This is a genomic window from Streptomyces sp. NPDC091371, from assembly GCF_040684275.1.
Taxonomy (GTDB): Bacteria; Actinomycetota; Actinomycetes; order Streptomycetales; family Streptomycetaceae; genus Streptomyces.
On sequence record NZ_JBFBFP010000011.1, the window covers coordinates 112,404 to 167,748 of the forward strand.

The 55,345-nt window shown below is 73.6% G+C and carries 53 protein-coding genes, 1 tRNA gene, 2 pseudogenes and 1 riboswitch (2 of these 57 only partly in view); of the genes and pseudogenes, 27 read left to right on the plus strand and 29 right to left on the minus strand.

The window, feature by feature from the left end:
* Positions 1–410, minus strand: the 5' portion of a protein-coding gene (locus tag AB0O21_RS15385; protein WP_365171205.1) for a methyltransferase domain-containing protein. The gene continues 406 nt to the left of window position 1, outside the view; 410 of the gene's 816 nt are visible here — the first part of the coding sequence; its start codon is at positions 408–410; the stop codon falls past the left edge of the window.
* A gap of 190 nt (positions 411–600) precedes the next feature.
* Here AB0O21_RS15385 and AB0O21_RS15390 point away from each other — a divergent pair, with 190 nt between their 5' ends.
* The 3 genes from AB0O21_RS15390 (at position 601) to AB0O21_RS15400 (ending at position 3,763) form a co-directional block, all read left to right on the plus strand.
* Positions 601–1,173: a TIGR03086 family metal-binding protein gene (locus tag AB0O21_RS15390; RefSeq protein WP_365171207.1), complete on the plus strand. Its 573-nt coding sequence runs from the start codon at positions 601–603 to the stop codon at positions 1,171–1,173.
* Positions 1,174–1,294: 121 nt separating this feature from the next.
* Positions 1,295–2,512, plus strand: a complete 1,218-nt coding sequence (locus AB0O21_RS15395) for an aminotransferase class I/II-fold pyridoxal phosphate-dependent enzyme (RefSeq protein ID WP_365171357.1) — start codon at positions 1,295–1,297, stop codon at positions 2,510–2,512.
* 48 nt (positions 2,513–2,560) lie between these two features.
* The gene (locus AB0O21_RS15400) at positions 2,561–3,763 is read left to right on the plus strand and encodes an MBL fold metallo-hydrolase (RefSeq protein ID WP_365171209.1); all 1,203 of its coding nucleotides are present in this window, start codon (positions 2,561–2,563) and stop codon (positions 3,761–3,763) included.
* Between the two features lie 15 nt (positions 3,764–3,778).
* On the opposite strand, the gene AB0O21_RS15405 is transcribed toward AB0O21_RS15400, so the two are convergent.
* Together AB0O21_RS15405 and AB0O21_RS15410 are read right to left on the minus strand one after the other, a co-directional pair.
* Complete coding sequence (locus tag AB0O21_RS15405; protein WP_365171211.1) at positions 3,779–4,402, minus strand: VTT domain-containing protein; 624 nt, start codon at positions 4,400–4,402, stop codon at positions 3,779–3,781.
* Complete coding sequence (locus tag AB0O21_RS15410) at positions 4,399–5,175, minus strand: MBL fold metallo-hydrolase (protein ID WP_365171213.1); 777 nt, start codon at positions 5,173–5,175, stop codon at positions 4,399–4,401. The genes AB0O21_RS15405 and AB0O21_RS15410 overlap by 4 nt, the downstream gene beginning before the upstream one ends.
* 163 nt (positions 5,176–5,338) lie before the next feature.
* Between AB0O21_RS15410 and AB0O21_RS15415 the strand changes: the two genes are divergently transcribed.
* From AB0O21_RS15415 to AB0O21_RS15435, 5 genes are all read left to right on the plus strand, one after another.
* Positions 5,339–5,743, plus strand: a complete 405-nt coding sequence (locus tag AB0O21_RS15415; protein WP_365171215.1) for a hypothetical protein — start codon at positions 5,339–5,341, stop codon at positions 5,741–5,743.
* A 92-nt stretch (positions 5,744–5,835) separates the two neighbouring features.
* The gene (locus tag AB0O21_RS15420; RefSeq protein ID WP_365171217.1) at positions 5,836–7,929 is read left to right on the plus strand and encodes a phage holin family protein; all 2,094 of its coding nucleotides are present in this window, start codon (positions 5,836–5,838) and stop codon (positions 7,927–7,929) included.
* A gap of 32 nt (positions 7,930–7,961) precedes the next feature.
* Entirely contained in the window at positions 7,962–8,411 is a 450-nt protein-coding gene (locus tag AB0O21_RS15425; protein ID WP_365171219.1) for an SRPBCC family protein, read from the plus strand.
* A gap of 252 nt (positions 8,412–8,663) precedes the next feature.
* Positions 8,664–9,725: a MoxR family ATPase gene (locus AB0O21_RS15430; protein ID WP_365171221.1), complete on the plus strand. Its 1,062-nt coding sequence runs from the start codon at positions 8,664–8,666 to the stop codon at positions 9,723–9,725.
* On the plus strand, positions 9,722–11,542 hold the full coding sequence (locus tag AB0O21_RS15435) for a hypothetical protein (protein WP_365171223.1): 1,821 nt from the start codon (positions 9,722–9,724) through the stop codon (positions 11,540–11,542). The genes AB0O21_RS15430 and AB0O21_RS15435 overlap by 4 nt, the downstream gene beginning before the upstream one ends.
* A 74-nt stretch (positions 11,543–11,616) precedes the next feature.
* Here AB0O21_RS15435 and AB0O21_RS15440 read toward each other — a convergent pair whose 3' ends face one another.
* Positions 11,617–13,209: an RNA polymerase sigma factor gene (locus AB0O21_RS15440; RefSeq protein WP_365171225.1), complete on the minus strand. Its 1,593-nt coding sequence runs from the start codon at positions 13,207–13,209 to the stop codon at positions 11,617–11,619.
* 210 nt (positions 13,210–13,419) lie between these two features.
* Entirely contained in the window at positions 13,420–14,184 is a 765-nt protein-coding gene (locus tag AB0O21_RS15445; protein WP_365171227.1) for a methyltransferase domain-containing protein, read from the minus strand.
* Between the two features lie 56 nt (positions 14,185–14,240).
* Positions 14,241–14,334: riboswitch (ZMP/ZTP riboswitch) on the plus strand.
* A gap of 91 nt (positions 14,335–14,425) precedes the next feature.
* Here AB0O21_RS15445 and AB0O21_RS15450 point away from each other — a divergent pair.
* The gene (locus tag AB0O21_RS15450) at positions 14,426–15,271 is read left to right on the plus strand and encodes a bifunctional 5,10-methylenetetrahydrofolate dehydrogenase/5,10-methenyltetrahydrofolate cyclohydrolase (RefSeq protein WP_365171359.1); all 846 of its coding nucleotides are present in this window, start codon (positions 14,426–14,428) and stop codon (positions 15,269–15,271) included.
* Positions 15,272–15,925: 654 nt separating this feature from the next.
* Here AB0O21_RS15450 and AB0O21_RS15455 read toward each other — a convergent pair.
* A complete protein-coding gene (locus AB0O21_RS15455) occupies positions 15,926–16,186 on the minus strand; it encodes a hypothetical protein (RefSeq protein WP_365171229.1) in 261 nt (86 codons plus the stop codon).
* A 26-nt stretch (positions 16,187–16,212) separates the two neighbouring features.
* On the opposite strand from AB0O21_RS15455, the gene AB0O21_RS15460 reads away from it, so the two are divergent.
* Both AB0O21_RS15460 and AB0O21_RS15465 read left to right on the plus strand, forming a co-directional pair.
* Positions 16,213–16,476: a hypothetical protein gene (locus tag AB0O21_RS15460; protein ID WP_365171231.1), complete on the plus strand. Its 264-nt coding sequence runs from the start codon at positions 16,213–16,215 to the stop codon at positions 16,474–16,476.
* Entirely contained in the window at positions 16,473–16,670 is a 198-nt protein-coding gene (locus tag AB0O21_RS15465; RefSeq protein WP_365171233.1) for a hypothetical protein, read from the plus strand. Before AB0O21_RS15460 ends, AB0O21_RS15465 begins: the two co-directional genes overlap by 4 nt.
* On the opposite strand, the gene AB0O21_RS15470 is transcribed toward AB0O21_RS15465, so the two are convergent.
* The gene (locus tag AB0O21_RS15470) at positions 16,639–18,063 is read right to left on the minus strand and encodes an FAD-dependent oxidoreductase (RefSeq protein WP_365171235.1); all 1,425 of its coding nucleotides are present in this window, start codon (positions 18,061–18,063) and stop codon (positions 16,639–16,641) included. The two genes, AB0O21_RS15465 and AB0O21_RS15470, sit on opposite strands and share 32 nt — an antisense overlap.
* Before the next feature lie 412 nt (positions 18,064–18,475).
* On the opposite strand from AB0O21_RS15470, the gene AB0O21_RS15475 reads away from it, so the two are divergent.
* A complete protein-coding gene (locus tag AB0O21_RS15475) occupies positions 18,476–18,892 on the plus strand; it encodes a hypothetical protein (RefSeq protein WP_365171237.1) in 417 nt (138 codons plus the stop codon).
* Here the strand turns inward: AB0O21_RS15475 and AB0O21_RS15480 are convergent.
* Together AB0O21_RS15480 and AB0O21_RS15485 are read right to left on the minus strand one after the other, a co-directional pair.
* On the minus strand, positions 18,878–19,672 hold the full coding sequence (locus AB0O21_RS15480) for a helix-turn-helix transcriptional regulator (protein WP_365171239.1): 795 nt from the start codon (positions 19,670–19,672) through the stop codon (positions 18,878–18,880). The genes AB0O21_RS15475 and AB0O21_RS15480 overlap by 15 nt on opposite strands.
* A 43-nt stretch (positions 19,673–19,715) precedes the next feature.
* Positions 19,716–21,509, minus strand: coding sequence for an FAD-dependent oxidoreductase (locus AB0O21_RS15485; RefSeq protein ID WP_365171241.1), 1,794 nt, complete (start codon positions 21,507–21,509; stop codon positions 19,716–19,718).
* A gap of 196 nt (positions 21,510–21,705) precedes the next feature.
* Between AB0O21_RS15485 and AB0O21_RS15490 the strand changes: the two genes are divergently transcribed.
* Positions 21,706–22,011, plus strand: a complete 306-nt coding sequence (locus tag AB0O21_RS15490; RefSeq protein WP_365171243.1) for a 4a-hydroxytetrahydrobiopterin dehydratase — start codon at positions 21,706–21,708, stop codon at positions 22,009–22,011.
* Between the two features lie 29 nt (positions 22,012–22,040).
* A complete protein-coding gene (locus AB0O21_RS15495) occupies positions 22,041–22,775 on the plus strand; it encodes a class I SAM-dependent methyltransferase (protein ID WP_365171361.1) in 735 nt (244 codons plus the stop codon).
* A gap of 169 nt (positions 22,776–22,944) precedes the next feature.
* Here the strand turns inward: AB0O21_RS15495 and AB0O21_RS15500 are convergent, their stop codons facing one another.
* From AB0O21_RS15500 to AB0O21_RS15520, 5 genes are all read right to left on the minus strand, one after another.
* A complete protein-coding gene (locus tag AB0O21_RS15500; protein WP_365171245.1) occupies positions 22,945–23,373 on the minus strand; it encodes an RICIN domain-containing protein in 429 nt (142 codons plus the stop codon).
* Positions 23,374–23,383: 10 nt separating this feature from the next.
* The gene (locus tag AB0O21_RS15505; protein ID WP_365171247.1) at positions 23,384–24,232 is read right to left on the minus strand and encodes an aldo/keto reductase; all 849 of its coding nucleotides are present in this window, start codon (positions 24,230–24,232) and stop codon (positions 23,384–23,386) included.
* A gap of 92 nt (positions 24,233–24,324) precedes the next feature.
* Complete coding sequence (locus tag AB0O21_RS15510) at positions 24,325–25,098, minus strand: ABC transporter ATP-binding protein (RefSeq protein ID WP_365171363.1); 774 nt, start codon at positions 25,096–25,098, stop codon at positions 24,325–24,327.
* A gap of 2 nt (positions 25,099–25,100) precedes the next feature.
* Positions 25,101–27,965 (minus strand): ATP-binding cassette domain-containing protein, encoded by a 2,865-nt coding sequence (locus AB0O21_RS15515; protein WP_365171249.1) that lies wholly within the window; start codon positions 27,963–27,965, stop codon positions 25,101–25,103.
* 16 nt (positions 27,966–27,981) lie between these two features.
* The gene (locus AB0O21_RS15520) at positions 27,982–29,250 is read right to left on the minus strand and encodes an ABC transporter substrate-binding protein (protein ID WP_365171251.1); all 1,269 of its coding nucleotides are present in this window, start codon (positions 29,248–29,250) and stop codon (positions 27,982–27,984) included.
* A 303-nt stretch (positions 29,251–29,553) separates the two neighbouring features.
* On the opposite strand from AB0O21_RS15520, the gene AB0O21_RS15525 reads away from it, so the two are divergent.
* Positions 29,554–30,165 carry a DUF308 domain-containing protein gene (locus AB0O21_RS15525; RefSeq protein ID WP_365171253.1) on the plus strand — a complete coding sequence of 204 codons (612 nt, stop codon included), beginning with the start codon at positions 29,554–29,556 and terminating at the stop codon, positions 30,163–30,165.
* 31 nt (positions 30,166–30,196) lie between these two features.
* Here the strand turns inward: AB0O21_RS15525 and AB0O21_RS15530 are convergent, their stop codons facing one another.
* Together AB0O21_RS15530 and AB0O21_RS15535 are read right to left on the minus strand one after the other, a co-directional pair.
* Positions 30,197–32,020, minus strand: coding sequence for an AMP-dependent synthetase/ligase (locus tag AB0O21_RS15530; protein WP_365171255.1), 1,824 nt, complete (start codon positions 32,018–32,020; stop codon positions 30,197–30,199).
* 330 nt (positions 32,021–32,350) lie between these two features.
* Complete coding sequence (locus AB0O21_RS15535) at positions 32,351–33,202, minus strand: LysR substrate-binding domain-containing protein (RefSeq protein WP_365171257.1); 852 nt, start codon at positions 33,200–33,202, stop codon at positions 32,351–32,353.
* 145 nt (positions 33,203–33,347) lie between these two features.
* On the opposite strand from AB0O21_RS15535, the gene AB0O21_RS15540 reads away from it, so the two are divergent.
* A complete protein-coding gene (locus AB0O21_RS15540; protein ID WP_365171365.1) occupies positions 33,348–34,391 on the plus strand; it encodes a bile acid:sodium symporter family protein in 1,044 nt (347 codons plus the stop codon).
* Between the two features lie 9 nt (positions 34,392–34,400).
* A complete protein-coding gene (locus tag AB0O21_RS15545; protein WP_365171259.1) occupies positions 34,401–34,835 on the plus strand; it encodes a (2Fe-2S) ferredoxin domain-containing protein in 435 nt (144 codons plus the stop codon).
* A gap of 21 nt (positions 34,836–34,856) precedes the next feature.
* On the opposite strand, the gene fdhD is transcribed toward AB0O21_RS15545, so the two are convergent.
* Positions 34,857–35,684, minus strand: a complete 828-nt coding sequence (gene fdhD / locus AB0O21_RS15550) for a formate dehydrogenase accessory sulfurtransferase FdhD (RefSeq protein ID WP_365171367.1) — start codon at positions 35,682–35,684, stop codon at positions 34,857–34,859.
* 201 nt (positions 35,685–35,885) lie between these two features.
* On the opposite strand from fdhD, the gene AB0O21_RS15555 reads away from it, so the two are divergent.
* Complete coding sequence (locus tag AB0O21_RS15555) at positions 35,886–36,836, plus strand: beta-ketoacyl-ACP synthase III (RefSeq protein WP_365171261.1); 951 nt, start codon at positions 35,886–35,888, stop codon at positions 36,834–36,836.
* Positions 36,837–37,027: 191 nt separating this feature from the next.
* Positions 37,028–37,115, plus strand: a tRNA-Leu gene (locus tag AB0O21_RS15560).
* An 86-nt stretch (positions 37,116–37,201) separates the two neighbouring features.
* On the opposite strand, the gene AB0O21_RS15565 is transcribed toward AB0O21_RS15560, so the two are convergent.
* Together AB0O21_RS15565 and AB0O21_RS15570 are read right to left on the minus strand one after the other, a co-directional pair.
* The gene (locus tag AB0O21_RS15565; protein ID WP_365171369.1) at positions 37,202–37,516 is read right to left on the minus strand and encodes an AzlD domain-containing protein; all 315 of its coding nucleotides are present in this window, start codon (positions 37,514–37,516) and stop codon (positions 37,202–37,204) included.
* 14 nt (positions 37,517–37,530) lie between these two features.
* Positions 37,531–38,181, minus strand: a complete 651-nt coding sequence (locus tag AB0O21_RS15570) for an AzlC family ABC transporter permease (protein ID WP_365171263.1) — start codon at positions 38,179–38,181, stop codon at positions 37,531–37,533.
* A gap of 102 nt (positions 38,182–38,283) precedes the next feature.
* Here AB0O21_RS15570 and AB0O21_RS15575 point away from each other — a divergent pair, with 102 nt between their 5' ends.
* Positions 38,284–38,853, plus strand: coding sequence for an XRE family transcriptional regulator (locus AB0O21_RS15575; RefSeq protein ID WP_365171265.1), 570 nt, complete (start codon positions 38,284–38,286; stop codon positions 38,851–38,853).
* 315 nt (positions 38,854–39,168) lie between these two features.
* On the opposite strand, the pseudogene AB0O21_RS15580 reads toward AB0O21_RS15575, so the two are convergent.
* Positions 39,169–39,888, minus strand: a pseudogene (locus AB0O21_RS15580) (IclR family transcriptional regulator C-terminal domain-containing protein); the annotation flags it as partial.
* 830 nt (positions 39,889–40,718) lie between these two features.
* Positions 40,719–41,300: a sigma factor-like helix-turn-helix DNA-binding protein gene (locus AB0O21_RS15585; RefSeq protein ID WP_365171267.1), complete on the minus strand. Its 582-nt coding sequence runs from the start codon at positions 41,298–41,300 to the stop codon at positions 40,719–40,721.
* Positions 41,301–41,758: 458 nt separating this feature from the next.
* Here AB0O21_RS15585 and metG point away from each other — a divergent pair, with 458 nt between their 5' ends.
* From metG to AB0O21_RS15600, 3 genes are all read left to right on the plus strand, one after another.
* Positions 41,759–43,474, plus strand: a complete 1,716-nt coding sequence (gene metG, locus AB0O21_RS15590) for a methionine--tRNA ligase (protein ID WP_365171269.1) — start codon at positions 41,759–41,761, stop codon at positions 43,472–43,474.
* Between the two features lie 145 nt (positions 43,475–43,619).
* The gene (locus AB0O21_RS15595; RefSeq protein WP_365171271.1) at positions 43,620–44,804 is read left to right on the plus strand and encodes a glycosyltransferase 87 family protein; all 1,185 of its coding nucleotides are present in this window, start codon (positions 43,620–43,622) and stop codon (positions 44,802–44,804) included.
* Between the two features lie 9 nt (positions 44,805–44,813).
* On the plus strand, positions 44,814–45,197 hold the full coding sequence (locus AB0O21_RS15600; protein ID WP_365171273.1) for a hypothetical protein: 384 nt from the start codon (positions 44,814–44,816) through the stop codon (positions 45,195–45,197).
* On the opposite strand, the gene AB0O21_RS15605 is transcribed toward AB0O21_RS15600, so the two are convergent.
* On the minus strand, positions 45,194–45,862 hold the full coding sequence (locus tag AB0O21_RS15605; RefSeq protein WP_365171275.1) for a response regulator transcription factor: 669 nt from the start codon (positions 45,860–45,862) through the stop codon (positions 45,194–45,196). The two genes, AB0O21_RS15600 and AB0O21_RS15605, sit on opposite strands and share 4 nt — an antisense overlap.
* Positions 45,850–47,163, minus strand: a complete 1,314-nt coding sequence (locus AB0O21_RS15610) for a sensor domain-containing protein (RefSeq protein WP_365171277.1) — start codon at positions 47,161–47,163, stop codon at positions 45,850–45,852. The genes AB0O21_RS15605 and AB0O21_RS15610 overlap by 13 nt, the downstream gene beginning before the upstream one ends.
* Before the next feature lie 85 nt (positions 47,164–47,248).
* On the opposite strand from AB0O21_RS15610, the gene AB0O21_RS15615 reads away from it, so the two are divergent.
* Entirely contained in the window at positions 47,249–48,295 is a 1,047-nt protein-coding gene (locus AB0O21_RS15615; RefSeq protein WP_365171279.1) for a hypothetical protein, read from the plus strand.
* A gap of 17 nt (positions 48,296–48,312) precedes the next feature.
* Here AB0O21_RS15615 and AB0O21_RS15620 read toward each other — a convergent pair.
* Together AB0O21_RS15620 and AB0O21_RS15625 are read right to left on the minus strand one after the other, a co-directional pair.
* Positions 48,313–48,645: pseudogene (locus AB0O21_RS15620) on the minus strand (YfcC family protein); the annotation flags it as partial.
* Between the two features lie 14 nt (positions 48,646–48,659).
* Positions 48,660–50,018 (minus strand): M20/M25/M40 family metallo-hydrolase, encoded by a 1,359-nt coding sequence (locus AB0O21_RS15625; RefSeq protein ID WP_365171281.1) that lies wholly within the window; start codon positions 50,016–50,018, stop codon positions 48,660–48,662.
* A gap of 111 nt (positions 50,019–50,129) precedes the next feature.
* Between AB0O21_RS15625 and AB0O21_RS15630 the strand changes: the two genes are divergently transcribed.
* Positions 50,130–50,549 carry a DoxX family protein gene (locus AB0O21_RS15630; RefSeq protein WP_365171283.1) on the plus strand — a complete coding sequence of 140 codons (420 nt, stop codon included), beginning with the start codon at positions 50,130–50,132 and terminating at the stop codon, positions 50,547–50,549.
* On the opposite strand, the gene AB0O21_RS15635 is transcribed toward AB0O21_RS15630, so the two are convergent.
* Positions 50,501–51,415 (minus strand): alpha/beta fold hydrolase, encoded by a 915-nt coding sequence (locus AB0O21_RS15635; protein WP_365171371.1) that lies wholly within the window; start codon positions 51,413–51,415, stop codon positions 50,501–50,503. The two genes, AB0O21_RS15630 and AB0O21_RS15635, sit on opposite strands and share 49 nt — an antisense overlap.
* Before the next feature lie 302 nt (positions 51,416–51,717).
* Between AB0O21_RS15635 and AB0O21_RS15640 the strand changes: the two genes are divergently transcribed.
* Together AB0O21_RS15640 and AB0O21_RS15645 are read left to right on the plus strand one after the other, a co-directional pair.
* Entirely contained in the window at positions 51,718–52,308 is a 591-nt protein-coding gene (locus AB0O21_RS15640; RefSeq protein WP_365171285.1) for a hypothetical protein, read from the plus strand.
* Between the two features lie 42 nt (positions 52,309–52,350).
* Positions 52,351–53,127: a hypothetical protein gene (locus AB0O21_RS15645; RefSeq protein WP_365171287.1), complete on the plus strand. Its 777-nt coding sequence runs from the start codon at positions 52,351–52,353 to the stop codon at positions 53,125–53,127.
* 12 nt (positions 53,128–53,139) lie between these two features.
* Here the strand turns inward: AB0O21_RS15645 and AB0O21_RS15650 are convergent, their stop codons facing one another.
* From AB0O21_RS15650 to AB0O21_RS15660, 3 genes are all read right to left on the minus strand, one after another.
* On the minus strand, positions 53,140–54,327 hold the full coding sequence (locus AB0O21_RS15650) for an MAB_1171c family putative transporter (protein WP_365171289.1): 1,188 nt from the start codon (positions 54,325–54,327) through the stop codon (positions 53,140–53,142).
* Entirely contained in the window at positions 54,324–54,881 is a 558-nt protein-coding gene (locus AB0O21_RS15655) for a toxin-antitoxin system, toxin component (protein ID WP_365171291.1), read from the minus strand. Before AB0O21_RS15655 ends, AB0O21_RS15650 begins: the two co-directional genes overlap by 4 nt.
* Positions 54,882–54,945: 64 nt before the next feature.
* Positions 54,946–55,345 carry the 3' portion of a helix-turn-helix transcriptional regulator gene (locus AB0O21_RS15660; protein WP_365171293.1) on the minus strand. Its footprint extends 269 nt past the window's final position, so the window shows 400 of its 669 coding nt (coding positions 270–669); the start codon falls outside the window, past its right edge — the gene reads right to left on this strand; its stop codon occupies positions 54,946–54,948.

Consider the following 55,345-nt stretch of genomic DNA (forward strand, 5'->3'; position numbering starts at 1 on the left):
GGCCGGCACACCCGCCGCATCTCGCGCAGGGCCTGGACCGGGTCGCCCACGTGCTGCAGCACCTGGTGGGCGTGGACCACGTCGAAGGAGTCGTCCGGGAAGTCCAGCGCGTGGACGTCCGCCGTGCCGAACTCCACGCCCGTCACCCCGCGTTCCGCCGCGTACGCGCGGGCCTGCTCGACGACGTCCCCGGCCGCGTCGACCGCCGTGACGCGGCCGCCCGGGGCGACCAGCTCGGCCAGGTCGGCGGTGATCGTGCCGGGGCCGCAGCCCACGTCCAGGACGGACATGCCCGGCCGCAGCTCGCCGATCAGGTACGCCGCCGAGTTCTCCGCGGTGCGCCAGCGGTGCGAGCGCAGGACCGACTCGTGGTGGCCGTGCGTGTAGACGGCCGTCTCGTGGGCGTTCATCGCGTACTCCTCGTCGTCGAAGCGTTGGCTCCACCGTAATCGATCATGTCGCCATCTGAGATAGGCGTATTGAGATGTGGACAGCAGCCTTGTGGGACAAGGGGGTTCGCCCTGCCGGTGGCAGGGGAATGCGGGGGCGAGGAGAGTGGGCCGCAGACGGAGAACCCCATGGCGGAAGGCGGTGAGGGCCATGCCGGAGACGCTGCTCCAACTGCACGCCCAGGCGCTTCGGCTCTTCGGCGAGCGGCTGCGCGCCGTCCAGGACGGCCAGTGGGGCGCGCCCACCCCGTGCACCGAGTGGGACGTGCGGGCGCTGGTCAACCACGTCACCGGGGAGCAGCTCTGGATCCCGCCGCTGGTCGCCGAGGGCCGTACCGTCGAGGAGCTCGGCGACGCCTTCTCCGGGGACGTGCTCGGCGACGACCCCCTTGCAGCCTGGGAGGCGGCCTCCGTCGCCGCGCACGCCGCCTTCGCCGCGCCCGGGGCGCTGGACCGGACCGTGCGCCTCTCGTACGGGCCCGCGCTGGGGATGGCGTACTGCTCGGAACTGACCGCCGACTGCGTCGTGCACGCCTGGGACCTCGCGCGGGGCATCGGCGCCGACGACCGGCTCCCGGACAACCTCGTGGAGTTCTCCATCAAGGAGGTCATGCCGTACGCCGACGGGCTCGCGGCCAGTGGCATGTATGCCGAGCCCCTGGAGGTGCCGGCCGGGGCGAACGCGCAGACCAGGCTGCTCGCGCTGCTCGGGAGGAAGGGCTGACCCGCCGGTCGGGGTGATAACCCGGGGCGCATAACGGGCGGATTTGCCTGAATAATCATATAAAGGGCAGCGTCGGGTGAGGCGGGCGGTGCGGCGCGGAAGGCGGGAAACGGTGGCGGGGATGCAGCGCGCGGCGGCGGAGGGCCGCGGTCCGGTCCGGTACGGCCCACCCGCGCCCCAGCCGGGCCTCCCCGTGCTGCCCGAGCTCGTCTCCGTACTCGCCGCGGCCGCCGGGCGCTCCGCCCCCGAACCCCCCGGCGGCGGGGAGCCCGTACGCCAGGCCGCCTGCCGGCACTGGGCGCGGCGCGGCCTCGCCACCGCCCCGGAGAACGTCGCCGCCGGCCCCGGCGCCCCGGCCCTGCTGCTCGCCCTGCTCGGGGCCTTCGGCGGGGACGTGATGCTGCCCCGGCCCTGTCCCGCCTGGTGGACCCCGCAGGTCCGGCTGCTGGGACGGCGGGCCTACCACGTACCGACCCCGGCCGAATGCGGCGGCGTACCCGACCCGTACGCCCTGCTGGAAACCGTCCGGCGGGTGCGCGCGGAGGGCGGTGACCCGCGGGTGCTGCTGCTGTCGGTCGCCGACGACCCGACCGCCACCGTCCCGCCGCCCGAAATGCTGCGCGAGGCCTGCGAGGCCGCCGAGGCCGCCGGGCTGTTCGTCGTCAGTGACGAGAGCTGGCGCGACACCGTGCACCGGCCGCACGAGACCCTGGTGCTCAGCCCCGCCGAGATGCTCCCCGACCAGGCGGCCGTCCTCCTCGACCTGTCCGGCGCGCTGCTGCCCGCCGGCTGGCCCGCGGCGGTGCTCCGCTTCCCCGGCACCCCGCGCGGCACCTGGCTGCGCGCCCGCACCCTCGACGTGCTCACCGCCACCGGCGCCCTCGTCGCGGGCCCGGTCGCCACGGCGGCCGCGCACGCCCTCGACGAACCCGACGCCGTCGCCGGGCGGGCCTACAAGGCGGCCGCCCTGCACGGCGCCGTCGCCGCCGCCGCGCACCGCACGCTGCTGGAGGCCGGAGCCCTGGCCCGGCCCCCGGAAGCCGGCCGGCACCTCTACGCCGACCTCTCCCCGCTCCGCGCCGGCCTCGCCCGGAACGGCGTCGGCGACGCCATGGAACTGGAGGACTGGCTCGGTGCCCGGCTCGGCGCGCCCACGCCGGGCGGACAGCGGTTCGCGGACGAACTGGGCGCGCTGCGCGTGCGGTTGTCGACGGGACCGCTGCTCGGCGCCACCCCCGAGGAGCGGCTGGCCGCGCTCACCGCCCGCGATCCGCTCGCCCTGCCCCACGTGCGGCGCTCCCTGGACCTCCTCGGATCGATCCTGACGGAACTGACCTGACCGACCGGCAGACCCGACCGACGCGACCCGGTGAACGGAGACTTCTCGATGAGGGACCGGACGGACGCCCCCTCCGCAGCCCCCGCCCCCGACGCGGGGCCGGTGCGGACCGCCGCCGCGCCGCGGCCCGAGGTCCGCCCGGTGCCCCCCGCCCCGACGGGAACCCCCGCGGAACCCCCGGCGGCTGGCGGCCCGCGCCCGCTCGGCGAGCACCGCCGCTGGCCCGCCTCCTTCGCGGACCGCCTCACCACCCCGCTCCCCGGCATGCGCGCCTTCGCCCGGCTCGCCCGCGAGGGCGCGTTCCGCCCCGATCCCGACGGGCTGCGCGGCATCCCCGACCTGCCGTACGCACCGGCCCCGCTGCCCGCGGCGGAACCGGGCAGGGTCTGCGTCACCTGGGCCGGGCACGCCAGCTGGGTGCTGCGCACCGGCGGGCTGACCGTGCTGACCGACCCCGTCTGGTCGCGGCGCATCCTCGGCACCCCGTCCCGGATGACCCCCGTCGGGGTGCGCTGGGGGGACCTGCCGCCGGTCGACGCGGTGGTGATCAGCCACAACCACTACGACCACCTCGACGCCCCGACCATCAAGCGACTGCCCCGGCACACGGCCTTCTTCGTCCCGGCCGGCCTCGCCCGCTGGTTCCGCCGCCGGGGCTTCACCCGGGTCACCGAGCTCGACTGGTGGGAATCGGCCGAACTGGGCGGAGTACGCTTCGAGTTCGTCCCCGCCCACCACTGGTCGAAGCGGTCCCTGATCGACACCTGCCGCTCCCTGTGGGGCGGCTGGATCCTCACCGACACCCACAGCCCCTCCCCGCGCAAGCTCTACTTCGCGGGGGACACCGGCTACGGCCACTGGTTCGGCGAGATCGGCCGCCGCCACCCCGGCATCGAACTCGCCCTGCTGCCGATCGGGGCCTACGCCCCGCGCTGGTGGCTCAGCGACGTCCACGCCGACCCGGAGGAGGCCGTCCAGGCCTGCCTCGACCTCGGCGCCCGCCGGATGGCCCCCATGCACTGGGCCACCTTCGTCCTCTCCGCCGAACCGGTCATGGAGCCCCTGCACCGCGCCCGCACCGCCTGGGCCCGCGCGGGCCTGCCCCGCGAGCACCTGTGGGACCTCCCGATCGGGGCCTCCCGCACGCTCGGGCCCGAACCCGAACCCGAACCCGAACCCGAACTCGTACCCGAGCCCGTACCCGTACCCCTGCCCGAACCGGGACCCGAGCCCGAACCACCCCGCCCCTGAAGCCGATCCGCCGGGTCAGCCCCGCACCCGCCGCCACAGCCCCGGGCCCACGCTGATCAGCAGGGTCAGGCCGACCGCCAGGGCCACGCCCTTCCACGGTTCGGAGAACAGGGAGCCGCCCAGGATCCCGATCAGCCCGTACGTGGCCGCCCAGGCGAGGCAGGCGGGGGCGTCGCCGCGGGCGAAGCGGCGCAGCGGCAGCTGCGCCAGCAGGCACGCCAGCATCACGGGGATGCGCCCCGCCGGAACCAGCCGGGAGACCACCAGGACCAGCACCCCGTGCTCGTCGAGCTTCGCCTGCGCCTGCTCCAGCCGCTCCGGCGTGGCCCGCCTGCGCAGCCGCTCCAGCCCGCGCGAGCCGCCCCGCGACCGCACCCCGCGCTGTCCGAGCCAGTACAGGGCGACGTCCCCGGTGAACGCCGCCAGCGCCGCCACCGCGAACACCAGCAACACCCCGTAGGGCAGCGACTCCTGATGGAACGCCACCACCGACGCCGTGCTGACCAGCGCCCCGGTCGGGATCACCGGCACCAGCGCGCCCAGCGCGACCAGCACGAACAACGCCGGGTACCCCACCGCCTGCTGGGTGGTCTCCGGCGGGACCTGCCCGGCCGCCGCCGCGATCTCGCGCCAGGTCACGGCAGCCGCACCCGGTCCCCGTGCTCCGGCACCAGCACCGTCACCTTCGGCGCGAGCCGCCCCGCGCTGCGCGCGAACTCCTCGCCCGGCGCGTGGAATTCGTGCGGCCGCACCGCGTCCATCCCGATCGGCCAGTACGTCCCGTAGTGCACCGGCACCGCCGCCGCGGGGGCGAGCTGAGCCAGCGCCCGCGCCGCCCGCCCCGCGTCCAGGTGCCCCGGACCGAGGTACGGGCCCCAGCCGCCCACCGGCAACAGGGCCACGTCCACCGGGCCGACCTCCTCGGCCATCGTGTCGAACAGCCCGGTGTCCCCGGCGAAGTAGGTCCGTGCCGCGCCCTGCACCACGTACCCGAGCGCCGGCGCGAGGTGCGGGCCGAACGGCAGCCGCCGCCCGTCGTGCCGTGCGCTGACCGCCCGCACCCGCACCCCGTCCCGTACGCCGACCTCCTCGCCCGGGGCCACCTCCGTCACCCGCAGCCCGCGCAGCCCGGCCACCCGCGCCAGCCCCGGCACCGCCCGCCGCGCCCCGCGCGGCACCAGCAGCCGGGTCCCGGGCGCGAGCCGCGCCAGCGACGGCAGGTGCAGGTGGTCGGCGTGCAGGTGCGAGACCAGCACCACGTCGGCCACCGCCGCCACCGGCGGGGGCACCGCCCCGCGCCGCCGCCGCAGGTGCGCGAGCCGCCGCGCGAACAGCGGATCCGTCAGCAGCCGCACCCCGGAGTCCTCGACCGTGCACGTGGCGTGCCCCCACCAGGTGATCTCCACCGGCACCCCGGCCCTCCCTCCCTCGCCCCTCCCACGAGCCTAAGCGGCCCCGGGGAAATGCGGCACGCTCCCGCGCCGCCCGGCCGCTTGCGTGCCCCCCGGATCCGCCCGGAACAGAAAGCCCCCGCCCCCTCCTCCCCGGAGGCGGATCGGAGTAGGGTCGGGCGGCATGGATGAGCTGCGCGTGGCCGCTATCGCCAGCCTGGCCCCGCTCGAAGACCTGGACGCCGACCCCTTCGCCGTGGACACCCGCAGCCAGCAGGGCATGTGCGCCCGCTGGGCCGCGGACCAGGGCTACGTCGTGACGAGGCACCTGCTCGTCTACGGGCTGCGCGCCGACCACTGCGGGCTCTGGTCCTCCATAGACGCCGGCCAGGTCGACCTGTTCGTCGCCGCCAACCACCGGGTGCTGGCCCGCGCGCTGCGCTCCGTCGAGGAGTTCACCGCAGAGTGCGCGCGGCGCGGCGTACGGCTGGAGACCGCCGGGCACGACGAACCCCGCTACACCTCCGCGATGAAGGCCGAGGTGCACCGCCGGCTGTCCATGCCGACCGCCGGCTACGACGGCACCTGACCCCGCCCGGCCCGCCGCCCCGTGTCGCCCGGCCGGGTGAGCCCCCTTGTGCGAGCCTGGGAGACGGGACGGGGCTCGCGGGAGGTTGCGGCGTGGTGCGAGGACGATGGCGGACCGCGGGCAGCGCCCTGGTGCGGGTGGTGCTGGTGTGGGCGGCGTCGACCCTGACCATGCTCGCCCTGGCCGGGATCCTGCCGGACTTCCGGCTCCAGTCCGGCGACGGCGACAGCATCACGCAGATCGGCCTGACCGCCGCCTGGGGAGCGGGCGCCTTCGGCCTGCTGAGCGCGCTGGTCTGGCCCGTGCTCGTACGGGCCCTGCTGCTCGTCCCGGCCCTGGTGCTCGGGCTGCTCGTCTTCTTCCTCAACGGCTCCCTGCTCCTCATAGCGCTCAGCCTGATCCCGGCCGGGCGCGGCCAGGTGGAGCCCGAGACCGCGGTCGTCGTGGCCGCGGTGATGTCCGCCGTGGCCTCCGCGACCTCCACCGCGCTCGCCGTGCGCGACGACGACGCCTACCGCAGACGGCTCTACCGGCTCGCCGACCGGCGCCGCCGCAGGCTCCGCCGGGCCGGGGCGCCCGGATCGGGCGAGGCCGCCCCCGGGACGGTCTTCCTCCAGCTCGACGGCGTCGGGTACGAGGCACTGCGCCGCGCGACGGGCGGCGGGCTGATGCCCACGGTCGCGGGGTGGCTGGAGCGCAGCCACCGCCTCGCGCCCTGGCGCACGGACTGGTCGAGCCAGACCGGCGCCAGCCAGCTCGGCATCCTGCACGGCTCCAACTTCGACGTGCCCGCCTTCCGCTGGTACGAGAAGGACACCGGCGAGGTGGTGGTGTGCAACCGGCCCACCAGCGCCGCCGCACTCCAGCGGCGCGCCGTGGAGCGCACCGGCGACGCGGGACTGCTCACGCGCGACGGGGCGAGCCGGGGCAACCTGTTCAGCGGCGGCGCCGACCAGTTGGCGCTCGTCCTGTCCGTGTCGGCCCGGCGGGGCCGCGCGAACCGCTCCCGCGCGGGCTACTTCGTGTACTTCTCCGATCCGGCCAACGCCGTCCGCACCGCGGTGTCCTTCGTCGCCGAGGCCGTCCGGGAGATCGGCCAGTCCGTACGGGCCCGGCTGCGCGGGGAGACCCCGAGGGTGTCGCGCGGCGGGCTCTACCCGCTGATCCGCGCCTTCGCGACCGTGGTCGAACGGGACGTGGTCGTGGCGGCGGTGATCGGCGACATGCTCGCCGGCCGCGCCGCGGTCTACGCGGACCTGGTCGCCTACGACGAGGTCGCCCACCACTCCGGCCCGCACGGCCGGGACACCGACCGGATCCTGGAGCGCCTGGACCGGAGCATCGCGCTGATCGCCCGGGTTGCCGAGCACGCGCCGCGCACGTACCGGATCGTGCTCCTCTCCGACCACGGACAGAGCCCGGGGGAGACCTTCCTGAGCCGCTACGGGCTCTCCCTGAAGGACCTGGTCCGGGCGGGATGCGGGCTGCCCGTTTCCCGGCGGGCCGGCCGCACCCGCAGCGGGGCCGAGGCCCGGGCCGCCGTGCGGACCGCGCTGCACCGGCCGGTGGAGGCGGGCGACGAGGCCCACCCGGAGCAGGGCACCGACCCGGTGGTGCTCGCCTCGGGGAACCTCGGGCTGGTCTCCTTCCCCGACGTCCCGGGGCGGGCCTCGCGCGAGCGGATCGAGCGCGCCCACCCGGCTCTGCTGGCCACCCTGGCGAACCATCCGGGGGTGGGCTTCGTGCTGGTGGACGGGGAGGTACTGGCCCCCGGCGGGGCGGTGGCCCGGCTGGACGTCCCCGGCGAGGCGGAGGAACTGCTGGCCCCCTTCGGCCCGGGCGCGGCCGACGCCGTCCGGCGGACCGACGTCTTCCCGCACGTGGCCGACATCATGGTGAACTCGGCGTACGACCCGGCCACCGGCGCGGTGCACGCCTTCGAGGAGCAGATCGGCTCCCACGGCGGCCTGGGCGGAGAGCAGGCGCACCCGTTCCTGATGTGGCCGACGGAACTGGCCGAGCCGCCGGCCGACCTGGTCGGCGCGGAGGCGGTCCACGGCGTCCTGCGCCGCTGGCTGCGCGACGCGGAACGCGACGGCCCCCAGGTCCCGCTGGGCGCGCAGCCCGTCCAGGAACCGCGGGAGAGGCCCGCGCGAGCGCCTGACCTGCGGGGTAGTTTGGAGTGAGAGGCCAGCCAGGGGGGCTCTAAGGGGTCGCCATGTCCGCGATCAGGAACACCATCGAGATCTCCCGCACCCCGGAGGACGTCTTCTCCTACGTGACGGACCCCACGCACCTGCCGGAGTGGCAGGACAGCGCCGTGTCCGCCGTTCCGATGGGCGACCTCCCCGTCCACGTCGGTTCGCAGGTCGTCGTCACCCGCCAGATCGGCAAGCGGCGGATCCCCACGACCATGGAGTTCACACAGCTCGACCCGCCGCGCAGCTGGCACATCCACGGCGTCGACGGGCCGGTGCGGCCGGAGGTGCAGGGCACCATCGAACCCCTCGACGGCGGGACCCGGTCCCGGGTCACCCTGTCCGTCGACTTCGAGGGACACGGCCTGGGCAGGGCCCTGGTCCCCCTCGCGGTCAAGCCCATGGTCCGCAAGGAGATGCCCCGCAGCGAGGAGAAGCTGAAGCACCTGCTGGAGCACACCGCCACCTAGTGCTGTGGCCGGAAAGGTTTGCCGGGGCGCGGCGTCCAGTGCGGTGCATCGCAAGGCGGAGGGCCGCGCCTCGTACTGGACGTACTCGCGCGGTCCGACAACGCAGCGAGGTGCCGTGCCGGGCGCCGTGACCCGGTGAACCCTTCCGCCCACAGCACCAGGACGCGGCGCGCGCCGAAAACCGGATGCTCCGGGACACGTGGTGCGACCACACTGGGCGCACCACGTAACCAACCCCGAGGAACCGCTTTCGTGCAGGCCGCCGTTGCCGTCACCCCCGCCCAGATCCCCGAACTGCTCCTCGGCCTCGCCACCGTGCGGCCCGTCTTCCTCTGGGGCGCACCCGGAATCGGCAAGTCCTCGCTCGTGCGGAAGTTCGCCGACTCCCTCGGCCTGGAATGCGTCAGCCTGCTCGGTACGCAGCTCGCCCCCGAGGACCTCATCGGCGTACCGCAGATCCGTGACGGCCGGTCCGTCTTCTGCCCGCCCGAGGCCATCGCCCGCGACGAGCCGTACTGCCTGTTCCTCGACGAGCTCAACGCCGCGACCCCGGACGTCCAGAAGGCCTTCTACTCGCTGATCCTCGACCGCCGGATCGGCTCCTACGAGCTGCCCGAGGGCTCCATCGTCATCGGCGCCGGCAACCGGGCCACCGACAACGCGCTGGCCCGGCCCATCGCATCGGCACTCGTGAACCGCCTCACCCACGTGCACCTGACGGCCTCCGCGCAGGACTGGCTGGTCTGGGCCGGCGAGAACGGCATCCACCCCTGGATCACCGACTACCTCACCGACCGCCCCGACCACCTCTGGTCGCAGCCGCCCAAGACCGAGGAGCCGTTCTCCACCCCGCGGTCCTGGCACATGCTCTCCGACGCCCTGCACTCCTTCGGGCCCGGCCTCGACGAGCAGACGCTCAAGGTGATCGCCCACGGCACCCTCACCCCGGCGCACGCCGTCTCCTTCTGCGGCTACGCGAAGATCGTCCGCCACACCTTCGGCATCGAGGCGATCATGAAGGGCGACGCGTCCTGGCCGCGCGGCCTGGCCGACCGGGACCTGCTGTACTACCTGGCCGAGGCCTTCCGGGGACGCCTGCTCAAGGAGCTCCCGGCGCAGAAGGAACACGTCTCGCCCGCCATGCGGCAGTCCGCGTACCGCTTCAAGTCGCTGCTCGTGCAGCTCGCCGAGATCTCCGTCGAGGTCGCCCAGACCGTCATCGCCGATGACGCCGACGGCCTGCCCGTACTGCCCGGATGGTTCCTCATCGAGGCGGCCCGGGACATGCCCCGCCTCGTCGAGGCCCGCCGGTGAGCGCAGCCCGCTTCCGGGCCAAGGAAGCCGCCCGGCCGGACCCGGCCACCGAGGCCTACAACGCGGGGCGCCTCGTGGTGAAGCAGAACCCGGCCTTCGCCGCCCTGCCTGTCGAGTTCTGCCGCCGCAAGAACTGCCCGCTGTGCCCGGCCGCGGGCCTGGTGGCAGTGGATTCCAACGGCTGTGTCCACGCCCACCCCTCTCGCCGGGCCGAGCCCGCCGAGTGGGCCTGGGCGCTGGCCCACGGGCTCCTGCACCTGGGCTTCGGCCACGTCCCGGCCGCGGAGGACAAGGTCCGCGACCAGGCGGACCCCTACGACCTGGCCGCCCGCTGCGTCGTGGTGAACCGCTTCCTGCTGACCTTCCCCATGGGCCGGGCCCCGGACCACCTCCCCGCCGACTACCCGGGCGGTGACGAGGAGCAGCTTGCCGCCCGCTGGCGCCGCGACGGGATTCCACCCGCCTTCGAGGACTGCGGCACGGCGGGCCACGCGCCGGACCAGCTGCTGCTGACGTGGCACAAGTCGCCAAACGTCCAGCGGGCCCCCGACTGGCAGACCGCCTTCGCGCACGCCCTCACGCGCAGCGTCTCCGCCGCCATGGACGTGGCGGGCGGCCGCCGCGACCGGATCACCGGCGAACGCGTGGCGCAGCGCCCCTGGGACCGGGCCCTGAACTGGTTCGTCTCCTCCTACCCGCTGCTCGGCGGCCTGGCGGCAGGGCTGACCGTCGTCGCCGACGCCGAGCTGGCCCGCGCCCAGGACATCTCCATCGCCGCCGTCAGCGCCACCGCCGGGGAGATCTACATCAACCCGCTGCGCACCTTCGACGACGAGGAGTGGCGGTTCATCCTGGCGCACGAGATGCTGCACGCCGCCCTGCGCCACGGCGAGCGCCGCGGCGCCCGCGACCCGTACCTGCACAACGTCGCCGCGGACTACGTCGTCAACGGCTGGCTGGTGGAGATGCAGGTCGGCACCATGCCGGAGGGTCTGCTGCACGACCCGGAGCTCCAGGGGCTCTCGGTCGAGGAGGTGTACGACCGGATCACCGTCGACCTGCGCCGGATGCGGCGCCTCGCGACCCTGCGCGGCAAGGGCGCCGGGGACATCCTGGGCGAGCCGTTCGCGCACGGCGCGCGGCGCCCGTACACGGACCTCGACGAGTTCTACCGGCGCGGCCTGGTCCACGGCTTCGACCTGCACGTCCACGGGGAGCGCGGGCTGCTGCCCGCGGGGCTGATCCAGGAGATCCGGGCGCTGGCCCACCCGCCGGTGCCGTGGGACGCACGGCTGGCCCGCTGGTTCGACGAGTACGTGCCGAGGCCCGAGCCGGTACGGTCGTTCGCCCGTCCCGCGCGCCGCCAGGCGTCCACCCCGGACATCCCGCGCGCCGGCCGGTACTTCCCGCCCGAGGAGGTGGCCCGCTGCACCTTCGGGGTGGTGCTGGACACCTCGGGCTCGATGGACACCGCCCTGCTCGGCAAGGCACTGGGCGCCATCGCCTCGTACGCGCAGGCCCGGGACGTACCGGCCGCCCGGGTCGTGTTCTGCGACGCGGCGGCGTACGACGCGGGCTATCTGCCGCCCACCGAGATCGCCGGCCGGGTCAGGGTCCGCGGCCGCGGCGGCACCGTGCTGCAACCGGGCATCGACCTGCTCCAGCGGGCGGAGGACTTCCCGCCCGGGGCCCCGGTCCTGGTGATCACGGACGGCTGGTGCGACACCCTGCGGATCCGGCGCGAGCACGCCTTCCTGATCCCGCAGGGGTCCGCCCTGCCGTTCATGCCGCGGGGGCCGGTCTTCCGCCTGACCTGAGCGCCCGGACAACGGCGACGCCCCCGCCCCGCCTGCGATCGGCGGAGCGGGGGCGTCGTGTGCCGGGGGCCGGCTCAGTCGAGGTAGTCGCGCAGCACCTGCGAGCGCGACGGGTGGCGCAGCTTCGACATGGTCTTGGACTCGATCTGGCGGATGCGCTCACGGGTGACCCCGTACACGCGGCCGATCTCGTCCAGCGTCTTCGGCTGGCCGTCGTTGAGGCCGTAGCGCATGGAGACCACGCCCGCCTCGCGCTCCGAGAGCGTCCCCAGGATGGACTGGAGCTGCTCCTGGAGGAAGGTGAAGGACACCGCGTCGGCCGGCACGACCGCCTCGGAGTCCTCGATGAGGTCACCGAACTCGCTGTCGCCCTCCTCACCCAGGGGGGTGTGCAGGGAGATCGGCTCGCGGCCGTACTTCTGGACCTCGATGACCTTCTCGGGGGTCATGTCGAGTTCCTTGCCCAGCTCCTCCGGAGTGGGCTCGCGGCCGAGGTCCTGGAGCATCTGCCGCTGCACACGGGCGAGCTTGTTGATGATCTCGACCATGTGGACGGGGATGCGGATGGTGCGCGACTGGTCGGCCATGGCACGCGTGATCGCCTGGCGGATCCACCAGGTCGCGTACGTGGAGAACTTGAAGCCCTTGGTGTAGTCGAACTTCTCCACGGCGCGGATCAGGCCGACGTTGCCTTCCTGGATCAGGTCCAGGAAGAGCATGCCGCGGCCGGTGTAGCGCTTGGCGAGGGAGACCACGAGGCGGAGGTTGGCCTCGAGGAGGTGGTTCTTGGCGCGGCGGCCGTCCTCGACGAGGATCTCCAGCTCGCGCTTGAACGCGGGCTTGTGGTCCTCCTCCTCTTCGAGCTTGTACTCGGAGAACAGGCCCGCCTCGATGCGCTTGGCGAGCTCGACCTCCTGCTCGGCGTTGAGGAGCGGCACCTTGCCGATGAGCTTGAGGTAGTCCTTGACCGGGTCGGCGGTGGCGCCGGCGACCATGACCGTCTGCGCCGGGGCGTCGTCCTCGTCGTCGTCGGACAGCACGAAGCCCTGCCCGGCGCCGGCCTTCGGGGTCTCCTCCTCGGCCTCGTCGACGAGGTCCTCGGCAGCCCAGTCCTCGCCCTCGACGGCCGGGTTCTCGCCCTCGTCGGCGTCCTTGGCGGTGGTCTTCTTCGCGGCGGCCGTCTTCTTGACCGCGGTCTTCTTCGCGGCGGCCTTCTTGACCGTGCGCTTCTTCGGCTCGGCGGCGACCGTGTCGGACGTCACCTCGTCGTCGGCGGCGGCAGCGGCCGGCGAAGCGGATATCGCCGTGGCCGTGGCCGGGGTGCTGGTGGCGGCCGTCTTGCGCGCGCCGATGGGGCGCGGCGGGGTGGCGGCCTTCTTGGCGACCGTGCGGGCCGGGGCGGCGGCCGCCTTGCGGGGCTTCTTGGCGGCGGCCTTCGTGGCGGGAGCGGCGCTGACGTGGAGGGCGACACCCTCCTCGTCCAGGACCTGGTTCAGGCTGCGCAGGACCCGCTTCCACTGGTCCACCGGGATGCGGCCGGCCTCGAAGGCCTGGCGCACGTCGTCACCGTTGATGTGACCCTGCTCGCGGCCGCGCTCGACGAGCGCGACGAGGGCCTCCGATTCGGCGATCTCCGGAGGGAACGTACGGGACGGGCTGAGCGACACAAGAAGCCTCTCGTTGCGAGCAAATAAGGGATCGGCGGGACATCATCGCGCGAACTTGGGAAACAGACCCGAGGGGGTCTGTATTCCGGGCCGCGCGAGGACACCTGTCGGTTCATCGCACGCTCGAGTCGATTCGTTACGCGCTGAATTGAGTGACCTGCGCCACGCTGTGGGCGGGCAACCTGTCCGGCGTGAAACCGTCCACCCCCCTCATCGGTCCGTTTTGCGGGCTTCGATGAGGAAACGAGCGGTATGTGCCACGAACGGGCCTTCGCGCTCGATCCGTTCGTGGAGCTCGCGCAGCCGGTCCCGGTACTGCCCGACCGTGAAGCCGGGCACCATCCAGATCACCTTCCGGAGAAAGTAGATCACGGCTCCGATGTCGTGGAACTCCGTACGGAGCCGTTCGGAGCGCAGGTCGACGACTTCGAGGCCGGCCTTCGTGGCGTCGGCCACGGCGTCGTCGGGGTGCCGGCCACGCCGGACCTCCTCCGGCTGGCGGCCCAGGAAGTACTCGACGAGCTCGAAGACGCTCGCCGGACCGACCTGCTGGGACAGGTAGGTGCCGCCGGGGGTCAGCACCCGCGCGATCTCGTCCCACCAGATCGTCACCGGATGCCGGCTGGCCACGAGCTCGAAGGCCTCGTCGCCGAACGGCAGCGGCGGCTCGTCGGAGTCCGCGACCACGACCGCGCCCAGCGGGTGCAGCAGCCGGGTCGCCTTGTCGATGTTGGGCGGCCAGGACTCGGTGGCCGCCGTCAGCGGGGGCAGCGGGCCGGCCCCGGCGAGGACCTCACCGCCGCCCGTCTGGATGTCCAGGGCGGACCGGACGCGGGCCAGGCGCTCGCGGAGCAGCCCCTGGTAGCCCCAGGAGGGGCGCTGCTCGGTGGCCCGGCCGTCGAGCCACGAGAAGTCCCAGCCGTCCACGGAGACGGACTCGGCCTCCGCCACAAGATGGTCGAAAGTGCGCGTCATATGTCGATCGTCGCAGGTCGGGCACCGGTGAACCAGCGGATATGTCGACTACAGTGGACGCGGGCCGTGACTGGCGTTCGGGTGGATCACCACCGGGGAGCGGCCCGGCGTACTCCGGTGCGTCGACTGCCGCGCGCCTGGGCGAACCGCGAACCGCGACCGCGTACCGCAGCGACGTTCAGGAGACCCCGTGACGACTGCCCAGACTGCCACCGCCACTGCCACCGCCTCTGCCCGGCTGATGGACGGCACCGCCCTCGCCCGCAGCATCTCGGAGCAGACCGCCGCCTACGCGGCGAAGATCACCGAGCGCACCGGCACCGCGCCCTGCCTCGCGACCGTGCTGGTCGGCGAGGACCCCGCCTCCGTGACCTACGTCCGGATGAAGCAGAACCGCTGCGCCAAGGCCGGGATCACCTCCCGCCACGTGGAGCTGCCGGCCGAGACCACCACCGAGGAGCTGGTCGCCGCCCTCACCGCGCTCTCCGAGGACCCGGAGATCAGCGGCATCCTGCTCCAGCACCCCGTCCCGCACCACATCGACGAGCGCGCCGCCTTCGAGGCCATCGCCCCCGGCAAGGACGTCGACGGGGTCACCATGCACTCCTTCGCCGCCATGGGCTTCGGGCTGCCGGGCTTCGTCTCCTGCACCCCCGGCGGCATCATGCGCCTGCTCGCCGCCTACGACGTGGACCTCACCGGGAAGCACGCCGTGGTCGTCGGCCGCAGCGCGATCCTGGGCAAGCCGGCCGGGATGCTGCTGCTGGAGCAGAACGCGACCGTCACGTACTGCCACTCCCGCACCCAGGACCTCCCCTCGATCGTGCGGCAGGCGGACGTGCTGGTCGCCGCCGTCGGCAAGGCCGAGTTCATCCGGGGCGAGGACATCAAGCCGGGCGCCGTGGTCCTCGACGCGGGCTACAACGAGGGCAACGTCGGCGACGTCCACTTCGAGTCGGCCGCCGCCCGCGCCTCGCTGATCACCCCGGTCCCCGGCGGCGTCGGCCCGATGACCATCGCCGTGCTGCTGGAGCAGACCGTCCAGGCGGCCGCCGCCCAGGCCGGGCTGGACCTCGCGGACCTCTGACCCCCGCCGCACCGCTGCGCGTACGACGGACGCCCCCGGGCCCTTCGGTCCGGGGGCGTCCCGTTTCCCCCGGCAGGGGCCGAAAGGCCGATCCGTGTCCGGTAGAGCCGAGGCTCCACTGGACATGTGAACGGATCGATGGACATGCAGCAGCAGGAGCCCGCCGCACACACACCCGGGGCCTGCGGCCCCGGACCGAGCGCGAACGGGCGGCACCATCGAGGGCTCGCCACCCTCGTCCTGGCTGTGGGAGCGGTTCAGCGTCGCAGATGAGCTTAGGTCTTCCTGCGCGGGCCGTTCAGTTTCAGGTCTGCCCGGAAGGCGGCGTGTACTGCGCAGGGTTTGGACGCCTGCTGTGGGCCGCGTGCCGCGCCGCTCGTTGCGGCTCGGGTGCTCATCGTGTGCGGTGCCTGCCGCCTGTGCCGCCGCTGGGTGCGGCGATTCGGTGACTGGGGCAGCCGCCCCGCCGGACGCTCTCCGCCCGGTATGGACCCGGACGGGGCGGGGACCCCGCGTCGCTTCCTGGGCACGGGGCGGATTCTCATGGGTCGGCCTCCATGCGGCGGACCGTTCTGCCCCGTACAACGAGGGCACAGCCACCAGGACACGGCCGAAGTTGTGATCAACGGATCGGAGGAGCACCCCGCTCGTCGGCTACCTCGGCGAGGAGGTCGACTGGCACCTCGGCTTCGGCGCCGCCGCCGTCGGCATGGCCCTCGGCCTGGTCCAGTACGTGCTGGGCGGCCGCAGGCTCTCCCGGCAGCTGCGCGAGGAGCCGGTGGTCCGGCTGACCCCCGCCGAGCGGACCAGGGTGCGGCGCACGTCCTCGTACGGCCTGGTCTTCACGGCCGTGCTGATCGCGCTGATGGCCGCCGGGCACGCGCTCGACATCGACAGCATCACCTCCCTGCTCACGGTCCTCGCGGTCGTGGGTCACGAAGGTGGAGAAGACCCGGCTGCGGGCCGACGTGTGGCTCTTCCTGGCCGCGACGCTGTTCTGGCTGGTCTACGACCAGATGGGCAACGAGCTCAACCTGTTCGCCGCCCAGAAGACCGACCTGAGCCTGCTGGGGTGGCACGTCCCGGCCAGCTGGACCCAGTCCCTGCCCGCCCTGTTCGTGATCGTCCTCGCGCCGGTGTTCGCGACCCGGTGGGCCTCTCGGTCACCACGAAGCTGGCCCCGCGCGCCTTCACCAGTCAGATGATGGGCGTCTGGTTCCTCGCCGCCGCGACCGGCGACGCCATCGGCGCGCAGCTGCCGCGGCTGGACGCGGTGATCGGCCAGAGCCTGAACTTCCTGTGGCAGGGCGCGCTGGTGATCGCGGCGGGCGCGGTGATGGCCTTCTTCACCCGCCGGCTGAGGCTCCTCACCGGTGAGGCTCCGGCACCGGCGGCGTGAGGCCGGCGACGGCCCGCTCGGCGGGGGTCAGCGGGGGGCCCTGGAGGGCGCCCCGGTCCGAGGCGCGCAGGACGTGCCAGGCGACCGGGAGACTCAGCCAGTGGGTGGGCGCGCTGCTCATGGTGACCACCTTGAACAGCGCCGCAGTGAGGGCCTCGTCGGTGGTGGCGCCCAGCATCAGCCGGTTCACGTACCGGTCCAGCAGGCCGGACCCGGTCCTCGGCTCCATCCCGGTCGCCGTGGCCCCCGGGTACTGGATGTCCTGCGTGATGGCGAGCTCCCAGGCGGTGTTCACCTGGGGGGCGATGGCCCGCTGTGCCTCCCGGCCGAAGCCGGGGTGGCCGAGCCCCTTGTCCCGGAGCAGGGAGCGTACGGCCAGCATCCCCTGGGCGGCGACGGTCATGCCCTGCCCGTACAGCGGGTTGAAGGTGGCGACCGAGTCCCCGACGGCGAAGAACCCGTCGGGCAGGTCGGCCTTCTCGAAGTAGAGCCGGCGGTTCGCGGTGCCCTGAGTGAGGGCGACGTCCGTCAAGGGCTTCCTGCCCTCCAGGAGTTCGCCGACGATCGGGTCCCGGACGCCCTTGGCGAACGGGATGAACGCCTCGGGGTCGCCGGTGGGCTGGCCGCCGCGGGTGCCGGAGAGGGTGGCCTGCCACCGGCCGTCCTCGATGGGCACGACGGTGGCCGTCTGCCCGGGGACGGGCATCCGGGGGTCGGACTGCACGTTGACGATGGGGAAGCCCGACTCGTGGGCCCCGGCCGGAGCTTCGAAGATCCTGGTGGCGTAGACGAGACCGGAGTCGACCTCGGCCTGGCGGAGCTCGGCGACGCCCAGGGCACGCAGCCAGGCCTGGGCGCGCGAGCCGCGTCCGCTGGCGTCGACCACGAGGTCGGCGCTCAGCAGCAGGCCCTCCTCCTGCGGGGTGTCCACGCGGACGCCGGTGACGCGGGCCGCCGTGCCCTCCAGCGCCCGGACCCGGCTGCGCTCCAGCGTGGTGACCGCCTTCAGGCGGGTCACGCGGGCGCGCACCACCGAGTCCAGGAGGTCGCGGCTGCAGGAGATGTTGAACTGCTTCTCCGTCACCCGCGGGATCCAGCCCTGGTAGGACATGGTGACCAGGTCGGTGGGGAGGCTGCGGCGCAGGGCGCCCGCGCGCGTCCAGTCGTCCGTGATGCCGGGCAGGATCTCCTCGATGGCCCGGGCGCCGCCCGACCACAGCAGGTGGGTGTGCCTGCCCTGCGGCAGTCCGCGCCGCGGCGCCGGGCCCTCGGGCAGGGGGTCCGCGTCGATGACGGTGACCTTGGCGTGCTCGGCGAGGACGGCGGCCGCGAGCAGGCCGGCCAGGCTGCCGCCGATGACGACGGCGTGGCGGGACGGGGAAGACTGGGTCATCGTGTCGTGCTCTCTGTCGGGGCCGTGCGTGTGGCCTGCGGCGCGAGGTGGTCGGCCGGGAGGAAGCCGGCGCAGACCCCGGACTGGTGGCTCAGCCGCTCCGTCGCGGGCGTGCCGGCCGGTTTCCGGCCACGCTGCTCCGACAACTCCTCCACGCGCCGATTCTCCATATGTCGACAAAACGTTCGAGTGGGCTGGCTGTGCGAAGCGTATCCGGCCGTACTCCGCCGAACCAGCGGTACCCCGGGGCTTCCTCCCGTCCGCCGCGAAAAGGCGGGCATGACCCCGGAGGTAATCGACCCCGCCGACGGGGCGCGGCAAGGTTGAGCCATCGGGTTCCGGGGCCGCGCACTCGGAACCGGAACCCGGTGCCCCCACCCCGCCGTTCGACCTCGATGGAGGCTGATTCCCCATGTCCGCGACCCTGCTCGGCACCCTCGCCCGCACCACCGAGCCGCAGACCGCGCTGCGGCGCTTCCTCGCCCTCGACGCCGTGGTCACCACCGGCAACGGACTGGCGTACGCCGCCTTCTCCGCCCCGCTGGGACGGCTGCTCGGCGTCGGCCAGAGCCTGCTGCTGGAGCTGGGCCTCTTCCTGGCGGTGTTCGGCGCCGGGGTCGGCTGGCTCGCCTCGCGCCGCCGGCCGCCCGTATTCCCCGTGAAGTTCGTCATCGAGGCGAACTACGCCTGGGCCGCGCTCAGCCTGGTGTCCCTGCTGGTCTGGTTCACGCCCACCACCGCCGGCCTGCTCTGGATCCCGATGCAGGCCGTCACCGTGGCCTCGTTCGCCCTGTTCCAGCAGCTCGCCCTGCGCTCAGTCGCCGAGTGAGCGCAGGTACTTCACCGTCGCCGGGTCGGCCGGGAGCATCGTCTCGATGGCCAGCTCGGCGACGGTCACGTCCATGGGCGTGTTGAAGGTCGCGATCGACGACACGAAGGACAGCAGGTGCCCGTCGTGCTCGATCACCAGCGGCAGCGCGATGTACGGCACCGGCTCCGCAGGTTCGCCGTCGCCCGGGCGCTCCGTGACCGGATAGGCCGACACCTCCTCGTACAGCGCGCGCAGCGGCTCCGAGCGGGCCAGCGCGATCTGCCGCTCCATCTGGGCCAGCAGGTGCCCGCGCCACTCCTTCAGGTTGTGGATGCGCGGGGCGAGGCCCTCGGGGTGCAGCGTGATCCGCATGGCGTTCAGCGGAGGAGCCAGCAGGTGCTCCGGCAGCCCGTCCATCAGCATCAGGATGCCCCGGTTGGCGGCGACGACGTTGTACGTGGCGTCCACGACCAGGGCCGGATAGGGCTCGTAACCGGTCAGCAGCCGCTGCATGCCCTCCCGGAGCGTCTCCATCGACGGGTCGTCCAGGGCCGTCTGCGCATAGCGCGGGGCGTACCCCGCCGCCAGCAGCAGGGCGTTGCGCTCCCGCACCGGTACGTCGAGGCGGTCGGCGAGCCGCAGCACCATCTCCTCGCTCGGCCTGGACCGCCCGGTCTCGATGAAGCTGATGTGCCGGGACGAGGAGTCGGCGCGGCCCGCCAGCTCGAGCTGGCTGATCCCGCGCCGCTCCCGCCATGCGCGGAGCAGGGCGCCGACCGTGGGTGTCGTGGTGGTCATGCTCACGACGGTAGCGGAGGGATCCGGCCCAAGTCCGCCCGGATCAGCCCACGTCGAAGACGTTCCGCAGGCCGAGACGGTAGCGCCACAGGTCGTGCCGCTTGGCCGACTCGACCTCCGGCGCCCGGTACAGCGGCCGGACCGCGCACCGCGCGCTCGGGGAACCGTCCCGGTCGAGGAGGGAGTTGACGGCGGCCCGGGCCGAGGCGTTGGCGCCCTCCATCGTCGCCAGGTCGATGTCCACCGCCACGTAGTCCCCGCTGAGGAAGAAGTTCGGCACGCGGGTGCCGGCGCTGGGCCTGTTGTGGAACGTGCCGACCGGGTGGATGAGCAGCTCGTCCTGGTTGGTGGGGTTCGGGGTGCCGAGCCCGTCCACACCGGGGTCCAGGAACCAGGAGTGCAGCTTGGAGTCGCTGAGGAGGGTCTTCCCGGTGTCGTTGAGGGAGGCCTTGAGCTGCGCCCACACCTCGCGCGCCACCTCCTCGCGGGTGCACTGCTTGGCCGTCTTCCCGTACAGGATCCCGGGCTTGTCCCACTCCGAGATGTCCACCGACAGGCAGTCGACCGCGACCCCGTCGCCGTAGTCGGCGGGGAAGTCCCGCGCGGGCCAGTGCTCCGCCTGCTGGATCGCCGTCAACGACCAGGGCGAGTCGATGCAGTTGAGGTGCCCGTGGACCAGCGGGGCGCGTTCGGTGAGGTAGAACTGGATGCCCGTCATCCAGTCCGTCTCCAGCTTGTCGCAGCGCGCGAGCATCGGGTCGGCGGCCCGCAGCTCCGCGCTCCAGGTGCGGCGGGCGTGCTCGACGGGCATCGCGCTGACGTAGTGGTCGGCGGTGACGGTCTGCCGGGCGCCGTCCGGTCCCTCGACGGCGACCCCGCCCACCCGGCCGTTGCCGTACCGCACTTCGCGCACGGTCCAGCCGATCCTGAACTCGACGCCGAGGGAGCGCAGATGGGCCTCCCAGGGGTCGATCCAGGCCTCGTTGGTCGGCAGGTTGAGGATCCGGTCCGGCGGGCCGTCCGCGCCGCGCCCCAGCAGGTTGAAGACGAACGCCTCGCCGAGGGTGCCGACGGTGCGGGTGGAGGCCTCCTCGGCCTTGGTCGCCACGATGTTGCGGGTCACGCCGACGGCGAGGATGCGCTGGTACTCGCTCGACATCTGCTCCGCGCGCACGAAGTCCCACCAGGGGGTCCGCTCCCAGATGTCGTTGCGCCGCTCGTCGCAGCTGGTGAGGAAGACGAGCGCGCGGTCGACGAAGTACGCCGTCTCGTGCAGCGGGAGCCGGACCAGCGACTGCAGGATGCCCGTGAGCGCCCGGCGCAGCTCGTCGGGCGTCAGCTGGGCGGGGGAGTGCTCGGGCCACGGGATGGGGGCGCGCAGGTCCTCGCGCCCGGCCGCCCGGGCGAACATCATCTCGCGCGGGGCGACGAGGTTGTCCCACACACCGTTGGCGTTCCCGCGGAAGGGGATCCGCCGCATGGTGTCGGGCAGGTTGTGGTAGATCCCGGGGATGAAGCGGAAGCCGTGCTCGGCGGGCAGCGGCCGGCGGCCGCCGCGGGCGCTGCCCGGCACGTCCATGCTGCGGGCCTTGCCGCCGAGCGCCCGCCGCTCGTACACGGTGACGGCGTAGCCCCGCTCCGCCAGCTCGTGCGCCGCGGTCAGTCCGGCCACGCCGCCGCCGAGCACGGCGACGCGGCGGCCGTTCGGCGGGGCGGGCGCCGCCGTCGCGGCGGCCGCCGCCGGAGCCGCCGTCACGGCGGTGGACAGGGCGCCCGCGGTGGCCGCGGCTCCCGCGCCCGCGATGAACGTACGCCTGGAACTGCCTGTGCCGGTCATGTCTATGCCGCCCCTTCGGTCCTGGTGCGCTTCTTTGTTACCGCTGGTAACAGTCACGTCCGGCGCAGGAGCATATGGGGGGCGGGGTGGGCGCGGAAGGCGCAGAAGTACCCGAGCGCACTATGGCGCGAAAGGGTTGTTCCGGTGCGCGCTGTGGGAACCTTGACTACACGTCACGGGGAAAAGGAGCCGGTGCATGCCGAGTGAGCCGCTGTCGCAGAAGGAGATCGAGGACCGGTTGCGGGAACTCCCCGGCTGGGCCTTCGAAGACGACCACATCCTCCGCACCTACCGGCTGGACACGCACTTCGCGGCGAGCGCCCTCGTCGCCCACATCGCCTCGGTGCAGCAGGAGTTGAACCACCACTCCGATCTGACCCTCGGCTACAACACGGTCCGGCTCTCCGTGAACAGCCACGACGCGGGCGGGAGGGTGACGGAGTCCGACTTCGCCCTCGCCGAGCGCGTCGAAGCCCTCGCCCCGGTCCACGGCGCGAGCTGATGACCACGCACATACCGGATGTGAAACCCCTGCTCGACTACGACGCCGAGGCCGAGGCCTACGACGCCACCCGCGGCGGCGCCCCGCGCGCCGAGGCCGCCGCCGCGGCCGTCCTCGGCCTGCTCCCCGCGCATGCGCGCACCCTGCTCGACCTCGGCTGCGGCACCGGCATCGTCACCGCCCGGCTGACCCGCCCCGGACTGCGCGTCCTGGGCGCGGACGCCTCCCAGGGCATGGCCGCCATGGCCCTGCGGCGCGGGATCCCCGTGGCACTCGCCGACGCGACCCGGCTGCCGGTGCGCTCCGGCTCGCTCGACGCGGTCAGCGCGGTGTGGCTGCTGCACCTGCTGCGCGGGCCGGGTCTGGTGCCGGCGGTGATCGCCGAAGCCGGGCGGGTGCTGCGGCCCGGCGGCGTCTTCGTCACCACCGTGGACAAGGACTCCGCGCACGACGTGGGCAGCGACATCGACGCCGTCTTCGCCGCGCACCTCACCCCGACCCCGGCGGACTCCTCCGGGGAGGTCGAGGGGCACGCGGCGCGCGCGGGCCTGCGCCCCGCCGGCGAGGCCCGCTTCCGGGGCCACGGCCAGGGCCGCAGCCCGCACGGCGCGGCCAAGGCGCTGCTCGCGGGGCAGTACGCCTCGCGCGTGGTCCCGCGGGGCATCACCGCGGCGGAACTGGCGGCCCGGCTGGAACTGCTGCCCGACCAGGACGTCCCGCGCGCGGAACCGACGTACCGCCTGCGGAGCTTCGTACGGGCCTGACGGCTCCGCTCGCACGCCGGCCGCCACCGGGCCGGGGCCGGCGGACCCGGGCCCGCCCGGCAGGGCCTGCGTGGCCGGGGCCGGTCTGCCCGGGCCGATCCGGCGGGCGCCACGTCCCGCGCACCGCTCCCGAGCGCAGGCTTCCGACCCCGTCCCGGGCCGCGGCCCGCTACCGCACCGGCTCCAGGCGCCACCACTGGGCGGGGGAGTCGGTGTCCTCGCCCTGCCGGACCCGGCCCTCCTCGTCGGCCTCCAGCAGCAGGTCGCTGATGCACGCGACCAGCGAGACCACCCCCGGCTGGTCGAGGTGCTCCTCGACCAGCCACTCCTGCGCGCCGAACGCATTGGCCCGCCACACCTGCACGCGGGCACCGCTGTCCGTCGACGCGTTCGCGACGTCGAGCCGCCGCTCGTTGTCCTCGCTCACCACGTGGAAGATCCCGCCGCCGCTGTGCACCGGCGAGACGCGCCACCGGCGGGCCGCCTCCGGCGCGGGCGGCCCGTCCGGGCCCACGCGCACCCGGGAGGCGCCCTCCAGTTGGAGCACCAGCCCACTCGCCACGTTGCGGATCCGGTAGAGCCCCTCGGGAAGATTCACCGCGCCGCCCTCAGACGTCGAAGACGGCCGGGTCCGGCCCGATGCGCCGGCCCGCCGCGCCGGCCCCCAGGGCCTCCAGCGCGGCCACGTCCGCCGCGTCCAGCTCGAAGCCGAAGACGTCCAGGTTCTCCCTGATCCGGGCGGGGGTCACCGACTTCGGGATCACGACGTTCCCGAGCTGCAGGTGCCAGCGCAGCACCACCTGCGCGGCGCTGCGGCCGTACTTGGCGGCGATCTCCGTGACGGCCGGGAGCGTGAGGAGCTCCTTGCCCTGGCCCAGCGGGGACCAGGCCTCGGTGGCGATCCCGCGCTCGGCGTGCAGCGCGCGGAGCTCGGCCTGCGGGAACAGCGGGTGCAGCTCGATCTGGTTCACCGCCGGGACCAGCGGGCTCTCGGCGGCGATCCGCTCCAGGTCCGCCGGACGGAAGTTCGACACGCCGACCGCCTTGGCGCGGCCGCTCGCGGCGATCTCCTCGAAGGTCTTCCAGATGGACACGAAGTCGTCGCGCATCGGGCGCGGCCAGTGGATCAGGTACAGGTCGACGTGGTCCAGGCCCAGCCGGCCGAGGGACTCGTCGAAGGCGCGCAGCACCGCGTCCCGGCGCCACTTCCGCGAAGGCCCGTTCCACAGCTTCGTGGTGACGAACAGCTCCTCGCGCGGGATCCCGGACGCGGCGATGGCCTTCCCGGTGCCGGCCTCGTTGCGGTACACGGACGCCGTGTCGATGCTGCGGTAGCCCGCCTCCAGCGCGGTCCCGACGGCCTGCTCCGCCTCCGCGTCCGGAACCTGCCAGACGCCGAAGCCGAGCCGGGGCATGAGCGTGCCGCTGTTGAGCTTGATGGTGGGGACCTGGTTCACGTGTCGTGACTTCCTCGCGTCGGCGGTACGGCGTCGTACGAGGGGCGACAACCGGCCCCCCGTACGACGTATTCCCGCCGCCGGCGCGCGGGTCAGCGCGTCCCCAGGTACGCCTCCCGTACCGACGGATCGGCCCGCACCTCGGCCGCCGTGCCCTCCGCGAGCACCGAGCCGAGGTCCAGTACGACGACCCGCGCGCAGAGCTCCATCACGAAGGCCACGTTGTGCTCGACCAGCAGCACCGCGCAGCCCTCCTCCTCGGCCAGCCGCCGCACCACCCGCGCGAGCTGCTCCCGCTCGGGCGCCGACATCCCGGACGCCGGCTCGTCCAGCAGCAGCACCCGCGGCGGGTCGGCCACCGCGCGGGCCAGCTCCACCATCCGGGCCTGCCCGACGGGCAGCCCGCCGGCGTACGTCGACCCGAGCGAGCCGATCCCGCAGTCCGCCAGCACCCGCTCGCCGCGGGCCCGGCGCTCGCGCTCCCTGCGGCGCCGGGCGGGCAGGGCGAACAGGTCGGCGGCCGGCCCGCCTCCGCCGCCCCGCCACTCCTGCGCGACCAGCACGTTGTCCGCCACGCTGAGCTGCCCGAAGAGCTGCTGCCGCTGGAAGGTCCGGCGCATGCCGTGCCGGGCCCGCCAGACGGGGGAGCGGCGGGTGATGTCGGCCCCGTCCAGCAGCAGCCGGCCCTCGTCGGGGCGCCGGATGCCGGACAGGACGTCGAACAGGGTGGTCTTCCCGGCCCCGTTCGGCCCGATCAGCCCGCAGACCTCGCCCGCCCGGACCCCGAGGTCCACCCCGGTCAGCGCCTTGACCCCGCCGAAGCGCACGCTGACGCCGCTCGCCCGGAGCACGTACTCCCCGCCCATGCTCACGACCCCATTCCCAGGTAGGCCTCGGTGAGCCGGTCCGTCTCCACCTCGGCGCGCGGGCCGCACCAGGAGACCCGGCCCTGCGCGAGGTAGGCCACGGTGTCGGCGATGCCGAGGATCTCCGCCGCCTTCTCCTCGACCAGCAGCAGCGCGGTCCCGGCGTCGCGGAGCTCTGTGAGCAGCGCGTACACCTCGTCCACGACGCGCGGGGCGAGCCCGAGCGAGGGCTCGTCGGCGATGAGCACCCGGGGCGGCCGCTGCAACAGGGGCGCCAGCGCCAGCATCTGCTGCTCCCCGCCGGACAGCGCCCCGGCGGGCACCCCGCGCCGCTCCCCGAGCCGCGGGAACCGGTCGTACACGGCGGAGCGGGCGTCGGCCTCCTTGAGGTACAGGGCCAGGTTCTCCTCGATGGTGAGGGAGGGGAAGATCCCCCGGCCCTCGGGGGCGAGCAGCACCCCGGCGCGGGCCCGCCGGACGGCGTCGTCGCGGGTGGCGTCGCGGCCCAGTATGCGGACGGCCCCGCTCTCGACCGGGAGCAGCCCGGCGGCCACGCGGCAGGCGGTGCTCTTGCCCGCCCCGTTGGGGCCGAGCACGGCGAGGATCTCGCCGGCACGGACGGAGAGGTCGACCCCGTGGAGCACGAGCCCGCCGTCGTACCCAGCGGTTATGCCGTGCAGCTCCAGAGCAGATGGGGCGGCGGCCGGGTTCCCTGCGGGGCTTTCCCCCACCCCGCCCCTTCCCGAACTGGGGCTCCGCCCCAGACCCCGCTCCTCAAACGCCGGAGGGGCTGGATTTCGGCTGGTGCCGTCCGCCAGGTGCGGCTGGGTTGCCCGCAGGGCAACTCCAGCCTCGCCGGCGTTTGAGGCGCGGGGTTCGGGGCGGAGCCCCGACGGGGTCTGGGGCGGAGCCCCAGTTCGGGAAGGGGCGGGGTGGGGGACGAGCCCCGCAGGGTTCCGCCCCGCCCGCCGCTTCGCCAGCCGCACCGGAACAGCCGCGCAATACCCGTCCGGATCGTTGGCCAGGGCCAACCCCGCCAACCCGAACAAGATCACCGGCAGGTGCGCGGACGAGGTCACATAATCCGCCAGCACCCGCGGAGCAACGGCGAAGACCAGCCCCGCCACCACCCCGTACACCGGCCGCCGAACCCCCGCCGCCACGACCACCGCCAGCCACACCAGCCCCGTCATCGCGGTGAAGTCCGTCGCCGTGATCCGGGTGTTGTACGAGGCGTACATCACGCCCCCGAAGCCCGCCAGCCCCGCCGAGAGCGTGAACAGCAGCAGCTTCGTGCGCAGTACGGACACCCCCGAGGCCACCGCCGCCGCCGGCGCCGAGCGGACCGCCAGCATCGCCCGCCCCGAGGGGGAGTTCCGCAGCGCGCTCAGCGCGGCCGCCACCAGCGCGACCAGCACCACCAGGGCCACCCCCAGCGCCCGGTCGTCCGTCAGGTCCACCGGCCCGAAGACCGGCCGCGGGATCGACCACCCCGAATCGCCGTTGCGCAGCCACCGCAGCTGGAACAGCACCTGGTCCGCGAGGAACGCCAGCGCCAGGGTGGCCAGCGCCAGCGACCTGCCGCCCAGCCGCAGCGCCGGCAGCGCGACCAGCGCCCCCAGCAGGGCGGCCACGCAGGTGCCCACCGCCAGCGCCGCGATGAACGGCCAGCCCCGGCTCATCAGCAGCCCGGCCACCAGCGCGGCCCCCGTCACGAAGGTGCCCTGCGCGAGCGAGACCATCGCGCCGAGCCCGGTCACCACGGTGAAGGACATGAACACCAGCGAGATGGCGAGCCCCTGCGCCAGCAGCCCGCTCCAGAAGGGCGTGGTCACCGTGTAGAAGGCGACGCACAGCAGCACCGCGCCCCCTGCCCACACCCCCCACCGCCGCCCCCACGAGGCCCCCGCCAGATGGTCGACCGGCGGCGCGTCCGCGGCGGCGACCCCCGCGGCCCGCGCCCGGCGGGTCAGCACCAGCAGCCCGCCGAACAGGATGAGGAAGGGCACGGCCGTCCGGAAGCCGGTGATGGACTCGGCGAAGGAGGCGTACCCGGCGACCAGGTTCTGCAGGACCCCCAGCCCGAGCCCGCCGGCGAAGGCGAGCGGCACGGACGCGAACCGCCCGATGACCGCCGCCGTAGCCGAGACGAAGAGGAACAGGGTGAAGTCGTGCGCCGACAGCCCCAGCAGCGGGGTCGCCAGTACGCCCGCGAGCCCGGCCAGCCCCGACGCGATCATCCACGCCACCGAGGACAGCCGGTCCGCGCTGATCCCGCGCAGCTCGGTCAGCGAGCGGTTGTCGACGGCGGCCCGCAGTTGCAGCCCCAGCCTGGTGTGCCGCATCAGCACCCACAGGGCCACCGCCACCACCGCCGTCACCACCCAGGTGATCAGCTGGTCGGAGTCGATGCCGACCCCGTCGGCGAGCTGCCAGGACTTCGCGGGGCTCGGCCCCACCCCCGGCAGCCCGAACTGGTTCTCCGCCGGTTTCACGGGCGCGCCCGCGTCCTCCAGTAGCTCCACCGCCCACAGCCCGGCGGCGGGCAGGGCCACCAGCAACCCGATGGTGGCCACGATCTGCGCCGTCTCGCCGACCCGCGCGAGCCGCCGGAACATCAGCCGGTCCAGCCCCCACCCGAGGGCGGGAGCCAGGACGAACACCACCAGCAGCGCCGCCGGCACCGCGGGCCAGCCCAGGCCCGAGTGCAGCTCGTAGAAGGTCAGGGCGCACAGGTAGGCGGTGGCCCCGTGCGCGAAGTTGAACAGCCCGGAAGCCGAGTACGACAGCACCAGCCCGGTGGCGAGCAGTGCGTACAGGGCGCCGGAGACCAGGCCGCTCAGGACGAAGACGAGCAGATCACCCATAGCCTTGCCCCCGCCCCTACTTGAAGGGGATGGGCTCGTAGCACTTGAACGGGACGGACACCTCGTACGCGCCGTTCTTCAGCTGTACGAGCGCCCCGCAGCCGAAGCTGTCCTTCTGCCCCTTGGGCTCCGCCCGGTCGCCGACGAGCGTGCCGGTGTCGGAGAACTGCTGCGCGGTGGCCTGGAAGGACTCCACGGTCAGGTCCTTGCCCGCCTTCTGGGCGATGGACACGAACAGGTCGGCCGACATGTACCCGGTCAGCATGTGCATGTTGAGCGGTACGTCCTGGCCGCCCGCCGCCGCCTTGATGTCCGCCTTGAACTGGGCCATCTTCGGGTCCGTGGACTCGAAGGGCTGGAACTGCAGCAGGACGTGCACCCCGTCGAGGGCCTGCTTGGTGGCGTCCTTGGCGAGCAGGCCGGGGTCGTAGTCGGTCGGGTCGGAGAGCAGCCCCTTGTACCCGGCGCGCTTGAGGGCGGTGAACAGCCCGATGTTGTTGGGGGTCTGCATGACGGAGACCACGGCGTCGGGCGCCTTGCCGCCCTCCCCGTCGAGGATCTCCTTCACGTAGGCGGACCAGTCGCTCGGGACGGCCGTCGAGGGCACGGAGGCCTTGGCGTAGGAGACCTTGAACCCGGCGCTGGTGAAGCCCTGCTGGAAGGTCCGGATGCCGAACTTTCCGGCGTCGCTGTCGTTGGCGATGATCGCGACGGTCTTGCCCTGGGCGCCGCCGAGCACCTGGCCGATGCCCTCGGGCCAGGTCTGGTTGAGGGTGCCGCCGGGGGTGGGGACCAGGCAGCCGTTGAATCCGTAGATGTACTTGGGGCCGCAGAAGGAGGGCAGGGTGCCCCAGCCGAAGGTGGGGACCTTCTCCTGCTCCAGGAAGTCGGCCCCGGAGAAGGTCACCGAGCTCATGGGCGCGACGGCGAAGACCTTGTCCTGCTGGACGAGCTTGCGGGCGGCGCTGAGGTTCTTCGCGGGGTCCTGGCCGTCGTCCTCCGCGCCCAGGTATTCGATCTTGCGGCCGTTGACGCCGCCCTCGGCGTTGGCCCTCATGTAGCGCGCCTTGGCGCCGAGGTCGGTGTCCTTCTTGCTGTACCCGCTGGCGCTGGTCATCGACACGATGCCGCCGACCTTGATCGACTCGGCGGTCACCCCGCGGCGGTCGCCGGGGCCGTCGCCCGCACCGCCCTTGCCGTTGCCGTTCGTGGAGGCGGAATTACAGGCGGATACGAGCGCGAGGGCCGCTGCCGCGGCGGCCAGGGTGCGGATCGGACGCAACATGTCGGGGATCCCCTCCGGTCGGAATCCCCGCATTCTGTGCGGGACCTGACGGGCCGTCAATATCAACGGCAAAGAGAAATGACGGACCGTCAGGTAACTCGGGATCGGGCGCGCCGGCGCCCGGGCCCGCCGTGACCTGCCATGGCGCCACGCCCGCGGCCCGCGGTCCCGCCCCGCGGCGCGGCTCCATGCGGGGCGGCGAATCCTCCCGTAACGACATAAAATGGGACGGAAAGGGAATAGGCATGTCCGGCGGCCACGCGGTGCAGCCACGGGCCGTTCGGCTGGCGCCCTGGAGGCGTGATGACCGTACATTCCGACCCGGCGCCGCACCACGCGCGGAGCGACCCCGAGGACGTCCTCAAACAGCTCGGAGGCTCGTGGCACTGGGCCCTCGGCTTCGCCCTCGCGACCCTGATCGCCGGCATCCTGGTGCTCGTCTGGCCCGACGAGACGCTGCACGTCCTGGCCGTGATCATCGGCCTGCAGCTCCTGGTGGCGGGTGGTTTCCGCTTCGTCAGGGCCTTCTCGCACAGCGGCGAGGGCGGCAGCAGACTGGCCGCCGTACTGATCGCCATGCTGGCCTTCCTGGCCGGCGTCCTGGTGCTGCGGCACCCGATGCAGACCATCGCCGCGCTCTCCCTGATCATCGGCGTGTTCTGGCTGCTGAGCGGCGTACTCACGGCGTACGTCGCGATCGCCGACCGCGCACTCGTCCACCGCGGTCTGACCTTCGGCCTGGGCGTCCTCGGCGTCGTCGCCGGAATCGTCGTGCTCTGCTTCCCGGTGGACTCCGCGGTCGCCCTGACGCGGCTGCTGGGCCTGTGGTTCGTCCTGCTCGGCGTGTTCGAAGTGGTCCTGGCGTTCGCGCTGCGCTCCGCCACCCGCCGGATCGCGGCCGGGGACCCGGGGTGAACGCCGGGCGCCGCCCCGGGCCGGCCCCTGCTCAGGACTCGTAGAGGGCCGAGACCTCCTTCGCGTACGCCTTCTCGATCGCCCGCCGCTTGAGCTTCAGAGAGGGGGTCAGCAGCCCCCGCTCCTCCGTGAACTGCTCGGCCAGCACCCGGAAGGTGCGGATCGCCTCCGCCTGCGAGACCAGGGTGTTGGCGGCGACGACCGCCCGCCGGACCTCCGCCGTCAGCTCCGGGTCGCGCACCAGCTCCGCCGCGGGCCGCTGCGGGCGGCCGCGCATCGACAGCCAGTGCGCGATGCCCTCCATGTCCAGGGTCAGCAGGGCCGCGATGTACGGCCGGTCGTTGCCCACGAGCACGCACTGCGAGACCAGGGGATGCGAACGCACCCGCTCCTCCAGTGCGGTCGGGGCGACGCTCTTGCCGTTGGAGGTCACCAGGATCTCCTTCTTGCGCCCGGTGATCGTGAGGTAGCCGTCCTTGTCCAGCCGCCCGATGTCCCCGGTCGCCAGCCAGCCGCCGCGCAGCACCTCGTCCGTCGCCTTCGGGTCCCCCAGGTAGCCGGAGAAGACGTGCCCGCCGTGCAGCCACACCTCCCCGTCGTCCGCGATGTGCACCGTGCAGCCCGGGATCGGCGGGCCCACCGTGCCGTACTTCGTCGCCCCCGGCGGATTCGCGGTGGCCGCCGCGGACGACTCCGTCAGCCCGTACCCCTCGAAGATCGTGATCCCGGCGCCGTCGAAGAACAGGCCGAGACGGCGCGACATCGCCGACCCGCCCGACATGGCGTGCCGCACCCGGCCGCCCATCGCCTCGCGGACCTTCCCGTAGACGAGCTTCTCGAAGACCTGGTGCTCCACGCGCAGCCCGGCCGAGGGGCCCGGCCCGGTGCCGAAGGCCTTCGCCTCGCGGGCCTCCGCGTACCGCACCGCCGTCTCCACCGCCCGGTCGAACGGTCCCGTACGGCCCTCCGCCTCGGCCTTGCGGCGAGCGGCCGCGAAGACCTTCTCGAACACGTACGGGACCCCGAGCACGAACGTCGGCCGGAACGCGGCCAGGTCCGGCAGCAACTCGGCGGCCGCCAGCACGGGTTGGTGCCCCAGCTTGACCCGCGCCCGCACGGCCGCCACCTCCACCATCCGCCCGAACACGTGGGCCAGCGGCAGGAAGAGCAGGGTGGACGGCTGCTCGCCCGGACCGGCCTGGAAGACGGACTCCCACCGCGTGACCATGGTGTCGGCCTCGTACATGAAGTTGGCGTGCGTGAGCACGCACCCCTTGGGCCGGCCGGTGGTCCCGGAGGTGTAGATGACGGTGGCGGTCGCGTCGGGGGTCACGGCGCTGCGGTGCCGGTGCACCACGTCCTCGGCGACCCCGGTCCCGTCCCCGACGATCTCCTCGACGGCCCCGGCGTCCAGCTGCCAGAGCCTGCGCAGCAGGGGGAGCCCGTCGATGACCGAGCCCACCGTCATCGCCTGGTCCTCGTTCTCCACGACACAGGCCGTGCACGCGGAGTCCTGCAGGATCCACTGCACCTGCTCGGCGGACGAGCTCGGATAGACGGGCACGGGCTGGGCCCCGATGGACCACAGCGCGAAGTCGAAGAGCGTCCACTCGTACCGGGTACGGGACATCAGCGCGACCCGGTCCCCGAACCGCACCCCCTGGGCCAGCAGCCCCTTGGCGAGCGCGAGCACCTCGGCGGCCAGCTCCCCGGAGGTCACGTCCCGCCAGACCCCTCCGGTCTTGCGGCCCAGCACGACCCTGTCGGGCTCCTGCCGCGCGTACTGGAACACGACGTCGGCCAGCCCGCCGACGGGCGTGCCCGTGATGACGGGTGGGACGGTGATCTCCCTCAAGCCCCCGCTCCTCTCCGCGCGCCGCGGTGAACGTACCTCCGCGGTCAACGGGTGTTGATCAGTAGCGGGATACCTCCACAAGACCTCCTCACCCACAGCGAATCCAGCCCCGCCGGGCGACGATCCAGCCCCGCCGGCGATTGAGGCGCGGGGTCTGGGGCGGAGCCCCAGGGGCTTTCAGCCCCGCCGGCGTTTGAGGCGCGGGTCCGGGCAGAGCCCGGGGAACGGCGGAAGGGCGGGTAGGGGACCGGCTCCGCGCAGCGGCACCCCGCACCCGCAGCGGCACCCGCCCCCGACGGCACCCGCCCCCCGCCCCCCGGCGGAACCGGCTCACCCCGCCCGCGTCAACCGGTCCGCCCCCGACAGCACGGCCGCCGCCAAGGCCTCCGCGGCAGCCGACACCCGCGGCCCCTGCAGCAGCGCGAACTCCACCGCCCCCAGCTCCGGCAGCCCGCCGACCCGCACCAGCCCCGGCGGGATCAGCCCCCGCGTATGGGCCATCACCCCCAACCCCGCCCGAGCCGCCGCGATCAGCCCGCTCAGGCTGCCGCTCGTGCACGCGATCCGCCAGGCCCGCCCCTCCCGCTCCAGCACCTCCAGGGCCCGGGCCCGGGTGATCCCCGGCGGCGGGAACACGATCAGCGGGACCGGCCGGTCCGGCTCCACCCGCAGCCCCTCCGCCCCGATCCACACCATCCGGTCCCGCCACACGAGCCGCCCCCGCTCGTCGCCCGGCCCGCGCCGCTTGGCCAGCACCAGGTCCAGCCGTCCGGCGTCCAGCCGCTCGTGCAGCGTTCCCGAGAGCTCCACCGACAGCTCCAGGTCCACCTCGGGGTGCTCGTGCCGGAAGCCCTCCAGGATCTCCGGCAGCCGGGTCAGTACGAAGTCCTCCGAGGCCCCGAAGCGCAGCCGCCCCCGCAACCGCGTCCCGGTGAAGAAGGCGGCCGCGCGCTCGTGCGCCTCCAGGATCGTCCGCGCGAAGCCGAGCATCGCCTCGCCGTCCTCCGTCAGCTCCACGCTGTGCGTGTCCCGGACGAACAGCGGCCGGCCCGTCGCCTCCTCCAGCCGCCGCACGTGCTGGCTGACCGTCGACTGCCGTACGCCGAGCCGCCCGGCGGCCTGCGTGAAGCTCAGCGTCTGGGCCACGGTGAGGAAGGTGCGCAGCTGGACAGGGTCGTACATACCGCCCACATTAGCCGCGGCCCATCACGTATCGCGATGACAGTAAGTGCGGTGTGCAGGTTTCCCGATCACCACCGGCCCCCGACCATGGAGAGGCAGAAACCCCCACCCACCCCCACCCCGACAGCAAGTGAGCACCCCGCACATGCGCCGCCCGCACCTTCCCGCCTGGCTGCCCCTGGACCCGTACATCCTGGCCCTGCTCGGCACCGTCGGCCTCGCCGCCCTGCTCCCCGCCCGCGGCCCGGCCGCCACCGCCGCCGACGGCGCCTCCACCGCGGCCGTGGCGCTGCTCTTCTTCCTCTACGGCGCCAGGCTCTCCACCCGCGAGGCCCTCGACGGCCTGCGCCACTGGCGGCTCCACCTCACCGTGCTCGCCTGTACCTTCCTCCTCTTCCCCCTCCTCGGCCTCGCCGCCCGCGGCCTCGTCCCGACCCTGCTCACGCCCCCGCTCTACAGCGGTCTCCTCTTCCTCTGCCTGGTCCCCTCGACCATCCAGTCCTCCATCGCCTTCACCTCGATCGCCCGGGGCAACGTCCCCGCCGCGATCTGCGCGGGCTCCTTCTCCAGCCTCTCGGGGATCCTGCTCACGCCCCTCCTCGCCGCCGGGCTGCTCGGCGGGGACGCGGGCGGCTTCTCCCTGGACTCCCTCCTCAAGATCGTCCTCCAGCTCCTGCTGCCCTTCCTCCTCGGCCAGGCCCTGCGCCGCTGGGTCGGCGGGTTCCTCGTCCGCCACAAGAAGGCGCTCGGCTACGTCGACCGGGGCTCGATCCTGCTCGTCGTGTACACGGCCTTCAGCGCGGGCATGGCCGCCGGCATCTGGCACCAGGTCAGCGTTCCGCGCCTGGGCGCGCTGCTGCTGGTGGAGGCCGTACTCCTCGCGGTCATGCTCCTTGTCACCTGGTACGGGGCCGCCCGCCTCGGCTTCGGCCGCGCGGACCGCATCGCCATCCAGTTCGCCGGGTCGAAGAAGAGCCTCGCCGCCGGACTCCCCATGGCCAGCGTCCTGTTCGGCGCGCAGGCGAGCCTCGCCGTGCTCCCGCTGATGCTGTTCCACCAGATGCAGCTGATGGTCTGCGCGGTCCTCGCCCGCCGCCGCGCCCAGGACCCCCCGGATCCCGAACTCGCCGCCGACCGTGTGGCGGAGGTCTCCCTCCGGCCCCAACAGCCCACCGGTCAGGCCCGATAACGTTCGGTGGTGACCTGGATACGCCCGCTCGGCGCCCACGCCGAACGCCCCTGCACCCTGGTGGTCTGCCGCGGCTGCTGCTGCGGCGACCCCCGCAAGAACCCCGGCACCGACCACGCCGGACAGCTCGACCGGCTGCGCGCGGCCGCCGCCGCGTCCGGGGGCCGGCTGGCCGTCCGTACGAGCGACTGCCTCGGCCCCTGCGCCCAGGCGAACGTCATCGTGGTCCAGCCCACCAGCGAGGCCCGCCGCCGCGGAGCACGCGCGGCCTGGTTCGGCTGGGCACTGGACGACACCGCGACCGAAGAGATCATCGCCTGGGCGACCTCGGGCGGCCCCGGCACCACCCCAGTCCCCGCCACCCTGGACCTGCACCGCATCGACCCCCCGGAACCGGCCCGGCCCGCGACCTCCACCCGCCGCGGCCGCCGGGGCAAGGGCTAGCGCCTGCCCCTTCGGCCGGCCCTAGCGGGTGATCCGCTCCTCGCCCGCGTAGATGTTCATGTCCGGCCCCCGCAGGAAGCCGACCAGGGTCATGCCCGACTCCAGGGCCAGGTCCACCGCGAGCGAGGACGGGGCGGAGACGGCCGCCAGAACCGGGATGCCCGCCATCACGGCCTTCTGCGCCAGCTCGAAGGAGGCCCGGCCCGAGACCAGCAGCACCGCGCCCGTCAGGGGGAGCAGGCCGGACTGGAGCGCGCGGCCGATGATCTTGTCGACGGCGTTGTGCCGGCCGACGTCCTCCCGCAGGTCCAGCAGCTCGCCCTGCGCCGTGAACAGCCCGGCCGCGTGCAGCCCGCCCGTGCGGTCGAAGACCTTCTGGGAGGCGCGCAGCCGGTCCGGGAGCCCGCTGAGGACGTCGGCCGGGATCCGCACCGGATCACCGGCGATCCCCGGGAAGCGGCTCGCCGTGCGGACCGCGTCCAGGCTCGCCTTCCCGCACAGGCCGCAGGAGGAGGTGGTGTAGACGTTCCGCTCCAGCGTGATGTCCGGCACCGGAACCCCGGCGGCCAGCTGCACGTTGACCACGTTGTAACTGTTCGAGCCGTCCTCCGTCGCCCCCTCGCAGTAGGTCACGGCCTGTACGTCGGCGGCGGAGCCCAGCACGCCCTCGCTCACGAGGAAGCCCGCCGCCAGCGCGAAGTCGTCGCCCGGGGTGCGCATCGTGATGGCCAGCGGCTTGCCGTTCAGCCGTATCTCCAGCGGCTCCTCGGCCACCAGGGTGTCCGGGCGGACCCCCTCCACGCCCTTCCGGATCCGGACGACGCGACGGCGTTCGGTGACCCGTCCCATGGTGATCAGCCCATCCCTCTTCTCGTCCACATCCGACGAGGCCATTCTCCCGGTTCCGCTTCGGGCGCCGTCCCGGCAGCCTGATCCTCGGGAGTCTCCAAATTCCGGCCCCCGAATCCTGTCGGGTCACACGCACACGTACCCATCAGTAGCAGGCAAAGCTGGGTGATCCTGACTTCCGTACGAGGGGGGACCCCGCCCATGACCGGTTCACGAGTGGTGGCGCTAGGGCACTACCAGCCCGCGAAAGTGCTCACCAACGAGGACCTCGCGGCCATGGTCGACACCACCGACGAGTGGATCCGCTCGCGCGTCGGCATCCGCACCCGCCACATCGCGGGCCCGGAGGAGCCGGTCGACGAGCTGGCCTTCCAGGCCGCGGGGAAGGCGCTGGCCGGCGCCGGTCTGACCCCGGACGACATCGACCTCGTCCTGGTCGCCACTTCCACCGCGATCGACCGCTCGCCCAACATGGCGGCCCGTGTGGCCGCCAAGCTGGGCATGGGCGCCGGCCCCGCCGTGATGGACATCAACGTCGTCTGCTCGGGCTTCACCCACGCCCTGGCCACCGCCGACCACGCCATCCGGGCCGGCTCGGCCACCCGCGCGCTGGTCATCGGCGCGGACAAGATGACCGAGATCACCGACTGGAGCGACCGCACCACCTGCGTGCTCACCGGCGACGGCGCCGGCGCGGCCGTGGTCGAGGCCTGCGCGGAGCACGAGGAGCCGGGCATCGGCCCCGTGCTGTGGGGCTCGGTCCCGGAGATGGGCAACGCCGTCCGCATCGAGGGCTCTCCGCCGGTCTTCGCCCAGGAGGGCCAGTCCGTCTACCGCTGGACCACCAGCCAGCTCCCGCCGCTCGCCCGCAAGGTCTGCGAGAAGGCCGGGGTCCTTCCCGAGGAACTGGCAGCGGTCGTCCTGCACCAGGCCAACCTGCGGATCATCGAGCCGCTCGCCGCCAAGATCGGCGCGGTCAACGCCGTCGTCGCCCGCGATGTCGTCGACTCCGGCAACACCTCGGCCGGCAGCATCCCGATGGCGCTGTCCAAGCTGGTCCAGCGCGGCGAGATCCCGTCGGGCGCCCCGGTCCTGCTGTTCGGCTTCGGCGGCAACCTCTCCTACGCGGGCCAGGTCATCCGCTGCCCGTGACCCCCCGGTGCGTGCACCGACCCGAGCCCCCTCCAGGAGCCCCCGCCGCCGCGCGCCGGGGGCTCCTGCGCGTATGCCTGCAGGTCAGCACGGCGTGGCGGAACGGGGGCCGCCCGGATAAGTGGTCGGAGGCCCGTCAATCCTTTGCTATTGTTGTCCATGTCGCCGCGGGAAACCGGGGCGGTCACCTAGTCCGGGTGGCGGAATGGCAGACGCGCTAGCTTGAGGTGCTAGTGCCCTTTATCGGGCGTGGGGGTTCAAGTCCCCCCTCGGACACCACGGTCAATCGACCAAACGGAGCCGGTCAGACGACGCAAGTCGTCCGACCGGCTCCGTTGTCGTGTGCGGGTCGCCGGACGGTCGGGTCACGGGATGCCGGCCAGTCGCAGCAGGGCCGCCGCGGCCGCCGCCGCGAGGACCACGACGAGGAACGGCGCCTTGCGCCAGGCGAGCAGCCCGCCCACCGCGACCCCGAGGGGCCGGGCGGCTCCGGCCGGGCTGTCCCCCTCGGTCAGCGCCGCCGTGGCCGTGAGGGCGGCCAGGAGCACGACGGCCGAGATCTCCAGCAGCTTCTCGGCCCGCTCGGGGAAGGTGACCTTGGCGCGCAGGGCCGGACCTGCGAGGCGCAGCAGCAAGGTCCCGCCGGCGAGGGCCAGCATCGCCGCCAGGGCCGGGACCATCGGTACGTTCCCGCTCAACGTACGGCTCCTTCCACCGCTTTGACGCGGGACAGCGGCAGCGCCGCGAGGGCAGCCAGCACGGGCAGGCCGGCCGGCAGGAACGCGGTGGCGGCCAGCGCCAGTACGGCACCGGCCAGCGCGGTCCGGCGCACCCCCCGCTCCTTCATCGCCGGCAGGACGAGCGCGAGGATCACCGCGGGGAACATGGCGTCCAGTCCCAGCACCCCGGTGTCCTCCACGACGCTGCCCAGCAGCGCGCCCAGTGCGGCGCCGCCCGGCCAGCAGACCAGGATGCCGAGGCCGCAGGCCCAGTACGCGGCCCGCTGGCGCGCCGTGCCGTCCTGGGCGAGGGCGAAGACGACCGTCTCGTCGTTCATCAGGTGGGTGCCGAGCAGCCGCCGCCGGCCGTGCCCGAGCACGTCGGGGACCGCCAGACCGAACGGCAGGTGGCGGGCGTTGACGAGGAGTCCGGCCAGCAGTGCGGCGATCGGGCTGCCGCCGGCCGCGATGATCCCGACGAACAGGAACTCGGAGGAGGCGGCCAGCACGAGCACGCCCATCAGCACCGGGAACCACCACGCGAACCCCGCGGTGACGGATGCGGCGCCGTACGACAGGCCGATCACTCCGACGGCCAGGCAGACGAATGCGATGTCGCGTAACACGCTCCGGTCGAGAGTTCTCCATATCGAACGCATGACGTTTATAATGAACATCGACCGCGATGTTCGTCAAGATGAACGAACGACCACTGGAGCGAACGATTCGTGTCTGACATCGACCCCGCCCTCAAGCCCCCGCTCGAAATGATCTCCGCGTCCCTGCGTGCGGAGCGGGTGCGGGCCGGGCTCTCCCTCACCGAGGTCGCCCGCCGGGCCGGGCTCGCCAAATCCACGCTCTCCCAGTTGGAGTCCGGGGTCGGGAACCCGAGCCTGGAGACCCTCTGGGCGCTGTGCGTCGTCCTGGAGATCCCCTTCTCCCGGCTGCTGGCCGCCTCGCAGCCGCGCGTCCGGGTGATCCGGGCGGGCGAGGGGCCGGCCGTCGGCTCGGCCCAGAGCGACTACCGGGCCACCCTCCTCGCGGCCTCCCCGCCCGCCGCTCGACGGGACGTGTACGGCATCGATGCCGAGCCCGGACCGCAGCGCTCCTCCGACCCGCACCCGGCGGGGGTCGTGGAGCACGTCGTCATCAGCGCGGGCCGGGCCCTGGTGGGCACGGCCGACGAACCGGTGGAACTGCACCCCGGCGACTACATCTGCTACCCGGGGGACGTCCCGCACGTCTTCCAGGCGCTGGAGCCGGGCACCCGCGCGGTGCTGATCTCCGAGCACCACTGAGCGCCCTCAGGTACGCAGGACCACCAGCCCGCCGGGCGTCGTCAGGCTGCCCGGCACGACCGGCGTGAAGGTGTGGGGGAGCGCCAGGCGCGGCTGGCCGGTGGCGGCGGCGTCGAAGAGGTACGCCGCTCCGGCCGCGGTGTCACTGACCAGGTGCGGGCCGTCGGCGGGGGCGGCGCTGCCGGTGAGCGGCGTCCGGAACAGCCGCCGCAGGTGGCGCAGGGTCTCCGCGGTGACCGGCGCCTTCACCGGCTGCGGCGGCAGCGGGGCCGCGTCCTCGGGCACCTGGGGCGCGTCAGGCGGAATGGCCCCCGACAGCAGCAGGGCCAGCAGCACCGGGACGGCCTTGCGGCGCAGGGCCTCGGTGGCCGCGCGCAGCCGGTGCGCATGGGTGGCGGGCAGCGACAGCGCGAGGCTCCCGGCGGCGTCGCCGGTGGCGATCGGCACCGCCGAGCAGACGACCCCGGGGGAGTACTCGTGGAGGTCGAACACGGGCGCGCCCGGAGCCACCGCGTCCAGGGCGCTGAACAGCTCCCGGCTGTCCGTGATGGTCTGCGGGGTGAGGCGGGCCGGCCGGTGCCGGGCCACGTGGTCCGCGCGCCGGTCGTGGTCGAGCTGGGTCAGCAGGCACTTGCCGACCGCGCTGGCGTGCGCGGCGGCCCGGAAGTCCACCCACTCCCGCACCGGCGGGGCCCCCGGTCCGTCCGCCATCTGCGTGATCAGGACCTCGCCCTCCGCGTACCGGCTCAGGTACACCGCGGCGCCCGCGCTGTCCCGGGCCAGTGCCAGGGTGCGCTGGAGCTGCCCCGCCAGGCCGTGGCCGCCCGGGGCGGCGAGCCGGTCCAGGGCGGGCCCGCGCCCGTACACCCCCGCGCCCGGCCGGTACGCGTACTCCTCCTCGCACAGCATCGCGAGCAGCGGGCCGAGTTCCGCCTCGGCCAGCCCCGTCTCCCGCCGCAGCTGCACGGTCCGCACGCCGAGGGGGTGCCGTTCGAGGACCCGTACGACGGCCAGCGCGCGCCGGGCCTCGGCCAGGGCCTCGCCCGACCCGGCCTGTACGACGGTCCCGCGCGCGGCGGCGGTCAGCGCCGGGTGGCGCAGCGGCCCGGCGGACGGCCTGCCCGCGGGCGCGGCCCGCGCCACGACGGCGGGCGCCACGACGGCCGGCGGCGGTGGCCGGAACGCCGCCAGCGCCGAGGACACCCCGGGCCTCGGCAGCGGCACCGGGCCCAGATCGGGGTCGTCGAGCTGGTCCACGTACCGCAGGACGGCCGCCTGCGCGCACAGCCGCACGTCCCGCAGATCCCGCCGCCCGCCCGGCCGGAAGCCGCGCCGGCCCAGCTCGCGCGCCCAGTGCCGGGCGTCGTGGTGCTCACCGCGCCGGGAGTGGTCGAGGAAGAGGCAGTACGCGGCGGCCGCCGTCCGCCCGCTGCCGGAGCCGGCGGCGAACTGCCACCAGAAGCGGGCGCCCTCGCGCAGCCCCGCCAGGTGCAGCAGGCAGCCGAAGACGACGGCCCCGCCCAGATCGGTGCGCCCGCCCGAGGTGAACGACTCCAGCTGGGCCGCGGCCTTGGGTGCGCACACCGAGGCCAGGCAGGCGGCCTTGAGGTCGCGCCGGGCCCGTTCGGCGTCGAGCGGACAGTCCCGGGTCGGGTCGCTCCAGCCGTAGGCGGAGCGGCGCCGGGCGCGGTGCCCGGGGACGGGGGTGTGCGGGGTGGCGCGCAGCAGCCGGGCCTCGGCCGCGCCGAGGTCGTAGTGCGGGTAGCGGTCGCGGACGCCCGCCCGGGCCAGGAACTCGGCCAGGGAGCGCGGGGCCCGGTCGCCGTCGCCGTCGCCGGGGTCCTGGGGTTCGTATCCATATCGCTTCATGAGCCGGTTGATTCCGCGGGGTCGGCGCCGTCGGTGCGGTCGGAGACGGCCGGATCCGCCGACGTGGCGAGCAGGCGGGCGAGCCGGCGGTGGGCCTGCCCGAGGTAGGAGCGGACGGTGGCCTCGTCGACCCCCATCACGGCGGCGGCCTCGCCGGGGGAGCAGCGCAGCCCGTAGCGCAGCAGGACGGCGTCGCGCTGCCGCTCGGCGAGCCGGGAGACCGCGGAGTAGAAGCGGATGGTGTCGGTCAGCACCTCGTACTGATCGGCGTGCGCCTCCTTGAGCGCGGCCTCGAAGGCGCTGATGTCCATCGGCTCCGGCCGGCGCCGCCAGGGGTCGAGGCGGTGCTGCCGGTCGACTATGCACTGCTTGAGGACGGTCCAGGCGTAGGCGTCGAGGCGGTCCATGTGGAGCATCCGGAGCCACTCGCCCATGATCGAGTCGAAGGCGGCGTCCACCGCCTCCTCGGCCGCCGCGTCCGAGCCCAGCTGCAGGTACGCGAAGCGCATGTACGTGGGCCGCCGGTTGGCGTGGAAGGCCCAGTACGACACGCGCGCCGCCGGATCCCACTGGCTCATGGGTGTCGGCCGTCGCCGTCGGCTCGGCAGTCCCACGGCCCCACCGGACTCCTCCGGTCCGCCATCGCTCACCGTTCCACCTCATCCCCTGTGCGGAGACAGGAAATCAGCGCGGGCGCACTCGGAGGGCGCGAAAGGAGAAACCTGGAAATCTTGCGTTCGGTGATGATCGGCTCGTGATCGGTGTCGATCACGCAGGACCCTCGCCGGACGCATACGCATATGCCGGTCCCGTATGCCGCTCCGCGGGCCGTCCCCGCAGGTCGGCCGTACGGCCGACCGCCTGTAGCATGGGCGCGATCGCGAGGGCCGTGACGGAGAGGTCACAGCCCTCGCTTTTGCGTTGAATCCGCCCTGAACAAACCCGGCGCGGGGCGTTTCGGCGGTTCGATACGATGAACCCGTTCCTGGAACGTCACGTCACGTGGTACCGCATATATGAAATGGAGCATCCGAGGATGGCTCGACACCTGGTCACCAGCGCGCTTCCCTACATCAACGGGATCAAGCACCTGGGCAACATGGTCGGGTCGATGCTTCCGGCGGACGTGTACTCCCGGTACCTCCGCCAGCGCGGCCACGACGTCCTGTACATCTGCGCCACCGACGAGCACGGCACCCCCGCCGAACTCGCCGCGAAGGAAGCCGGCCTCTCGGTAGCCGAGTTCTGCGCGCAGGCCCACGACGCCCAGAAGGCGGTCTACGACGGCTTCGAGCTGTCCTTCGACTACTTCGGCCGCAGCTCCTCCGCGCAGAACCGCGAGATCACCCAGCACTTTGCGCGGGGGCTCCAGGAGAACGGCTTCATCGAGGAGCGCGCGATCCGGCAGGTCTACTCGCCGGTCGACGGCCGCTTCCTGCCGGACCGCTACGTCGAGGGCACCTGCCCGCACTGCGGCTACGACAAGGCCCGCGGCGACCAGTGCGAGAACTGCACCCGCGTCCTGGACCCCACGGACCTGATCGAGCCCCGCTCTGCGATCTCCGGCTCCACCGAGCTGGAGGTCCGCGAGACCAAGCACCTCTTCCTGCTGCAGTCCAAGCTCCAGCACGAGGTCGAGGCCTGGGTCTCCGAGCACGAGGCGGAGTGGCCGCAGCTGGCCTCCTCCATCGCCCGCAAGTGGCTGACCGAGGGCCTGCACGACCGCGCCATCACCCGCGACCTCGACTGGGGCGTCCCGGTCCCGGCCGACACCTGGCCGGAACTGGCCGCCGAGGGCAAGGTCTTCTACGTCTGGTTCGACGCGCCGATCGAGTACATCGGCTCGACGAAGGAGTGGTCCGACCTGGACCCGGCCAACCGCGACTACAAGGCGTGGTGGTACGAGGCCGAGGACGTCCGCTACACCCAGTTCATGGCCAAGGACAACGTCCCGTTCCACACGGTGATGTTCCCCGCCACCGAGCTGGCCACCCGCGAGCCGTGGAAGAAGGTCGACTACGTCAAGGCCTTCAACTGGCTGACGTACTACGGCGGCAAGTTCTCCACCTCGCAGAAGCGCGGCGTCTTCACCGACCAGGCCCTGGAGATCCTCCCGGCCGACTTCTGGCGCTACTTCCTCATCGCCAACGCGCCCGAGTCCGACGACTCGTCCTTCACGTGGGAGCACTTCACCGCCACGGTCAACAAGGACCTCGGCGGCACCCTGGGCAACTTCGTCAACCGCGTCCTGACCTTCTCCCGCAAGAAGTTCGGCGACGAGGTCCCGGCGGGCACCCCGGCCGGCGAGACCGAGGCCAAGCTGGGCGAGCAGATCGCCGAGCTGCTCGCCGAGTACGAGGGCCACATGGAGGCCCTCCAGTACCGCAAGGCCGCGGCCGCGCTGCGCGCCCTGTGGTCGGCCGGAAACGCCTACCTCGACGAGAAGGCCCCCTGGCTGGAGGTCAAGACCGACCTGGAGGGCGCGGCGCTCACCCTGCGCACCGCGATGAACCTGATCCACCTCTACTCGGTGGTCTCCGAGCCGTTCATCCCGGCCTCGGCGCGCGCCATGCGCTCCTCGTTCGCGCTCGCCGACGACACGGCCACGTGGGTCACCCCGGAGCAGGCCCGCTCCCTGGACGCGGTCCCGGCCGGCACCCCGTTCACCGTGCCGCCGGTGCTCTTCGCGCGGATCACCGAGGAGGACCTCGAGTCCTACCGCGAGCGCTTCGGCGGCTCGCCGGAGGCCTGAGCCTCCGAGTGACGACAGTGTGAGGGGCGCGATCCGGTGGGGTCGCGCCCCTCACGCGCATCCCCGTGCGGTAGGGAAAACCCCACCGTGAACTGTCCGCCTGGGTGTGCAGACCCGGCGGGGGCCGCGCGGCTGGAATGGGCCCATGACCCCTTCCCGTACCGCCCGGTGGACCGCCGGCTGGCTGCTCGCGGCCGCCTGGGCCCTCTCCTTCCCCCTCTTCTCCTCGCTGGGCCCGCACCGGCTGTGGGGCTGGTGCGCGGCCGCCGGATACCTCGGCGCCGCCGCGGCCACCGCCCTCGGCCGCCGCCGGGCGGCCCTCTGCGCGGCCCTGCTGGGAGCGGTCGCGATACCCCTGCTCCACCTGGTGCTGACGGGACAGGGCCAATCAGAAGTAACCGTGATCGAACGCTCCGGCCGCCTCCTCCTCCACACCGGACGGCTCTACGTGGACCAGCCGGCCGGGGTCGGCGACTACACCCCCTACCTCCCGGGCATGGCCCTGCTCGGCATCCCGCGCGCCCTGCTGGGCGGCGGCGACGGCTGGGCGGTCCGGCTGCTGGGCGACGCCCGGATCTGGTGCGCCGCGGCCCTGTTCGGCGCGCTGTGGGCCGGCCGCCGGATCCTCGGCGCCACCCGCTCGCCGCTGCTGCCCGTGCTGGTGGCCTCACCCGTGGTCGCGCTGCCCCTGACCGTCAGCGGGGTGGACCTGCCGCTCGCCGGGCTGTGCTGCCTGGCCCTCGCGGCCGCCGCGGCCGGCCGGCCGGTCCTGGCGGGGGCGGTGCTCGCCGGGGCGTGCGCCCTGAAGTGGACGGCACTGCCCGCGGTGGCGGTGGCGGTGGCCGTGCTCGCGGCGTGCCGGGGCGGGCGGGCGGCGGTGCGCTGCGGGCTGGTGGCGGCGGGAGGGACGGCCCTGCTGGTCCTGCCGAGCGCGCTGCTCCAGCCGGGCGAGCTGTGGCGCCAGGTCTTCGCGTTCCCCACCGGCCGGGCGGAGGTCCCGACCCCGGCGAGCAGCCCGCTGCCGGGCCGGCTGCTGGCCGAACTGGGCCCCTGGGGCTGGTACCTGACGGTGGGCCTCCTGGCGGCGGCCGGCCTCGCGGTCGCTCTGTCCCTGGCGCTGCGGCCGCCCCGCACGGTGGTGGCCGCGGCCGACCGCCTCGCGCTCGGCCTCACCGCGGCGTTCCTCCTCGCTCCCGCGGGCCGCTTCGGCTACCTGGCGCTGCCGGTACTGCTCGTCGCCTGGGCCCGCTCCACGGCCCCCCGCGGCGGCGCCTCCCGCATCGTGGCCCGCTCGGGAGCCCCCGACCGCCGCCCTGCGCAGGCCTTGTAGGTTCACGCCATGCACACCACCCTGACGGAACACGCCCGGTGCCTCTGGGGCGACGAGTACGGCCCGACTCCTCCCTGTGACGCGAGTGAGCACCACTCGATGTACTTCACGGAGAAGCTGACCTTCGCCGACGCGGACGACATCGTCGCCATGCTGCGCGACCTGTGCCCGCACCTGGTCGACGGCCTCCTGCCGGTGTGGGTCCGCAACCTCGCCTACCGCCTGATCCTGCTGCAGCGGCCGGACGACCCGGCGATGATGCGGGAGGCCGCGCTCAACCTGGAGGCGCACGGCCCGTCCTGGGACGACATCGCCGAGGACCTCCGCGCCCGCGCCGACGCCCTGGACCCGGAGGGCGCGAAGCCCTGGGGACACGCCCCGGACCCGGCCTAACCCTCCTCCCGGCCCCGCAGGTGGGCGAGGACGGCCAGGACCCGGCGGTTGCCCTCCGAGGGGTCCAGGTCGAGCTTCGTGAAGATGCCGGACGCGTGCTTGACCACGGCGGCCTCGGTGATGAACAGCCGGGCCGCCAAGGCCTGGTTGTTGAGTCCCTCGGCCATCAGCGCCAGCACCTCCCGCTCGCGCGGGGTGAGCCGGGCCAGCGGCTGGTCCTCGGACCGCCGGCCGAGCAGCACCCGGACCACCTCCGGGTCGATGACGGTCTGCCCGTCGGCCACCCGCCGCAGGGCGTCGAGGAACTCGGCCACCTCGCCGACCCGGTCCTTGAGCAGGTACCCCAGCCCGCCCGCCGTCGGCCCGGAGGCGCCGGTGAACAGCTGGGTCGCGTACGCCGTGGCCACGTACTGCGAGAGCACGAGCACCGGCAACGAGGCGTCCCGGGCGCGGAGTTCGAGCGCGGCCCGCAGGCCCTCGTCGCGGAAGCCGGGCGGCATCCGCACGTCGGTGACGACGACGTCCGGCCGCTCCGCCTCCACCGCCCGCACCAGCGATCCGGCGTCGCCGACGGCGGCGAGCACCCGGTGGCCGCCGCGGGTGAGCAGTTCGCTCAGCCCCGCGCGCAGCAGTACCGAGTCCTCCGCGAGGATCAGCCGGAGCACGGGACCTCCACACGCAGTTCCGTCGGCCCGCCCACCGGACTGGACACCACCAGCCTGCCCCGCAACATCGCCACCCTGTCCGCCAGACCTGCCAGGCCCGCCCCCGCGCCGGGATCGGCCCCGCCGCGGCCGTCGTCGGTGATGGAGAGGGTGAGCCGGTCGCCCTCGACCCTACCCAGGACGGCCACGCGCGAGGCGCCGCTGTGCTTGGCCGCGTTGGCGAGCGCCTCGGTGACGGTGAAGTACGCCGTGATCTCCACGGCTTCGGCCAGCCGCGGCACGTCGAGGTCCACGGTCACCGGGACGGGGTGCCGCTGCGCCACCTCGGCCACGGCCGCGGCCAGCCCGTGGTCGGTGAGGACCTGCGGGTGGATCCCCCGTACGAGATCGCGCAGTTGCTCCAGCGCCACCCTGGCCTCGCCGCGGCCCCTGGCCACGAGCGCGGCGGCTCCGGCGGCCTCCGGGACGGAGCGCAGCTCCAGCTCGGCCAGGCCCAGCGTCATGCTCAGCGCGACCAACTGCTGCTGGGCGCCGTCGTGCAGGTCCCGCTCGATGCGCCGGCGTTCGGCCTCGAAGGCGTCCACGAGCCGGACCCGGGAGCGGGTGAGCTCCAGGACCCGGGCGTCCTCCTCGCGCGGCCCGAGCAGCAGCCGGGCGGTCTTCACCTGGGCCGTGGCGAGCAGGGCACCCGCGTACGCCGCCACCACCAGCCCGGCCAGCCCGACCGCCGTGCCGCCGAGGGCCTCCAGGGGCCCGGAGACGGCCCTGCCGGGTATCAGCATCACCGGCTCCGGCGCGAGCGCCCAGACGATGACCGGGGCCGCGACGAGGATCGAGGAGAACGCGAGCAGCGCGACCACCCCGAACCCGGCGGCCCCGAAGGCCGGCCCGAGCAGGGCGGCGTACGCGAACTCCCGCCAGGTGGCCCGCTCCCGCAGCCGCGTCCGCAGCCAGGCCGCGGGGCCGGCCCCGGCGAGCGAGGCGTGGGGATCGGCCACGCGCGCGGGTTCCACCCACCGCAGCCGCCACCGCTCCAGCCTCCCGAGCGGCACCCCGCCGACGACGGCGCAGAGCAGGAGCAGCAGCCCGACCCCGGCCACCGCCAGCACCACCCCGAGCCCGACGAGGAGCACGAGCGCGACCAGCACCGCATACCCGATCAGGCACCCGCTCGCCAGATACCCCCAGCACCGCCAGGGCCACCACGAGCGCAGGAACCGCCCCGGCCGTTGCCGCACGGCGGCCCAGACGGCCACGGGAGGCCCGTCGGCCGGTGCCTGGAGGGGGGTGATGTCGGACATGTGTCCCCAGTCTAAGGGGGGTGCCGTTCGACCGGGGGTGCGGCCTGAGGCAGGATCAGTTCCTTGTACGTGATCTCAGGGGGGCATGATGAGACGTTCCGTACCGGTCATCGCCACATTGGTGCTGCTGTTCACGGCCGTTGGGTGTCGGCAGCAGTCCGACGCGAAGGCGCCCGCTGAGTCCTCGGCCGCGGGCCCGTCGGCCTCGGCGCGCCCGCTGTCCGCGGACGAGGCGCGGCGCATCGTCGAGGAAGCCAACAAGCGGGCGGATGCGGAGTCCGAGGATCCGGATGGGATCGCGAGGGTCGCCGAAGGGCCGTGGAAGGAGCAGTTGTTGGCCATCGTCGACAACGGCCGGAAGCACGGGACCTCCGCCCCGCCGGGGCCGACGAACTCGCCGGCCACCTCCCCGACCGTGCGCGCGTGGGCCGGATCCGGCCCGGACGGCAACGACCGGTGGGTGCTCGGCGCGTACGAGACGGCGTCCACGTCGGTCGGCGAGGAGCAGAGGCAGAAGAAGTTGCTGTGGGCGCTCTACCACGAGGGCGCGGACGGGGTCTGGCGCATGGGCTTCACGGCGTACGCGCCCTCGAGCGACGCCCTGCCCCAGCTCGCGACGGGCCCCGACGGGCAGGTGGTGACCGGCGGGGACGCCTCGAAGCTTGGCGCGGACCCGGCCACCGTCTGCGGCCGCTACGACGACTACTGGACCGGTACGTCGGGACCGGACGCGGCGGGGACGGTTTGGAGCGCGCAGATCGACGCCGTCCGTGCCAAGGCGGTCGACCGGAGGAAGAACTGGCGGCGGGACTACGGCAACCCGGCCTCGTTCGACTTCTCCTCCGAGCCCACCCGCACCCCCTACGGGCCGCTCTGGCGGACGAGTGACGGCGGGGCGCTCGTGGCGTGCGTTTCCCGGCGCACCACCGCCATCGACATGGGGCCCGGCCGGTACCAGGAATTCGACTACAGCGGCTGGACCGGTACGACGGGCATTCGCTGGAACACCTACACCCAGACCCAGTTGGGGATGACCGTGCTGAAGGTCCCAGCGGGTGCGGGCGAAGTGTCGGTCGCGGCCGAGGTGTCCTGGCCGTACAAGTTCGACGGCACTCGGTACAACGGAAACTGACGAATCTTCAAGCCGTGTCACATCGCCGCGCCCAGCGCGAGGAACCCGCAGATCAGGGCGAACAGGATGGCCAGCAGGGGCCAGACGAAGCGCAGGTACTTGTCGTAGCCGACCTTGGCCAGGGCCACGCCGCCGACCACTACCGCCGTGGTGGGGACCCACAGGTTCATCCAGCCGCTGGCCGACTGCCAGGCCGTCACCACCACCGCGCGGGAGACGCCCGCGAAGTCGGCGAGCGGGGCCAGGATCGGCATGGCGAGGGTTGCGTGGCCGGAGGTGGAGGGGATGAGGAAGGCCAGCGGGAGGTTGACCAGGAAGACGATCACCGCGAAGACGCTGGACGCCGTCCCCGGGGGCGCGGTGGTCACCGGGCGCCCCCGGCCGCCCGGTAGTCCGCCGCGTACTCCCGTACGAAGGCGGCCATCGCCACCACCGTGTTGCGGAGCTCCGACAGCAGCACCCGCTCGTTGGGGGCGTGCAGGTTGCACAGGCTGTCCTGCGCCCCGAACAGCAGCACCTCCGCGTTCGGCGCCGCCTTCGACAGGCCGTTCACCAGCGGGATGGAGCCGCCCGTGGCGACGTACGAGGCCTCGGTGCCCCAGGCCTCCTTCAGCGCGGTGAGCGCCGCGCGGTGCGCGGGCCCGCCCGTGCGGGCCTCGAACCCGGGACCGGTGTCGCCCGGGGTGACCTTGAGGGGGATGCCGAACGGGAGCTGCGCGCGCAGGTGGGCGACCAGCGCGGCCCGGGCCTCGATCGGGTCCTGGAGCGGGTGGAAGCGCAGATTCAGCTTGGCCCGGGCGTACGGGACCACCGCCGACGCGGCGTGTTCCACGGAGGGCGCGTCGAGCCCGATGACGGTGATGGCCGGACCGCTCCAGAGCCGTTCGCCCAGCGAGCCGGTGCCGATCAGGGGGACGTCCTCCAGGACGGAGGCGAGCTCGCGGAACTCCTCCTCCGTGTAGCCGGTTCCCTCCCAGGGCTCGCGGCGCAGGACCGGCACGGCCACGTCGCCGTTCGCGTCGTGCAGGGTGGCCAGGGCGCGGAGCAGCGCGAGCAGGGCGTCGGGGGCGGCGCCGCCGAACTCCCCGCTGTGCCGCGGCTCGGCGAGGGTGCGCACCTCGACCGTCACCTCGCAGGCCCCGCGCAGCCCGGTGGTCAGCGTCGGGGTGCCCGGGCGCAGGTTGCCGAGGTCGGCGATGACCATGGCGTCGCAGGCGAAGCGGCCCGGATCGGAGGGCGGGTAGTCGTCGAAGGCGCTGCCGTACTCCTCCTGCCCCTCGATCACCACCTTGATCCCGACCGGCGGGCGGCCGCCGTACAGCCGCAGCATGCCGAGGAGGGCGATCACGTTCGATTTGTCGTCGGCGATGCCGCGGGCCCGCAGGCCGCCGGGGACGGGGGTCGGCTCGAAGGGCGGGGAGAGCCAGAGGGTGGGGGCGCCGGGCGGCTGGACGTCGTAGTGCGCGTAGAGCAGGACGGTGGGGGCGGCCGGCTCCGGGGGCGGGATCTCGCCGTAGACCACCGGGGCCGTGTCGGGGAGGTCGATCTGCTCGATGGTGGGAACCCCGGCCTCGCGGAGCAGGGCGACGATCAGGTCGTGCGCCTCCCGCACGGGCTCCGGGTCATAGCCGGGGAAGGCGATGGACGGTATCGCCGCCAGCCGTTCGAGGTCGGCCCGCAGGCCGTCCATCAGGGCGTCGGCCCGGGATTCCAGGGATTCCATGCTCCGAGCATGGGGCGGCGTGCGGGCGGGTGCCGTGGCGTACTGGGCCGAAAGAGTGAGCGAAAATGGAGAGGGGGCAAGGGGGCGTTGAGCGGCGTCGAGGAGGCCGCAATGGATGTCGTCGTACTGATCGGCCGCCTGCTGTTCGTCGTGCTGTTCGCCGTTTCAGGCCTGGGCCATCTGACCAAGACCCCGCAGATGTCGTCGTACGCCGCCTCGCGCGGAGTACCGCTGCCCGTACCCGCCGTCATCGTCAGCGGAGTGGTCCTGCTCGTCGGGGCCGTGAGCATCGGCGTGGGCCTCTGGGCCGACATCGGGGCCCTCGCGCTCGCCGCCTTCTGCCTCGCGGCGGCCGTGCTGATGCACGCCTTCTGGAAGGAGAGCGACCCGGGGGCCCGGATGATGGAGCAGGTGCAGTTCCTCAAGGACACGGCACTGTGCGGGGCGTCCCTGGTGATGTTCGCGTTCTTCGCCTACGCCTGTCACGACCTCGGACTGATGGTCACCGGGCCCGCGCTCACGATCGGCTGAGCCGGGTCGGCCAGCAGGCAGTCCTCGAAGAAGCCGAGACAGCGCAGGTGGTAGGAGCGGGCCGCGTAGCCGAGGCTGATGTTGTGGCCCGCCCCGGGCTGCCGGTCCACGCACAGCCGGGGCGCGGAGGTCAGCCGTGACCGCAGCTCCGTGAGGGCCTCCGGGTCGTGCCGCCACCAGGTCTCGTGCTCGGCGAAGGTGAACCGTACGGGTACGCGGACGCGGCTCGCGACGTCCCTGAACAGCTCGGGCCAGCGGCCCATGTCCGCCTGCTCCAGACTCGGGACGGGGGCGATGATCGAGCCGCTGGTGATGAAGGTGGTCGGCGGGTAGAGGTTCAGCGGCCCCCAGCTGCGCCTGCCTCCGCGGGCCGCCTCGGCGCCCGAGGGGGCGTCCGGCGCGTAGCGGTGGCCGCAGCCGGACACCTCCACGCCGAGCAGGTCGGGCGTGGCGTGGACGGCGGTGGTGAGCAGGGCGACCTTCCCGCCGAACGAGTGGGCCAGCAGGAAGATCCCCGCCCCCGTGGGGAACCGGGAGCGGTAGTCGCGCAGGGCCGCGGCCAGGGTGGCCGCCTGATCGGTGATCCCCTGCCCTTCGGGAAGCGGGCCGACGGACTGCCCGTAGCCGGGCCGGTCGACGGCCAGGACGGTGAAGCCGAGCCGGGCCCCCAGGGTGAGCAGGGAGAGGTCGGGCAGGGCCTGCCCGTCGAAGTAGCCGGCGCTCATGCCGGCCCCGTGCACCGCGACGACCGTCGCCCGCGGAGCCCCGCCCCGCGCCTCGCAGAGCAGGGCGGACAGGGGGATGCCCGCGGCGTCCAGGCTGATCCGGCGCACTCCCCGGGAGGGGCCGGCGGAGGCGGGGGTCATTGAGCCGTCGCCGGGCGGAGGGCGGCCGGCGGGCCCGGCCTGCCGACGGGCGCCGGGGCTGATGAGGTCCGTATCCACGGGGATCATCCTGTGCTCGGACTTTCGTGTCGGCGGGGTGCCGCGCCGAACCGGTGGCGCCCGACCCGGGAAAGGGGTGCGCGCCGGGCCGGGGAAGGCGGTGGGGCGGGCTCGGCGGGATGCGGGCGTGGATCTCGGGCCGGCCGGCGCGTATCGAACCCCGGCCGTGATCGTTTCTTCTGACGGAACACCCACATCTGCTGCGGAATTCGGGAGGACGCGCGGTGACCGCTTGGCAGTACTTGGCCGGAGCCGGTCTGGTGGCGGCGCTCTGCCCCTTGCACGGCCACGTGGCGGTCGCAGGCGACGGCGACAGCGACGGCTACGGGCACGGTGCCCGGGTCGACGTGTGCGTCCCGGGCGGCGGGCCGGGCGGCGGGCCGGGGCGGCCCGCCGTGCGGCCTTCCGGGTCGCCCTCCGTGCGGGCGGCCCTGCCCGGCACCGCCCGCCCGACCGTCCGCCACCCGGGCGCGGGTCCCGCCCCCGCCCGTACCCCCCGGCCCGCGGACCCGGCGCGGCCGGAGCGGGCCGCGCCCGCGGCGAAGGCAGGGGCCGGGGACGCGAAGCCGCCGCCGCCCGCACCGGAGCCGGCCGGGCCCGAGGCCGGCGCCGCCCCGGCGGACGCCGCCGCTCCGCCCCCGCCCAGGGCCGCCGCCGCGCCCGCTCGCGCGTTCCACGTGCGTCCGTACAGATCCGTGGCCCTGGAGCGGCGCGGCCCGGACGGACTGTCCACCGTGATGCTCATGGTGGTCGTCACCACCCCGGCCGTACTCGCCGCGGCCGCCCTGCGTCCGCGCTCCAAGAGCCGCGGCTGACCCCCGCAGCACCATCCACCCACCCACACCGGGAGAACCCACGTGTCCGAATGGCTGGTCCTGGCCATCGCCATGGCGCTCGTCTGCGCCCTCGTCCTCGCCATCACCCTGATCCGGCACCGCCGGGCCGCCGACGACGAGGACACCAGCGAAACCCCCGACGTCATCGAGTACATGACGATGATGGTGGGCGTGGTCTACGCGATCGTGCTGGGCCTGGCCATCGCGGGCGTCTGGGAGGCGCGCGGCGCCGCCGAGGACAGCGTCCGGCGCGAGGCGCAGGCCCTGTACGAGGTCACCCAGCGCGCCGACGTCTACCCGACCCCCGTACGCGACCGGATCCGCGGCGAGGTGGACGCGTACGTCTCCCACACGGTCTCCGTGGACTGGCCGCGGCTGACCTCCGGCGAGGCGGCCAGCGCCGAGGGCGCACAGCTGCTGGGCAAGCTGCGCAGCGACGTCACCCACCAGAGCCCGGCCACCGAGCTCCAGGCGCAGGCCTACCAGCCGCTGCTGGACCACATCGCCGCCGCGGACGACGCCCGGCACGCGCGGACCCAGAGCTCCGAGTCCACGCTGCCGGGCGTGGTGTGGTTCGGGCTGCTGGTGGGCGGGGTGGTCACCGTAGGGCTGATCTTCACCCTGCAGATCCGGCGCTCGGGGCGGGAGCTGCTGCTGGCGGGGCTGTTCAGCGCGCTGATCGTGTTCCTGCTGTTCATGGTGTGGAGCTTCGACGCGCCCTTCGGGCGGGACGGGACCGACTCGGCGGGGCCGTTCCAGGACCTGTTCCCGGCGACGGCGGTGGCCGCCGCCGAGTGACCGGAACGGGCTTCAGGAGAGCCCGCTCCCGGAGAGGGCCGCGCGCTGCCGGACCGCCTGCACCACCGGCGAATGCCGCAGGGCGTGCGAGATCCGCAGCAGATCGCGCGGCCCTTCGACGGCGTCGCCGGTGTTCTCCTCGCCCGCGTGGATGACGCGGCCCTCGGGGTCGGCGGTGCGGGCCTGCACGGCGGCCGCGACCATGGCGGCATCAGCCACCGCGCGGGCGGTCTCCTCGCCGGCGCCCTCCGCGAGGGCGAGCTCGTAGGCGTCCTCGCGCAGGTGCCGGTCGAAGTACGGGCCGAGGTGCAGGAACCCGTCGTGGATGTCCGATTCGCGCTGGATCACGCGCAGTTCGGCGGCGGACCACCAGGCCATCTGCACGGAGGGGGTGCCGGCGGGGGCGGCGATCCGCACCTCCTGCCAGAGCCAGCCGAGCCGGCGGTACGTCGTCCAGATCTCCCAGTTGTCCGAGAGCCGCTGGCAGACCAGGGGGAGCACGAACCCGATCGCGCTGACCAGCGCTCCGAGGGAGGCCAGCGGCGGGGCGACGTACGTGCTGAGGAAGTCGAGGTCGTGGCCGGCCCAGCGGGCGACCACGGCCGTCATCTTGGTGGCGTCGTAGCTGAGGTTGAACAGGTAGCCCGCGACGATGATCATCAGGCCGGCCCGCAGCCAGCCGCGCACCTGGAGCGACCAGCGCCAGCACATGGCCACCATCACCAGCGCGGCCACGTTGTGCGCCGCCAGGTAGAGGGCGATCATCTCGCGGATGAACGGGGTGTTCGCGTAGTGGGTGTCCAGATCGCGCAGCCGCTCGACCGGGGCGTCGCCCAGGGCGAAGAGCACGACCAGGGCCACGATCACCAGGCCGTAGCCGAGGATCCAGCGCTGCGAGACGCGCCGGGTCTGCTCGGGCGGGCCGCCCCGCCAGTTGACGACCAGCACCAGGCAGGACGCGCTGAACGCGGTGATCAGGCAGTACACGAGCGGTGCCGAGATGTTGGGCACGCCGGTCCAGCGGTTGACCGCGCCGATGGTGGGCGGGGCGGCGAAGGTGAACACCGCTGCCGCCAGGGTCAGCAGGGCCACTACCGAACGCAGCAGCGGATCGCGCCAGTTGTGGCGCAGGGCCGGCAGCTTGACGGCGAGCGCGATCGACATCGCGACCGCCGGTATGTAGTAGTCCTGGCCGTTCAACGGTCGTTCCTGTGCCCCCGGTAGCCGAGCGATGCCTCGATCCGGCCCGCCAGGTGGTCGCGCTGGGCCGGAGCCCGGTGGCTGGCCGATCCGGCCAGCCAGGTGCGGCAGCGGCTGCCCAGCAGCAGCCCGAAGGTCTCGGCCTCGGTCTCCTCCTGTACGTCGGCACGCGTGCGCGCGGCGACACGGCGGACCGTCTCGCCGATGTCGGCCTCGTCGGACAGCAGCCGGGCGGCGACGGCGGCGCCGTCGACGTGGTGGCTGCAGTGGCCGGCCTTCATGTGCCACAGCTCGTGCCCGAGGATCACCAACTGGTGGTCGGGTGCGGTGCGTTCCTCGATGACCACGAGGTCGCGGTCCGCCATGTCGAGCCACAGGCCGCTGGCCGTCCCCGGAGGGAACGCGGCCATGCGGAAGTCCACCGGTCGGCCGCGGTGTCTGCTCATGCCCTCGCAGAGGGCGGCGTAGAGGTCCACGGGTTCCACGGGTGCGGTCAGCCGGATGCCGGCCACCAGCTCCCCGCACAACCGCCGCTGCTCTCTGCCTATGCTCACCGTTCTCCCCGTCGGCGTGGATCCGGATCAGGACTCAAGGATCAGACCCAGACTTTCGACTGGGTCAGGATTCATTCGGTTTGACGCTCTCAAGGAGCATGTCCAGCCATTCGGTGACCTTGTCCCGGTGCTTGTCGCTGGGCAATTGGGCGGCGCGCCAGGCGATGCCCCGTACACCGTGGTTCTGGAGGAGTCTTGCCAGCGGATCGCCCGTCGAAGCGGCCGCGGCCGGAACGGTTTCCCGCGCGCGGCCCGCGAAGTCCTGCAGCAGCTGCTGCTCGGTCCGCTGGAGGGCGTCGGTGAGGGCGTCGGCGTCGTGCGCGGTGAGGAAGCCGGCGTGGACCCCGAAGAAGCGCTGGATCGCGTCACAGTGCTCCATGGTGGGGCGGCGGTCGCCGTTGATCAGCGCGCCCGCCTGCTGCCGGGACATCCCCGCGCCGTCGGCGATCTCCTGCTGGGTGTAG

What these genes read in the sequence shown, in the direction of transcription:
- AB0O21_RS15390 (WP_365171207.1), top strand. Translation starts at nt 601, where the DNA reads ATGCCGGAGACGCTGCTCCAACTGCACGCCCAGGCGCTTCGGCTCTTC.
- AB0O21_RS15395 (WP_365171357.1), top strand. Translation starts at nt 1,295, where the DNA reads ATGCAGCGCGCGGCGGCGGAGGGCCGCGGTCCGGTCCGGTACGGCCCA.
- AB0O21_RS15400 (WP_365171209.1), top strand. Translation starts at nt 2,561, where the DNA reads ATGAGGGACCGGACGGACGCCCCCTCCGCAGCCCCCGCCCCCGACGCG.
- AB0O21_RS15415 (WP_365171215.1), top strand. Translation starts at nt 5,339, where the DNA reads ATGGATGAGCTGCGCGTGGCCGCTATCGCCAGCCTGGCCCCGCTCGAA.
- AB0O21_RS15425 (WP_365171219.1), top strand. Translation starts at nt 7,962, where the DNA reads ATGTCCGCGATCAGGAACACCATCGAGATCTCCCGCACCCCGGAGGAC.
- AB0O21_RS15445 (WP_365171227.1), bottom strand. Translation starts at nt 14,184, where the DNA reads ATGACGCGCACTTTCGACCATCTTGTGGCGGAGGCCGAGTCCGTCTCC.
- AB0O21_RS15450 (WP_365171359.1), top strand. Translation starts at nt 14,426, where the DNA reads ATGGACGGCACCGCCCTCGCCCGCAGCATCTCGGAGCAGACCGCCGCC.
- AB0O21_RS15465 (WP_365171233.1), top strand. Translation starts at nt 16,473, where the DNA reads ATGATGGGCGTCTGGTTCCTCGCCGCCGCGACCGGCGACGCCATCGGC.
- AB0O21_RS15470 (WP_365171235.1), bottom strand. Translation starts at nt 18,063, where the DNA reads ATGACCCAGTCTTCCCCGTCCCGCCACGCCGTCGTCATCGGCGGCAGC.
- AB0O21_RS15475 (WP_365171237.1), top strand. Translation starts at nt 18,476, where the DNA reads ATGTCCGCGACCCTGCTCGGCACCCTCGCCCGCACCACCGAGCCGCAG.
- AB0O21_RS15480 (WP_365171239.1), bottom strand. Translation starts at nt 19,672, where the DNA reads ATGACCACCACGACACCCACGGTCGGCGCCCTGCTCCGCGCATGGCGG.
- AB0O21_RS15485 (WP_365171241.1), bottom strand. Translation starts at nt 21,509, where the DNA reads ATGACCGGCACAGGCAGTTCCAGGCGTACGTTCATCGCGGGCGCGGGA.
- AB0O21_RS15490 (WP_365171243.1), top strand. Translation starts at nt 21,706, where the DNA reads ATGCCGAGTGAGCCGCTGTCGCAGAAGGAGATCGAGGACCGGTTGCGG.
- AB0O21_RS15510 (WP_365171363.1), bottom strand. Translation starts at nt 25,098, where the DNA reads ATGGGCGGGGAGTACGTGCTCCGGGCGAGCGGCGTCAGCGTGCGCTTC.
- AB0O21_RS15515 (WP_365171249.1), bottom strand. Translation starts at nt 27,965, where the DNA reads ATGGGTGATCTGCTCGTCTTCGTCCTGAGCGGCCTGGTCTCCGGCGCC.
- AB0O21_RS15520 (WP_365171251.1), bottom strand. Translation starts at nt 29,250, where the DNA reads ATGTTGCGTCCGATCCGCACCCTGGCCGCCGCGGCAGCGGCCCTCGCG.
- AB0O21_RS15525 (WP_365171253.1), top strand. Translation starts at nt 29,554, where the DNA reads ATGACCGTACATTCCGACCCGGCGCCGCACCACGCGCGGAGCGACCCC.
- AB0O21_RS15535 (WP_365171257.1), bottom strand. Translation starts at nt 33,202, where the DNA reads ATGTACGACCCTGTCCAGCTGCGCACCTTCCTCACCGTGGCCCAGACG.
- AB0O21_RS15540 (WP_365171365.1), top strand. Translation starts at nt 33,348, where the DNA reads ATGCGCCGCCCGCACCTTCCCGCCTGGCTGCCCCTGGACCCGTACATC.
- fdhD (WP_365171367.1), bottom strand. Translation starts at nt 35,684, where the DNA reads ATGGGACGGGTCACCGAACGCCGTCGCGTCGTCCGGATCCGGAAGGGC.
- AB0O21_RS15555 (WP_365171261.1), top strand. Translation starts at nt 35,886, where the DNA reads ATGACCGGTTCACGAGTGGTGGCGCTAGGGCACTACCAGCCCGCGAAA.
- AB0O21_RS15565 (WP_365171369.1), bottom strand. Translation starts at nt 37,516, where the DNA reads ATGGTCCCGGCCCTGGCGGCGATGCTGGCCCTCGCCGGCGGGACCTTG.
- AB0O21_RS15585 (WP_365171267.1), bottom strand. Translation starts at nt 41,300, where the DNA reads ATGAGCCAGTGGGATCCGGCGGCGCGCGTGTCGTACTGGGCCTTCCAC.
- metG (WP_365171269.1), top strand. Translation starts at nt 41,759, where the DNA reads ATGGCTCGACACCTGGTCACCAGCGCGCTTCCCTACATCAACGGGATC.
- AB0O21_RS15595 (WP_365171271.1), top strand. Translation starts at nt 43,620, where the DNA reads ATGACCCCTTCCCGTACCGCCCGGTGGACCGCCGGCTGGCTGCTCGCG.
- AB0O21_RS15600 (WP_365171273.1), top strand. Translation starts at nt 44,814, where the DNA reads ATGCACACCACCCTGACGGAACACGCCCGGTGCCTCTGGGGCGACGAG.
- AB0O21_RS15610 (WP_365171277.1), bottom strand. Translation starts at nt 47,163, where the DNA reads ATGTCCGACATCACCCCCCTCCAGGCACCGGCCGACGGGCCTCCCGTG.
- AB0O21_RS15615 (WP_365171279.1), top strand. Translation starts at nt 47,249, where the DNA reads ATGATGAGACGTTCCGTACCGGTCATCGCCACATTGGTGCTGCTGTTC.
- AB0O21_RS15625 (WP_365171281.1), bottom strand. Translation starts at nt 50,018, where the DNA reads ATGGAATCCCTGGAATCCCGGGCCGACGCCCTGATGGACGGCCTGCGG.
- AB0O21_RS15630 (WP_365171283.1), top strand. Translation starts at nt 50,130, where the DNA reads ATGGATGTCGTCGTACTGATCGGCCGCCTGCTGTTCGTCGTGCTGTTC.
- AB0O21_RS15635 (WP_365171371.1), bottom strand. Translation starts at nt 51,415, where the DNA reads ATGACCCCCGCCTCCGCCGGCCCCTCCCGGGGAGTGCGCCGGATCAGC.